A 55508-nucleotide genomic window follows, 5' to 3' on the forward strand; every position below is an offset into this window, starting at 1 on the left:
CTCGGCACCCAGTTCGCATCCGGCGGCGACAAGCCCCTCCACCGGATCTGGTTCCTCAAGGGCTCGTCCTCCGGTCTGACCTCCGGTCCGTACAAGACCTTCACCAGTGAACCCCGGGTCGCGGCGATCGGCGACTACGACAAGAACGGCTACGGCGACATCGCCGTCGGCCTGCCCGATCAGAGCAACGGCCGAGGCGCGGTCACCGTCTGGCGCGGCACCTCCTCCGGCCCGAGCGGCTCCACCACGTTCACCCAGGCCACCTCCGGCGTCTCCGGTTCACCCGAGGCGGACGACAACTTCGGCTACGCCGTGTCCGCCGCCGATGCGAACGGTGACGGTTACGCGGACCTCGCGGTCGGCGTCCCGCACGAGGACGTCGACGGCAGGGTGGACCAAGGATGCGTCCACTTCTTCCGTGGCGGCTCGGGCGGCCTGAGCGGTTCCCGTTCGTCGTGGATCCCCCAGACGGTCCTGGGCCCGGCCGACGCGTACTCCTCGTTCGGAAGCTCCGTGCGCCTGCGCGACCTCACGGCCGACGGCCGCGCGGACCTCGGGCTGGGCGCGCAGGGCCGCGGGATCCTGCTGCGCGGCACGAGCACCGTGCCGACGACCAACGCCGCGGTGGTCCTCCCCGAGTTCGCCGGCGGCTTCCTCGACTGACGCCGGGCCGTCCCGGACGGTCACCGGTACGCCCCGGTACTCCCCGGGCCGACGCCCGCTCTCCGTCCTGCGGAGGACCGCCCCCCTACGCAGGACGGAGAGCGGACCTGACCTCCCCTTAGGGGATGTCACAGCTCGGCCGCAAAGGCGGCCCCGGAACCCCGGGCCCGGCCCACCGCTCCCCGGGACCAGGTACGTTCGATGACGTGGCTGGATTCAGGATCGGACGCGGCCGGGACAACAACGGCGCTCCTCACGCGCGACCGCAACACCCCCCGTACGGGCAGCAGACGCCGCAGGGACCGCCGTACGGCTCCCCGCAGGCGCCGCAGCCGTACCCGCAGCAGCCGCCGTACGGCGGGGGTGGCAACGGCGGTGGCGGCTCGTGGCCGCAAGTGCACCGCGGCCCCGGCGGCCCCGGTCGCCCCGGCGGCGGCTACGGCGGTCAGCACGGTCACGGCGGCGGCCACGGCGAGCCGGAGTACTTCGGCGACGGCGGCGCGCACCCGGGCGGCCCGCAGGCGGGGTACGACCCGTACGCGGCCAACAACCCGGGCCACACCCAGGCCTTCTCGGTCAGCGAGGACCCCTACCAGCAGGACGGTACGTACCACGGCGGCGCGGCTGCCCCCGCCCCCGGCCCGGTCGGCCCGCCCCTGCCCTGGAAGGCTCTGCTGAAGGGCGTCGTCACCGCCCCCGACCAGACGTTCCTGAGGATGCGCGACTACACGATGTGGGTCCCCGCCCTCATCGTCACGTTCCTCTACGGCCTGCTCGCGGTCTTCGGTTTCGAGGGCGCCCGCGAGGAGGCGATCGGCGCCACCCTGTCCAACGCCATCCCGATCGTCCTGACGACGGCCGTGGCGATGGTGATCAGCTTCTTCGTCCTGGGCGCGGTCACCCACACCCTGGCCCGTCAGCTCGGCGGCAACGGCGCCTGGCAGCCCACGGTCGGCCTGTCCATGCTGATCACGTCCATCACCGACGCCCCCCGGCTGGTCTTCGCGATGTTCGCGAGCGGCGACGCCACGTTCGTCCAGCTCCTCGGCTGGGCCACCTGGGTCGCGGCCGGCGCGCTGCTCACCCTGATGGTCGGCCGCTCCCACGACCTGCCCTGGCCGAAGGCCCTGGGCGCGTCCGCGATCCAGCTGATCGCCCTGCTGTCGATCGTGAAGCTGGGCACGTTCTGAGCCACGAGACGGCGAGGGGGTGAACGGCGAACCGCTCACCCCCTCCCTTCTTGCTTGCGACTTCCGGCCTCAGGTTGCGGCTTCCGGCCTCAGGCCTTTGACCTCCGGCCGGTGCTCACAGCGCGTCCCTGGACGGTGTGACCGGCTCCCCCGACCTCCGTACCGGTGGCAGGACACTCCACGGGAAGTTGATCCAGTCGTCGGTCCGCTTCCAGACGTACTCGCACTTCACCAGCGACTGCGACTTCTCGTAGACGACGGCGCTGCGCACCTCGGCGACGGCGTCGAGGCAGAAGTCGCGGACGAGCTTGAGCGTCTTGCCGGTGTCGGCGACGTCGTCGGCGATCAGCACCTTCTTGTCGGTGAAGTCGATGAGGTTGGGCACGGGGGCGAGCATGACCGGCATCTCGAGCGTGGTGCCCACCCCGGTGTAGAACTCGACGTTCACCAGGTGGAGGTTCTTGCAGTCGAGGGCGTAGGCGAGCCCGCCGGCGACGAAGACACCGCCGCGCGCGATGCTGAGCACGACGTCCGGCCGGTACCCGTCGTCGACGACGGCCTGTGCGAGTTCACGCACGGCCACACCGAACTGCTCGTAGCTGAGATCCTCCCGCCGCGGACGGCTGTTTTGCTCACTCATGCCTATACCTGGGTGCGGTGGAAGTTGAGGAAGGACCGCGAGGCCGTGGGCCCGCGCTGCCCCTGGTAGCGGGACCCGTACCGCTCACTGCCGTAGGGGAAGTCGGAGGGCGAACTGAGCCGGAAGAGACACAGCTGGCCGATCTTCATCCCGGGCCACAGCTTGATCGGAAGCGTCGCGAGGTTCGACAGCTCCAGGGTCACGTGCCCGGAGAAACCGGGGTCGATGAACCCGGCGGTGGAGTGGGTGACGAGCCCGAGCCGCCCCAGCGAACTCTTCCCTTCGAGCCGCGAGGCGAGATCGGTGGGCAGTGAGATGACCTCATACGTGCTGGCCAGCACGAACTCACCGGGATGCAGGATGAACGGTTCATCCCCCTCCGGCTCCACCAGCCGGGTCAGCTCCGCCTGCTCGACGGACGGGTCGATGTGCGGGTACCGGTGGTTCTCGAACACCCGGAAGTAGCGGTCGAGGCGCACGTCGACACTGGACGGCTGCACCATGGATTCGTCGTAGGGATCGACCCGTACCCGCCCAGCGTCGATCTCGGCCCGGATGTCCTTGTCAGAGAGAAGCACGGCCCCGAGGATACGCAAGGCGCGCGGACCGGCCACAATCGCCGTCCCACGCGCCCACGCCCTGGTGACCCTGCCGGTCTCCCCCGTGCCCTCGCTTACCGCTTCTGGTGAGCGACCGGCACGACGCTGCGAAGCCGCGCACAGCGCGGACACCGCAAGAGCCGGCCGGGGCCGAGTCGCTCGGCCTGCTGCATCGGGAACGAGGCGGCGGTAAACACGTGCCCATCGGCACAGCGGACGACGGTGCGCTCCATCAAGTCCAAAAGTCCCTTCCCCAAGAGCCGCGCCTGGCTTCCTGCCCTGACGCCAAAGGCACATTACGGGATCAAAGGGACGACCCTCCAGGCGGCACTCCAGGCCCGCCCGGCCCCTCACCGACACCCCCACCGTACGCCCCAACTCCAGCCCTCCGTACCCACTTCCACCCCTGAAACGCCATCAGGCCCCCGGGACCTGAAACACCGGAGACCTGCCATGGGGTAGAGTGAGTGAGCATCCGGCCACCGGTCGATTCCGGGGGTCTGGATCATACGCGGGTGTAGTTTAATGGTAGAACATCAGCTTCCCAAGCTGAGAGCGCGAGTTCGATTCTCGTCACCCGCTCCACGACGAAACCCCAGGTCAGCGGCCTGGGGTTTGTGTTTTGTCGCTGACTCTTCGGTGCTTTTCACACCACCGTGCACTCGAAGATTGGGCACGCGGAGGGCCCGAACGCTTAGTTGAGACCGGGCAACCACTGCTCCTCACGCCAGTGCGTGCCGTTGACCTGCCGTTTCACGCCAAGCTATGCAAGGTCGAATAGGGAGAGCCCTCAGCCTGCTGTTCCCCGAAAGACGCTGCCGGCGGTGCGTCGCATGCACCGCGCGCAAAGCCTTCGGGCCAGCTACGCCGCCGCGCTGCCCTGATCACCGCTTGCCGGCATCCGCAGCGTGTGATCGCCGAAGTCGGCAACCAGGTCCAACCTGCCGCCGAGCGCCTCGACGTAGCGTGCGATGACATCGAGAGTGGCGGCCTCGCCGTGCTCGATCTGGGATACGCGAGCGATGCTCACACCCATGCGGGCAGCCACATCCCTCTGGGCCAGCCCGTACTGATTGCGCGCCTCGGCGAGTTGATGACCACGGGCTTCCGCCAGCAGCCGACGTGAACCAGCTTCCACCTCAGCGCGATCCACACCGGCCGAGTACAGCTCCTGCTCCAGGGTCTCCCAGTCCTGTGGGGCCTTCTTGGGCATGCTCACTCCTCAGTCCTCCGTGTCACCGGTGTAGTCGCGGTAGAGCTGTTCAGCCAGAGGAATGTTGTCGCGGTACCAACGATCCCAGTTTCCCGCCTTATCGCCGCCGAGGAGTAACAGGGCCGATCGAGTCGGATCAAAGGCGAAGATGATCCGGATCTCGGACCGGCCACCCGATCCCGGCCTCAGCTCCTTGAGGTGATGCAGGTCCGATCCCTTCAGCCGGTCGACAAGAGGACGGCCCAGAGTGGGGCCAGCGTCACGCAGTGCGGTAACGGCCTGGGCAACCTGTGAGGCAGAACCGAGATCCTCCTTGATCAGCTGCCGGAACCACTCCGCGTACTCATCGGTGACCTTGATCGCCCAGCTCAAGCCGACTCCCCTCGACACCAGCATGAGCAGCTTAAGGATTTCCTTAAACGGCGGCAAGCTAACTGTTCCGGCACTGACCCCGCCGACAGGACTCCCTCATGGACCACCGCCCATGGTGGGAGGCCCCGCATCTCTCACCACACTCAGAAGCTCACGCCATGCGCGAATAACGGCGCTCACGTCCAGCAGGAGTTCTCGCACCTGGCGGAGCAGCACGCGCACCACGAACAGTCCTACGGCGGCGCCCCACCCCATCGGGCTGCCTTCTCACCTCGGGCAGCAGGGACCTCACCGTGAGGGCTGAGGTCTTTACCTGGAGAGGTAAATCTCTCGATCTTGAGTTGCGGTATCGCGCCGCGTCCACCGCCCTGGGCACCAGGTTGCCCGTCATGGAGATCAAAGTCTGCAGCGTAGAAACGGCATTTTTTGATCTTACGAACCAGGGCAGGGGACCGGCATCCATGTGCAGTCGCGACGCCCCCCTCAGTCGACCTACGCGTCGACGAGCCCGAGCACGGAGGAGGCGGCATAGGCACGGCACTCGTCCACCTCACGGCATCGTGCCCACAGCGTGCCCTTCAGAGCGGAGAACTACGGTCAACAGCGGTGCCACCAAGCGCTCACGCCTGCAGTGGTACAACGGATCTGTGCAGGTCGGCAGCCATGTAGGTGCACAAGCACCGTCGCTTCCCAAGCTGAGAGCGCGAGTTCGATTCTCGTCACCCGCTCCACACGAAACTCCCAGGTCAGAGATCCGGGGGTTCTTTGTTGTCATCGTCGAGCCCGGCGACCTCCCGTTGCCGCTCCTCGTCGGGATGCTGTTGGACCGGCGCGGCCTTCCCACACGGCCGGTAGGCCCGCACCGTCGTTCTCCTGAGCGGCCGGGGCAGGCGCTCACACACCGGCCGACCTTTTTCTCCGTCTAGGGCCTGTCCGGCGGATCTTGCTGGGCGCCGGGCATGATGCTGGAGTGGATGACTGGGCAGATTTCTTCAGCGCGCCTGATCGCGAGTCGGCGGCTGCAGTCAAGGGCTTCAGCCCGTGCCGAGCGTTCAAGATCGTTCCTGTGGGTATCTACGATCCCGCGGACGCCGTAGTCGAGTGGGAGAGCCTCTTCACTGGAGACAGTCCGCAAGAGCTCATGCGGGCTGGCGAGCCGCAGGTACTGACTGAGATCACGAACGATGGCTGCTACGTCTTCGTGATTTCGGAGCGGCTCCAGGCCCTGCTCGCGACTGAGGATCCGCTGCGACTCGAAGATGTGGCTCGTAAGTGGTCGCACCTGCGGCGGGTCGATGGGGAGTTCATCGAGGAAGGCGAGGCCGTGAGCCACCTTGCTGAGCTGGCATCTCTGGCCCGCACTGCCACTGGCCAGGGTGCCCGGCTCTACTGCTCCGTGCGGTAGCAGTCTGGGAGGCACCACAGCCTGATCGAGGCGAGGGTGATCGTGCCGTGAAACACGTATGCGCGCTTGTCGTAACGCGTGGCAACGGCCCGGGACTGCTTGAGCCGATTGATCGTCCGCTCGAGCAGCAAGCCGTACTGCACACGTAGGTGTGTCTGGCCCGGGGAATGTCCCGGTCGTAGGGGTTGAGGGCCTGCTCGCGGTCGCCGCTGCCGTTCAGCGGTTGCGTGAGCGGTCGACTGGTGCAAAGGAGGGTGGTGAGTCGCAGTGGACGAGTGTGTCGTCGCTGAGCCCCCCAGATCCCGTGGTGGGGAGCCGTCCCGGAGCTGAACCGGCAGCCGGCGGTGCGGCTGCCGGGGGTGCTGGCCGTGCGGATGGTGACCGCTGCGGACCCGGACCGAGGGAACGGGGGTGAGCGCGGTGAGCACGACGGTCACCGCCCCGTGGGCAGGGGGTGAGGGCAAGGTCCGACCCTGGCAGCGCGACCGCCTTGCGGTGATCTATGTCCGCCAGTCGACGCCGCAGCAGGTGCTCGACCACGCCGAGTCCACCCGGCTGCAGTACGGGCTCACGCAGCGGGCCGTCGATCTGGGCTGGTCCCCGTCCCGGGTGCTGGTGATCGAAGAGGACCTGGGGCATTCCGCGTCCGGACTCCAGGACCGTCCCGGCTTCCAGCGGCTGGTCACCGAGATCGGACTGGACCACGTCGGCCTCGTTCTCGGCAGCGAGATGTCCCGCCTGGCCCGCTGCGGGCGCGAATGGCACCAGCTGGAGCTGTGCGCCCTCTCCGGTGCGGTGCTGGCGGACATCGACGGGATCTACGATCCGGCCGAGTACAACGACCGCATGCTGCTCGGGCTGAAGGGAACGATCAGCGAGGCCGAACTGCACCTGATCAAGCAGCGGATGTGGAACGGGCGGATCGGCAAGGCCCGCCGCGGCGAGCCGGCCGTGCCGCTGCCGGTGGGCTATGGGCGGCTGCCGGACGGCGAGGTCGTCTTCGACCCGGACGAGCAGGTGCAGGCCGTGGTCCGTCTGGTCTTTGATCTGTTCGACGAACTGGCCACGGTCAACGCGGTGTTGCGGTTCCTGGTCGACCACGGCATCCAGATGGGCATCCGGGTGCGCGCGGGACCCGAGCGCGGGAGGCTGGTCTGGCGCCGTCCCGGCCGGATCGTCCTCCAGAACATGCTGCGCCACCCGGCCTATGCCGGGGTCTACGTCTACGGCCGCAGCCGCACCGATCCCCGCCGGCGCTGGCCGGGAGGCCCGTTCACCGGCCGGGTCCGCACCCCGCGCGAGGACCGGCTGGTCTGCCTGCCCGGCGTCCTGCCCGCCTATATCAGCACCGAGCGGCACGAACGCAACCTGGCCCGGATCGAGGCGAACCGGGCCCGTGCTCAGAGCATGGGCGCCCTGCGCGACGGGCCGGCGCTGCCGGCCGGGCTGGTCTTCTGCGGCCGGTGCGAAAAGCGCATGGTCGTGCGCTACCAGCGCGGCGAGGGCAAAGGGCTGCGGCCGGCCTACGAGTGCAGCCGGGCCAAGACCGACTACGGCGGCGAGCTGTGCCAGCAGCTGTCCGGGGTCTGCGTCGACCGGTATGTCACCGGCCTGCTGCTGGCCGCGATGGCGCCGGCTGCGCTGGAGGTCTCGCTGCAAGCCGCCGAGCAGGCCCAACTCCGGCGGGGTGAGGTGGACCGGATCTGGCGCCAGCGCCTGGAGCGGGCGGACTATGCCGCAGGCCGGGCCCGGCGCCAATACCAGCTGGCCGAGCCCGAGAACCGCCTGGTAGTCCGGGAGTTGGAGAAGGACTGGGAGCGTGCGCTGGCCGAGCTGCAGCGCCTGGGCGAGGCCTACGACCGCTTCGCCGCGGCCCGGCCCCGCCTCCTCACCGCCGCCGAGCGCGACCAGATCCGGACCCTGGCCGCCGACCTGCCCGCCCTCTGGCGGGCACCCACCACCACCGACGCGGACCGCAAGCAGCTCATCCGGCACCTGATCGAGAAGGTCCACCTCACCGTCATCGGCGACAGTGAACGCGTCACCGCCCAAGTCACCTGGGTCGGCGGGCACCGCACGAGGAGCGAACTCGCCCGCCCGGTTGCCCGCCCGGACCAGCTCGGCTACTACCCCCAACTGGCCGCACGGGCCCGTGCACTCGCCGCGGCCGGGCACTCCGCCCCGGCCGTCGCGAAGATCCTCAACGCCGAGGGCTTCCGCCCGCCCAAACGCCGCGCACACTTCGGCACTCAGGGCGTGCGCAGGCTGCTGCAGGAGCTGGGCTGCGTCAGCCGGCAGGAACAGAACCTCCGCCAGAAGGCACCCTCACTCGGCCCGCACCGGTGGTGGCTGACCGACCTCGCCCGCGAGACCGGCGTGCCCCGGGTGACCCTCTTCGGATGGATCAAGCGAGGCTGGGTCACCGCCCACCAGCAACACGACTCCCGCCGGTCCTGGGTTGTCCATGCCGGCCCCGCAGAGGTCGAACGACTCCGCCGGCTCCACCGGCAGTCCCGCGGCCACCGCCCACGACAGGCCTGGCTCGACCACCAGCAGGCGGCGATAATCCCGAACGAGGAAGGAACCCGAGGCGATGATGCCGAACCGCAACTATGACAGCACTGCGGCTTGCTCGTCTCGACTTCGTTGCGGCGCTTGTACATCTCCTTGTCGAAGCCGGCGGGTCGGCCTCCCCGGCTGCCGCGCCGTCGGCGGTTGGCCCGCTGGTCCCGGCCACGACCGCCACCGCCTCGGCCGGGGACAGCGGCCGGGGCCGTGGCCCAGCCGCCGGTTCGGCGTCGTTCCACTGGCTCGGCACCGCCGGCTGGCGTATCGACGTGGGCGACCGGACCGTCCTCTTCGATCCGTATCTCACCCGTTTCCCCACGGGTCTGTTCGACGGCGCTTTCGATCCGCGGACCCCCCTGCGGACCCGGCCGGAGATCGTGGACGCGCACATCGGCCGCCCCGAACTCGTCCTGGTCAGCCACTCCCACTGGGACCACCTCGCCGACGTGCCTCACATCGCCAGGACCACCGGCGCCCGCGTGGTCGGCACCGAGACCACGTACCACCTGCTGGTCTCCCTGGGGGTGGACGCGGGGCAGATCTCCGTGGTGAAGGGCGGCGAGGTGCTGGACTTCGGGGGGATCACAGTCGAGGTCGTGCCGAGCTTGCACAGCCGCAACAAGAAGTTCTCCTACTTCGCCCCGGGCACGCTGAACGCCCCGCCCACGACGGTCCCGAGCACCATCGCGGACCTGCCCGAGGGCGACACCCTCGCCTTCCAGGTAACTGCCGGGGCCGGCGGCCCGTCGGCGTTCCTCATGGGGGCCAGTGACTTCTCCGAGCGGGCAGTGCGTGGCCTGCGCCCCGACCTCGCGATGATCGCCGTGCCCTCCAGCACGGTCACCCCCCGCTACGTGCCCCGACTGCTGCGTGCGCTGGACACCCCCGGCGTCGTCGTACCCGTCCACTGGGACGACTTCGAAGTGCCTCTGAGTAGTTCACCCGTACGGGACCCGGCGATGGATCTGGACGCGTTCCTCGCCCAGGTCGAGAAGGTGTCCCCGGCAGCGCGAGTCGTCCTCCCGGACTACCGGACCGTGTACGACAGCGACATGCGCCCCGCAGGGGAATAGCAGGCCGGTACGCCATGCATGCGTACAGTTGCAACGACACCGCTCAGCCGGTCTGCGAGTCGAGATGCTCCAAGCACTGTGGAGGCCACACCGACACCGTGCTCCTCAACTTCGCGGCGCCGTGCCCACAGCGTGCCCGTAAGAGCAGACAACCACGGTCGACAGCGGCGCGATCCGGCCCGAGCGACCGCACCAAGAAGAGACATAGGGGCAGGTCAGAACCACTGAACCCCTGGAAGCGCCATCGCTTCCCAAGCTGAGAGCGCGAGTTCGATTCTCGTCACCCGCTCCATGCGAAACCCCCAGGTCAGAGACCCGGGGGTTCTTTGTTGTCCAGACCGGTCGGCGGGCACCGCACCACAACCGCACCATTAGCTTTCCGGTGACTCCTCCTTGTGGTGCGCGCGGTCGCCGGTGTGGTGCTTCGCACGTTCGGCCCGCACGAGGTCAACGAGGCCAGTGGCGATTTCCCGTTGCCGGGGCTCGTCCTGATGTATCAGCGTTGCCTGGCCGGGGCCGTCCGGTGTCCCCGCCGACTCGGCGGTGAAAGGCTCAGTGACCGGTCACCCCATCGGCCGTCATCCGGTGCCAGACCTCTTCCGCCCGCCGCCGAAGAGCGGGAACGAGTTCCAGGTTGTCCCCGCGTCCGGCGCTCTGCAGGAGTTCGGTGATGACCACCAGCTCCGCGAAGCGCCCGGCGTCACTGTCAAGACCAGTGGAAAGTTCCCGGCGGACGCGTTCGGCGGTCTCCGGCATCGTGAGGCTGTAGGCGTGCAGGAGTGCTGCGTCATCGCCGGCCGGGGCGGTGCCCCAGCCTTCCCAGTCCAGGATGCCGAGTTCGGGACCGGCGAGGTTGGCCCAGTGCAGGTCACCGTGTGCGGTGGACCACGCGGGCGGAGTCGTGGGCACCCCGCTGCCGAGGAAAGCGAGGTACTTCGGCATGGCGCGATCCAGGTATGCCCGGCGTACGGCCGTCCGGTCGGTACGGACCACCGAGAGGCGGTCGAGGGCCTTGCGGAGGCCATCCCACCAGGCTGTTGCCAGACGGAGCGGGGCGGCGAGTACCGGAGTGGACGAAAGGGTTCCGTCGGCGACAAGGTCATACAGCTCTGCTTTGTACGCCTCCTCCCCCTCTGTCCACTGTCGTACGAGACGAAGACAAGGGCGCGGCACCTGCCGGGGTACCAACTGCTCGGCGTCCTCCGGTCCCCTCCACAGCTTGCCGCTCGTCTTGTCCACCGGGCTGTGGACGACGCGCAGCCATGCCTGCCCGTAGGGCCCGGTGACGGGTCGGCCCAGCGTCCGTCCCCTCCACCCCCACGCCTCCTGCGTGCCTCCGCTGGACGGCCGAGGGTCCAGGACCACCCCGAGGAAGCCGCACGCCACGGCGTGAGCCCTCCGCATGCGCGCGGCGACCTCGGGGTCGTCAGGTTCCGAGGACATCGATGACCTTTCTCAGGCGATCGGGCGACAAGGGCTCGCAGGCCTCAGCACCCAAGGCGTCGGCCCAGTGTGCCGGTGTGCTCGACGACAGCAGGACACGCGACACCCCGGGAGCCGACAGGGCGACCAAGAGCGCGGCCTGCGCCGGGGAGGCAGCGTGGTCGATGACGCGCACCAGTTCCTCCGTCATCACGCCGAGGAGCTCACCGCCTCCGAGCGGGGCCGCTGCGAAGACATCGAGCTCCGCTTCCCGTGCCTCTACCAGTGCTCCGCACCCGTCGAGTGCGTCCGCCACCACGGCGAGTCGAATGAGTGAGACCGGGAACTGCACAGCTCGGAAGTGGTGGTGTGGCCCGCCCACGGTTTCCGCAAGTGCCGTGAGTTCGGGGATGGTGAACATGCCTTTCGCCAGGCCCGCCCAAGTGGCGACGCCGTAGCCGCCGATCTTGCCGGTGTCCGCCGCGCTCTCCAGTTCCTCGAATGCCTCGGTCAGCGTCCGCGACAGATCAGCTCGGTCCGTCCGGCCGTGTTCCGGATTGTGGACGAAGACCAGGTCCGGGACGCGGCCGAGGCGGGCGCGACTGCGGGCGAGCTGCCAGGCGATGTAGGGACGTGCCAGGCAGTGGCCTTGATCGCGGTCGTACGGCGGCACCCCGGCGTCCCGAGCGGCCTGCCGGTCGAAGTCGGGCACGAAACCGACCTTGGTCGAGACACGTACCTGGGGACACGCGTCGAGGACCGGCCGCAGAGATGCCTCGGCCGTACCGGATGCGTAGTTCGGCGCCGTATCGATCCATGTCACCCCGGCGTCCAAGGCCGCGGCCACCGACTGCGACACGTCACGGCACCGGTACGTCCCGGCCGCCAGTTGGGCGCTCATCCAGCCCGCTCCACGGCCGCGACCTCGCCGTCCACCAGTTCGCTCACGAGTTGCGCCACTTGTCCGACGCGAAGTCCGGCCGCTCGGGCGAGTGTGTCCAGGCGGTGATGGCCTCCGTCCACGAGGAGGGCCAGCAGGGGCGCGACCTGCGAGGAGAAGGTCCATTCCTCTCCCCCTGCCGTCAGCACCGCGTGACCCTCCCTGTCGCTGTGCAGCCGGGCGCGAGCGGTTACCAGGTGTACGGCGAGAGCGGGGTCGGGCGGTACGCCCTCGACGTACGGCAGTGAGGGCACGAGGCGGGCCCGGTCGGTGGCGTCCCGCATGGTGAGGAAGCGGTCGAGTAGCGTCCCGTCCTCGAACTCCCTCATGACGAGGTCGCCGAGGGACCGCACGAAGTCCGCCTTCTCTTCCTCGGTCCCGAAGCGTGGCAGGTCGCTGCGCACGGTCGTCTCGCGGCGCAGGTCCTCGGAGAGCCACTGGAGGAGGTCGGCGCCGGTCGTCGTCTGCATGCCGCAGGTGAGGTGGAGGGAGTGAACGCCTTCGGAAGCGGCGACCGCATGCCACCAACCGCGCGGCAGGTACAGCATGTCTCCGGCGTGCAGGACCAGTTCGACGAGCGGCTCGTTCGGCGGCGGTTCGGGGAGGTCCGTGTCCCGGTGGAGCGGAACTTGCCTCGTGGGGCCGTGGATGCGCCATCGTTTGGCGCCGTCGAGCTGGAGGACGAGCACGTCGTGGTCGTCCCAGTGGACTCCGAAGCCTTCCTCGGGGGTCCAGGAGGCGTAGGCGTTGACCTGGATGCCGGTGCGCAGGTGTCGTTCCAGTTCCTGGGCGAGGTGGCCGACGCCCGGGTGCAACTCGTCGATCGCGTCCAGGACGAGGGTGGCGCCCTCGGCGAGGTGGCGGTGCAGCTCGGCGGGCTTGAGCCGGTGCCACACGGTGCTGCGACGGGTGGTGACCGGCGCCGAGTAAGCGTGTTGGGGCAGCGCCTCGCCGCCCGCCGAGAGGCGCAGGCGGGGCGGTTCGAGCCGGTGGCGGGTGAGCAGGGCGTTCAGATCGTCCCAGCCGAGCAGGCCGCCGAAGCAGTCCGGCTCACCGGGAAAGTGGCGGTAGGTGCGGCCGTACACCTGGGCGAGGAAGTCCTCGCCCAGGCGCGCGACCACCGCGGGTACGCCGGTGGTCATCGGTTACGGCCCTTCTCAGTCGTTGCCGTCGGAACGGCCGGTGGAACCGCCGTCCGAGGGCTGCTCGGCCCGCGAACGGGCGGCGGCGATCCGGCGACGGGCAGCCAGCAGGCCGTGGTCCTCCTGATCGCCGTTCGTGGTGACGTTCTGCTCGGGCATGGCTGTCTCCTTCGGTGTGGGCGGAAGCGAGCCGGTTGCCCGCTCCCTGGCTGTGGCGTCTCCGGCGGCCCCACCGGGCGGTGGCGGCCCGGCCGGAGGCGCCTGTACCCGACTTCGGGACTCGTGCGTCCGAAGTCGGGTGGTCAGTGGTCAGGGGTCAGGGGCAGTTATCAGATGGCTGTGACATGCGCACGGGAGCCGCTGAGCACGCTGCATCCCGGTTCGGCAACCGCCACCGACTGCCGTGCACCCCCGAACGAGAGATCGCTTACACATGCGGTGGGAGACGGGCGGAACGGCGGGGGTGAGCAACTGCCGACCTCGAACCAGACCACCTTTCCGTCCGTGGTCGGCCGGGTGCCCCATGCCTGGGCAAGACCGTCGACCAACTGCAGTCCGCGCCCGCTCTCCTCGTCCAGGTCGGCCGACGCCCGCTGCGGGAGCAGGCCGCCTTCCGCGTCCTCGGCTTCCAGGCGCACGCGGGTCCCGTCCCAGCTCACCGTGACCTGGCAGCCCTGCCCCGTGTGCACCACGGCGTTCGCAATCACCTCACCGGCCAGAAGCTCCAGCGTCTCGACCGTGTCCTCCGCGAGTGGCAAGTCCCAGTCACGGACAATCGCGACAACCCTGCGACGAGCGGAAGGAACGGAGCTGACGTCGGACGGGACATGGAGGGACGAGGACTTCGGGGCGGTTGTTCGGAACGACATGGAGGGCGAACCTTCCTTGCTGTGTACGCCGGAGTTCCACACAACCGCCCCCAGCTGACAACGCCCAGAGCACAATGGACGCACCAATGCGGCATCCGTGCGCCACCCTCACGTCTCACCTGGGGAGTCGCGCAGCCGTCCATCCCTGGCAGGGCAGGCGAAACGGGGAGACAGCGTCATGGCGCACCACCGCAACGGCCTCGCAGCACGCCGCCGAACCGTGGGTCTCACCCAAGAGGCTCTCGCCGAGCACATGCAGGTGGACCGCTCCACCATCACCCGCTGGGAATCAGGCCGCACCGCCCCGCAGCCCTGGATGCGTCCACGGCTGGCCCGCCTTCTCCGCGTCAATGCCGAGGGTCTCAACGACCTGTTGACCGCACGGTTACCAGGTGGCACGCAGGGACAGGACGCCCTCGATTACGCGCTGCTTCACCCGGACCGCCTCGATCTGCCCGCCGTCGCCACCCTTCGTACGCGCTTCGACGACTGCGCCGCTCGTTACGACCGTGTGCCTTCGGCCGGCCTCATCGCAGAAGCAGCAGCGCAGCTCAACCGCATCGACCAGCTCGCCGCCGGCTCCGCCCGCGGACGTGTCCAGAGGGAACTTCACGCCCTGCACGCCGACGCCTGCACCCTCATGGGCCAGTTGGTCTGGGACGCCTCCCAGCGCCGCGACCACACCGCCGCGAAGACGTACTACGAGCAGAGCGCCGACCTCGCCCGCCACCTACGGGACACCACTCTCGAAGCCCACGCCTTACTGCGCACCTGCTACGTCGCGCTGTACGGCGCACACGACGCGCAGGCCGGGCTCGCGCTCGCGGAGCAAGCAGCCGAAATTGCCGAGCGCACGAGTCCCGCCCTGTCCGGGCTGGCGCTCCTGCACGTCGCCGAGGCACACGCCATGCTGCGGTCGACCTCGGACTGCGAACGCGCTCTCTCCAGCGCGGAACGCCAACTCGACCACGCGGACGGCAGTGACGCCGCCGCCGACCTGGTGTCACCCACCCAGTTCGGCCGCCTCGCAGGCTCCTGCTACCTCTCCCTCGGAGACCACCGACGGGCCGAAACCCTGCTGACCAGCACGGCGGAGAAGCTCCGGGACAGACGAAAGTCACGCGCGATCGTGCTGGGGAACCTTACGCTCGCCCGTATCCGTCGACGCGACGTCGAGGCGGCGGTGGCCAGCCTCACCGAAGCTATCGCCGAGCTGGAGACCACACGCGGCGGCGGAGGCATGAACATCGTTTTCGGAGCCGCCCGCGAACTGCGCCCCTGGCGACAGGAACCCCTCGTCGCAGAGGTTCACGACAGACTGCTCGGCTTGATGACGGCAGCGTAGGAGAGAGAAGGAGACACCGGTGGCAGCCAACTCCCTGGACCGCGCCAAGCAGGCGGTACGCACGCAGGTCTGGGACGCCCTGACCGCCGCAGACGCCGTCCACGACACCTCCGTCCACGGTCGCATCCCCCACTTCAAGGGTGCCGAACAAGCCGCGGCCCGACTCGCGACACTCCCGGCCTGGCAGCGTGCGAGCGTCGTCAAGGCAGTGCCGGACAAGGCCCAACTCCCGGTCCGGGCACGGGCCCTGGAGGAGGGCAAAACCGTCTACATGGCGGTACCGAAGTTGGCCACCCTCAAGCCCTTCTACCTCCTCGACCCGGCCACCCTCACCATCTCACCCACCGAGGCCGCAACCGGCCGCACCGCCGCCACGATTGCCCCCACCGTTGAGGTCGACGCCCTCCGACCGCTGGACCTGATCATCCTCGGCAGCGTCGCCGTCAACCGCGACGGCGCCCGCATCGGCAAAGGCGCTGGCTACTCCGACATCGAGTTCGCCCTGCTCACCGAGGCCGGCCTGGTGACGCCGGAGACCATCGTCGTCACCACCGTCCACGCCCTCCAGGTGACCGAGACCCCGATCCCCACCACCGAGCACGACGCCGGCGTCGACCTGATCGTGACCCCCGACGAGACCCTCACCTGCCCGAACCCTCACCGCCCGTCAGGAGTCGACTGGTCGGCCCTTACGGCAGAGAAGATCGCCACGATCCCGGCGCTCGCGGCTCGACAGGGCGCCTGACGCCCTGAGCGGAAAGCATCCGATCCCTGTGCCACAACATCCCATCCAACGACTGAGTTACAACCTTCTTCACGGGTTCAAGCCCCGGCTCCGCTCCGCCGGCGCGCTACCGGCTCCGCCGCGGGCGCCGCTCCTGCCTCCGGCGGGGGATCGGCCGGCACCGGGATGGAGGGGGCGCCGCTGCCGACCGCGGGCCCGTAGTGGCGTGCGCGGGGAACTCCCATCCCGCCCACCGTCGACCCAGGCAGAGCCGAGCAGACGCGGCCCCTGGCGTCCAGGTCGTTCGTACCGTGGCGCGCTCCACCTGGACGCCAGGAACCACGCCCGCTCCACGGTGTGTGGGTCGACGGCGGACGGGATGGGAGCTGGGGTGAGTGGTGGGCGAGGAAGCGGGGCCGTGTCGCTCTTGTCCCCTTCAATCCCATGCGTTGAAGATCACTCCGCCCAGCATGGTGATGCCGTAAAAGCGGATCTCGCTCCACTCGCCCTGCGTGAGCGCCGAAGTGTCTATATCGGAAAGAGGTGTGGTCAGCTGCTTGCGGTTGAGCACCACGAGTCCAGCGTGAGTGAAAGCGTCGGCCCAGGACGGCGGTGGGACGAACTCCTCGCTGTACCAGTCTCTACGCTTCTGAACGAATGCGATCCAGGGGTGATAGGCGTGAAACAGGATGATGTGCTCGCCTGCACCATCGACGAGCGACGCGGTGTGGAAGGTGCGAGGGTATGCCTGCTCCTCCACTTCGCCCGCCCTGCCTCCAGCGGCACGAGCGGCTGCATATAGGGCGCTCCGGAAAGTCCGCAGGTCGGTTTCAGGGAGGGGACCGCCCTTCGGCCAGTAGAAACCTGTCGCTCCCCGCGGCAGGCTGAAGCCCGCGTTCTCGTCGTCGGCCATGCGGCCATCTTGCTGCCTGGATTGGAGCGACGTCCCCGAGCCACTGTGAGCAGCACAGCAGACCACCCGAAGCCGTCCACAAGCCGAGGCGATGAGAAGCGTGCCCTCCCGTGCCCGATCGTCACGGGGAGCCAGGGCCAGGGTCTGAGAATTGCGGGACGCGACGGTCACTGGCCGGGCCGTCCCGGGGCCGTCGAAGGGCGCTCAACGACGACCAACGCTGACAACCGCCGCCAGCTAAACGGCAGGTCGCAGCGTTGATCGTTTGCACGGTCGCAGGTCAGAGCCCCGGCGCCCCACTTCTTCGGCTACTGATCGCGCTCGAGGGAGCTTGACTCGACCATTGAGTAATCCGATCTCCTGACGGCGACCCCCAAAGATCCTGCTGGCCAAATGTGGGGCTCAGACGGCGAGGGTGAGGTCGAGGCGAGCGAGGTGGCTGGTGCGGGTGTGGTCGAGGGGCTGGCCGTTCCACCAGGCGTCGAGGCGGATCAGGTTGAGGGCGACGGCGGAGTAGACGTGTTCGAGGTGGGTCTTCGCGAGGCCCCGATAGCGAGCGCGGCGGCTGCCGGTGACCGCTATGGCCTGGCGGATCGTGCCCTCGACGCCCGCCCGCAGGGCGTACTTCGCCTGCCACGCCTGGTCTTGCTGGGCGGTGTGGTTGGCGTGGATGAGTTCGTGCAGTGCCCGTGGCCGCAGGGTGAGTTGGCGGCCCCAGCGGGTGGCGTTGGTGCATGCTGCTCTGACCGGGCAGGGGCCGCAGTCGGCCTGGTCGAAGCGGACCACGACTACGTTGCGGCCCTTCTGCTTGGCCGGGCTCCAGAACCGGCTGGTGGCGCCCTGGGGGCAGGTGGCCTGGCGGGCGTCCCAGTCGATGGCGAAGGCTTCGCGCTGGTAGCCGGCGTTCTCCCGGTACTGGCGGGAGGTGCCCGTCAGCAGCGGTGTGACCAGTGTGATGCCGAAGGCGGCCCGGGCACCGACGATGAGTTCGGCGCTCGCATAGCCGGAGTCCAGGTAGTGCTCGGCGGGCAGCAGGTCCCTGCCGGCGAGGGCCTGGTGGACGGGCTCGACGAGTTTCACGTCGGGCACGGTCGCATCCGTGGTCGCGACATGCGTGATCACGTTCGGGATGGAGGACGTGCCCGCCGGCCGGGCCGCGGAGCCCCGTCGTCAGGCCGGGGTGGCCGGCAGACCTCGCTGATGTGCAGCTTGTACCCGGTCCAGTGGAGATCTTCCTTGGTGCCGTAGCGGGCATCGAGGTCATAGGGCGAGGTCAGGCGGATCCTGCCGGGCGGGAGGCCGTCCTTGTCCGCCTCCCGCCGCTTGACCACCTCCGCTCCGTTGCTGTCGGTGGTGATCAGGTAGTTCTGCACGGTGATCTGCCGCAACGTCTGGACCGCGGGCAGCTCCCGCAGCCAGACCGGCGAGGCCGGATGGTAAACCGCCCGCAGCAGAGCCACCGCATCACGGCCGTAGTCCACAGCGAGCTGGTCGCGCTGGGTCTGGGAGCCGGGCGGGCGCCAGTACGCATCGATCCGCCGCCCGTAACGCCGGTTCCACTCACCGACCTCCAGCACCTGCGCCACCCAGTTGGGGGCCGTGGCGGACAGCGCCTCCAGCGCGGCCCGCACCGTTTCCCCAGCCAGCTCCAGCCGGTTCAACTCCCGCACCGCCGCCAGCACATGAGTGGAATCGGTACGCTGCTTGCCTCCTGCCTTGACCAGGCCCTTCTCCTTCAGCGCCGCAACCAGCAGATCCAGCACCCGCTCTTCCAGGCCGTGGCCGGCCACCCGGGTGCGGAACTCCGACAACACCGACGCGTCGAAGCCGACATCCTCCAGCTCCAGGCCCAGGCAGTACTTCCACGACAGATCGAACCGGACCCGCTGAACGGCGGCACGGTCACTCAGGTTCTCCGCCATCTGCAATACGGTCACCATCGCCAGCCGTCCCGGCGACCATCCACGCCGGCCCCGGCGGCCGAACGCCTCGACGAACTCCGCATCCGCGAACAGCTCGCCCAGCTCGTCCCGCACCCGCATCGTCAACGGCGGGGCCCCGCGTCCTGCCACTGCCCGTGCCACCCTCGCCGTCGCCTCGGGGACCTCGGGCCACTCCTCCGGCCGCAACGACATGACTCCCACCCCCAGCAACCGGGAACGACAAGACCGGCCACCACGGTGCCAACAGCATCCCCACACCCCAGGACACGGCATTTGGCCAGCAGGATCCCCAAAGGGGAGAAAATCGGGCTACGGCCGTCCGGCTGACGTCGCGGAGTCTTGGTGCCACCAGAACCCGACATTGAGTAGGACGCCGGGGACCCTTCGTCAGGCACCCGGAAGTGTTGCTTCGAGCATGTGAATCAGATTCTTTTGCCTGCCTGGTCCCCGCTGGACGGCTGCCGCACAACAGCACACCGCGCGAAGGGAGAGCCGGGGCATGGACGTGGTGCACGAACGATGCGCCGAAATCGACATCGGCAAGGCCGACGTAAAGGTCTGCATTCGCATCCCGGGACCGGGCAAGCGGCGCCGCAAGGAGGTCCGCACGTTCTCCACCATGACCCGTGACCTGCTGGCGATGCGCGACTGGCTGCTGGCCGAGGGCATCACCGTGGTGGGCATGGAGGCCACCGGCTCGTACTGGAAACCGGTGTTCTACCTGCTGGAGAACGACATCGAGTGCTGGCTGCTGAACGCCCGGCACATGAAGAACGTCCCCGGCCGCAAGACCGACGTCGCCGATTCCGAGTGGATCTGCAAAATGGTCGAACACGGCCTGGTGAGGCCCTCGTTCGTCCCGCCGCCGGAGATCCGGCAGCTGCGCGACCTCACCCGCTACCGCACCGAGGTCATCCGCGAACGGACCCGCGAGGCCCAGCGACTGGAGAAGCTCCTCGAGGACGCCGGGGTCAAGCTGTCCGCGGTCGTCTCCGACCTGCTGGGCAAGTCGGCCCGCGCGATGCTGGAGGCGCTGATCGCCGGCGAGCGTGACCCGCGGGTGCTGGCGGAGATGGCCAAGGCCGACATGCGGGCCAAGCGCGAGATCCTGGCCCAGGCGCTGACCGGCCGATTCACCGACCACCATGCCTTCCTCGCCCGCACCATGCTCTACCGCATCGACGCGGTCACCGCGACCGAGGCCCGCATCAGCGAGGAGCTCACCCGGCAACTCGCTCCCCTTCGCCGACAGGCCGAGCTGCTGACGACGATCCCGGGGGTGAGCACCAGGTTCGCCGAGGTGATCCTCGCCGAGATCGGCGCGGACATGGCCCGCTTCCCCAGCGCCGCCCACCTGGCCTCGTGGGCCGGGATGTGTCCGGGCAACCACGAGGCCGCCGGCAGACACACCTCCGGCAGGTCCCGCCCCGGCGACCCCTGGCTGAAGGGGGCCCTCGGCCTGGCCGCCACCGCAGCCGCCCGCAGCAGGGACACCTACCTGGCAGCCCGTTACAAACGCATCGCCGTGCGCCGCGGGAAGAAGCGGGCCCTGGTCGCCGTCGGCCACACCATCCTGAGGTCGGTCTGGCACATGTTCGCCCACGACGCCGAGTACCACGACCTCGGAGGCGACTACTTCGTCCAGCGAACCGGCCGGGCCCGGCAGACCCGCCGCCTGGTCAGCCAGCTCAACATGCTCGGCCATCAGGTGTCCCTCCAATCAGCGGAAGCGGTCTGACCTGCGTGGATGGTTAATTTTCGAATCAGACTCCGTCGACCTTGTCAGGCACACCCCACCATCTGGCTATCGAACAAATCATCCGATTACCGGGCTATCGGGCGAGCCTTGCCGTTCACATCGCGGATGTCATGACTTCGTGCACCCCCTGCATTTTGTGACCTTGAGTCAGATCACCCATAAGCACCGTTACTTCGCTACACGCTGAGGGGAGACCTACATCACAGTGGCCCCACGCAAAAGCCCACCGATCGCTACGCAGGCTTCCCGGCAAGAGCAGCGATCGGCGGGCGGGCACCTAGGAGGTACTGCTATGAGTGTGACCTCTACGAACCCACCTTCAATCCCCCGACTGCGACACTGGGCTGCCGTCCTCGTCGTCATCGTGGTCGTCTACGTCCCCGTCGCACAGATCCAAGACGTTCTGACCAACTTGATCGCGCTGTCAGCAGTCCTGGTCTGTGGCTCTGCGGTGAGCGCAGTATCAGCCCAACGGCCGCAGGCGACCGCGTGACCGTCGACTAGACCCGACGAGACCCCTCCCGGCCTCCCCTCCCCGGGAAGCCGGGAGAGAGCCGCCCGTGCCCCCAGCGTGCCCGATCCAGCAGGAATGGACGGGGAGTAACGGGGAACATCAGCTAACGACTCGAAACAGTCCAGGTCAGCGTCTCGCCAGGTCAGGCAAGGCCCGGTTACGCAATCTTCCGAACTAGGTGAGTCAGTGGTGCTGCCTAGAGTGCGCAATGTCGGCACAAGATCGAGCACCCGGGGGTGGGACGTGGAGGAGCGCGAGCGGTTCAAACTGCTGCGGATCATCGACAAGCACGGCGGCAGTGTCGTGGTCCAGTTGAACGACTCGTACGCCCCGGGCATCCCGGATGTGCAGGGACAGCTTCTGGTCCACAACGACTTCGTGTCCGGCATTCACGACACCTTCGTGGAGCCAAGAGACCTGGCCGGCTGGGCGCACGTATTGGACGAGGTCGCCGCGGGGCGCAACGCCGTCTGGCGCGAGGCTGCGCGAGTCGCCGAAATAGGCATCCGTTTGGACTGGCGAGAGAACGACCACGATCGAATCACGGTCGCCATCGCCGACCAGCAAACCACCCGGCTGACCATCTCCCTTGACGTGGATCGCGGCTGGATCGACGAGCAGCGTGTCTTGCTCGAAAGGCTCCGTGCCGTCTGGGCGCACCTACTCCCAGCAGACTGAGAAGCTTCAGACAGCGCTACCGTCGTCTGTCATAGGTAGGCGAGTGCCCGGTACAGCAGCGAAGTACCGCAACCACAGCAATCGATCACGTCCAGCAGTGTCCCTGCAAGGCCCGACGATGACCGGTCTGACCCGCGCTGACCAATCCACATAGAGCTACGGATCAGAGGGCTCTGACATCCACAGCTGACATCAACGAGGCCGGACGGTGGCGTACACCAGCGCCTCTGTCCGGCCGTCGCATCAGCCGACGGCAGCAGCCGGAGCAGGCTCGGATCGACCTCCTAAAGCGGGTGTCGCAGGATCTACGTCACCCTTCCCGGTACTGGGTGAACACGTTCTGCTGCTCGTCTCGCCAGCTCCAGTTGGCCGGCCGGGAGAAGGGAAGGCCTCGGGCAAGGATGGAGAACTGACCAGATGGCTCCTGGCTGGCCTTGTTCACAACGATCACCGAGAGCATCGGAGCTCTTCCGTCCTCGTTGCTATAGAGGCAGACATCCTTGAGCAGGTAGGTCATGACCCCACGGTGAGGCGGGATGGAGTCGAATCCCTTCGTCGCCAGCTCAGCGCTCAGGTCTCCATACGTGATGGTCTCTCCCTGCCGGGCCCGCTTCTTCAGGATCTCTACGGCGACTTCAACCGCTGCCGAGTACTCCGGATCTTTGACCCGCATTTGCCCCTCCCCCATCGCATGCACCATGCCTGGCCCGCGCATCGTATCGACTGTGCGTCGCCTGATTTCCCGTCATACCAGAACCGTGCCAGATGGTGCGGTGAACCACGGGAAACACCGGGCAACAAGTCGATGGCCGACCAGACGGCAATCACGCTCCGTCGCAGGTCAGCCCAGCAACCACCCGTAGATAACCCGAGCTTCCCAAGCTGAGAGCGCGAGTTCGATTCTCGTCACCCGCTCCAAAGCGAACTCCCAGGTCATGCACCCGGGGATTGTTTGTTGTCTAGTCCGATTTGGGCCCCACGGCGCCCTCCACCGACCCCGGTAGGTGCAGGAATGCAGCCAGGCCAGCCAGAACGTCCGACACATTTCGAGTGCGTTGGCGACCCTTTCCAGGGAGGGGTGAGGCGGGGCGGGACCGCCGCTCGTCGTGCTGGTCGGCACCACTGCCGCCGCCTGGCCGGCGGACAGCGTGAAGCGGGCGGTGATGTCACTGCCGTCCGCGTGGAGCGCGACGCCGGCCGTGGACTGCACGTGCAGGTCCGTCCCGGGCCGCGGAAGACCACGGAAGGGTCATGGGCCCGAGAGAGCGTGTGCGAGGCTCGGCCGTAGTCGAAACGCGGCCGGCAGCCGCACGCGAAGGGAAGACTGCCCCGTACCACCCGTGCGACCCTCACCAGCCGGTGCGCGTCCGTCGGGGCCGGGGAATCGAGGGGCACCATGAAGTCGGCCACCTCACCGACCCCGCCGGGCGCCATGAACCGGGTGACCAGGACGGCGGTGTCGGACAGATACGGCTGCCGAACGGTCAGCCCGTCGCCGTCCGGGAACTCCGCGGCCAGACGGCGGTGCCCCCGCGCTCGCCGTCCAGGAGCGAGGCGAAGACGCTGGGCGAGCCGAAGCGGGGCGCACACCACCAGTCGATGGTTCCGCCGGACGACACCAGGGCCGCGGTCTGGAGATCGCCGACCAAGCCGTGATCCGCTATGGGCGGGTACCGGTTCCACATGGTCTCCCTGCACGGTCCGACGCGTGAGGCTGCTCGGACAGGTACGCGGCTGCGCGACCTGTCCATGCCAAGCATTCGACAGGACCGTGGCTGACCCTCGGCGGGTGAAACCGGAAGCGGGCGCGGGGAACCGATGACGATTTCCCTCGATCAGCCGCCCGGCCGCGGTGCCGACGCCTCCTCCCTCCCCGGCTTCCCGTCCCCGACCTCAACACCGTTGCGTTAGCGTCGTGAGCGGCCATCGAGACCGTGTTCGAAGAATGTGACGGTGGCGTGGACGGTGTAGTTCTGGCTGGTTGCGGGGCGCTGTCCGGCGTTCGGGCCGTACTTGCTGGTGGGGTTTTTGCGGGTGCGGGCCTTTACCCGTTGCCGTCGGTGAGCGGGCAGGAGGGCGCCCAGGGCAGCGTGGCCGATCGTGCCGACCAGGTCGATGAGGGTGCCGGGGAAGATTCCATGGCCGGCGGTGACGGTGCCGGCTGCGGCGGCCAGCAGGACGGTGAAACTGATCCGTCCCATGGGTACTTCCGGCCGTCCGGTCAGGGCGTCGTTGCCGGCGCGGATCAGGGCCTGGTAGGCGGTGAGCAGGGCATAGACCTCCTGGTCGAGGCCGTCGATGCTGCGGGAGCGCAGGACGCGGCCGTCGAGCATCGTGGCCTTGATCGAAAAGTACGTCGTTTCCGCCTGCCACCTGCGGTGATAGAGCTCGACGAGCTCGGCCGCCGGATACCGGGCAGGGTCCAGCAGGTTGGTGATCAGCCGCCACTGCTCGGTGCGGACCGTGCCACCGGCCAAGGTGACGGTGAGGGCCGCCTCGATCACGCGCACCGGCAGCAGTACCCGCAGGACGCCGTAGCCGATGCGGGCGAGGTAGGAGCCGTCGCCCAGGTGCTCGGCGGGGGTGGGGACGCGGCGGGCTCCGGAGCGCACCAAGAAACGCGCCCCGCTCCGATGAACGGCATCAAGGAACTCGTTGCCGTCGAAGGCCGCGTCGGCCAACAGGAGCATCGTCTCGTCCAGGGCGCTCAGAATTCGCTTGGCATAGGGGAGTTCCCCCTCGGACTCCGGTCCGAAGGCGGCGGCCATGAGCGCGCGGGTGCCGCACTCGACCAGGACCAGCAGCCGCAGCAGCGGATAGCCGAACTCCACGGTCTCCCCGGCCCGCTTGGGGTAGCGCCAGGTGACCGATTCGTCGTCGGGGGCGTGCAGCAGGCTCCCGTCGACGGCCACCGTGCGCAGGCCCCGGTGGAAGGACCCGGCCTGCCCGGGGTGGGCGACGGGCCCGGCGAGCGTCTCGAACAGGCGCTGCAGGGGTGCGGCCCCCACCCTGCGTCTGGCCCGCGGCAGCGAGGAAACCGCAGGACGCGCCAGGGCCAGGGAGGTCAGGGCGGCGGTCAGCTTGGACCACACCATGCGGTACGAGCAGTGCTCGAACAACGCGAGAGCGAGCACGAAGTACACCACCACCCGCGACGGCAGCAGCCGCAGGCGCTTCTCGCGCCGACCGGTCTCCTCCGGCACCGCGTCCACCAGCGCGAAGTCCACGATCTGGGTCAACTCCCCCAGATGGCCCGGCGCGAACACACCCCGCGCTGTCTCGATCGTGGACGTGATGACAGACTTCTCCTGCAACGGGACCCCTGACCTTGATCGACTTTCTTCGCCGATCGTTGATCTATCAGGTGGTCCCGTTGCTCTGTTCACAGGGCTTGACGTACAGCTCAGGGGCCAACCGCAACGGTGTTGGGATGTATGTCCCCCAGTACCGCAACGACCACAGACCCTATGGCACCTCCGTCGCCAAGCAGATGCGTACCTTCAACGGCTGGATCAACGACGGCGACCTCAACTGGGACGTCGCCATGGTGACGACCTGGCCACAGGGCAGCGACAAGCTTGTCAACCGCACCGGCGGTAACGGGCTGAGCTGAAACTACTCGCGGGAGCAGGACATCACGATCAACGGCTACCCGGGCAACAAGGACAACGGCGAGGTCCAGTGGTACTGCGAGGGCCGGACCTCGGACTCCGGCGGCAAGCTGGCGCTTGGCTGCGACTTCGGCGGCGGCTCCAGCGGCGGCCCGTGGATGCGCATGTTCGACCAGTCCTCGGGGCTGGGCCAGACCAACGGGGTCACGAGCACCATCGACTCCGCCGGCGTGAACCGGAGTTCCTACTTCGGCGACAGCGTCAAGCAGATGTTCGACGACCAGGGCTCCGTCACCTGACATCCAGCGGATCGGTGTTCCCCCGCCGCACAGCCAGTAGCGTGGCGGGGTGAGTGCCGTTCCCGTACGGCTCCGCACTCGCCAAGGAGGTCGCCCATGAAGCGCTCCGGCATCCGCGCCCTCGTCGTCACCGCAGGCGTCGCTGCGGCTGTGGCCACCGTCGTCGCACTCCGTCAGGACACGTCCGAGTCCCCGCCTCTCCGCCTGAGCCCGGGGGCGACACATCGACCTCCGAGGTTCAGCACGACCAGCGCGACGTAGAGGAGTACTGGACCGACCGCCGCATGGAGGAGGCCGAACCGGCACCCATGCCGCACGAGGAGTAACGACTTCTATCAGGGCCTCCCGTTGCCTAGTTCACCGGGGCTTGACCCGCCACTCAAGACTCAAACGCAACGGTGTTGTCCCCGACCTCAGGGGGCGATCTTGTCCGGGCGCGCGGACAATGAGCGCGAGGGATCCTGGCGCGGCTGTGGCGGGCTACGCGGTTCTGCGGTCCGGAGGTCGTGGGACATGGGACGAGTGCGGCCATGACGATCGAAGAGCAGACTCCTCACGTCGCATGCCTTCCCGTCGAGGGCTTGCGTCGACGCCCCGAGCCGGTGGAGCGCGCTGATCCGGCAGTGTCGCCGAACCTCCCGTCACACGGCTCGCATGACGAACTCGTGTACCTCAGGAACACGGTGGCGCGGCTGAGTGCCGCCCATCCCTCGGTCGACGCGGTCACCGTCGAGGCGACGGTCAGGGCCGCGTACGACTCGCTCCGTCAGGCCAGGGTCAGAGCCTGCGTCCCGATCCTGGTCGAACGCCGGCCCCGCAGGGTGCTCCGTGCCGCCGACCGCACCGCCTCGGGTCAGGCCACCGACGGCAGGGCGGCCCCCGAGACGCGCCGTGCTCACCCCGGACCAGCGAAGGACTGATCGTGATGTCGGACGAGATAGCCGAGAGCATCGCGGATTTCATCGGGCCACTCCGGGTGAAACCGGGGTCGAAGGTGCGCCTGGACCAGGACTTCGATCCTCGCTACAAGGCCGGTCTGAAGAAGCGTGACGGGATCGAGCTGCTACGGGCCGGGGTGTCGCTGCTGGCCGAGTACCAGGAGCGGCTGGCCGCCCAGGACACGTACGGCGTGCTGCTCTGTCTCCAGGCACTCGACGCCGGAGGCAAGGACGGGACGATCCGCCATGTGATGAGCGGCGTCAATCCCCAAGGCGTACGGGTCAGCAGCTTCAAGGTGCCCTCCGCCGAGGAGCTCGACCACGACTACCTGTGGCGTTACGTCCAGCGGCTGCCCACGCGCGGCGAGATCGCCATCTTCAATCGCTCGCACTACGAGGAGGTTCTCGTCGTACGAGTCCACCCCGAGAACCTCGTCCGGCAGAAGCTGCCGGACGACACGCGCGGGCCGGACATATGGGAGCGGCGCTACCGGGAGATCAACCACTGGGAGCGCTACCTCACGGACAACGGGTTCAAGGTGGTGAAGATCTTCCTGAACCTGTCCAAGGAAGAGCAGCGCATCCGTTTCCTGAAGCGGATCGACCTGCCGGAGAAGAACTGGAAGTTCTCCGCGGCCGACGTCCGGGAGCGGCGCCGGTGGGACGAGTACCAGCACGCGTTCTCCGAGATGCTGTCGGCCACGAGCACGAAGTGGGCGCCGTGGTACGTCGTGCCGGCGGACCGGAAGTGGTTCGCGCGGCTCTGCGCGGCGGCGATCCTCGCGCACACCCTGATGGACATCGATCCCCAGTACCCCGAGGTGACGGAAGAGGCACGGAAGGAACTGCTCGTCGCCAAACAGGAGTTGGAACGGGAAGCCCCCGCCGGGGCACCGGCCGATCCGTACGCCGACCGGCATCCGTCGGCCAGGAAAAAGCGCGGCTAGGACCTGTCGGACCAGCGCGCGACCGGCCCGGACGCATCCGCGGCCACGGATCGGAGAGAGAACGATGACGGTGCGTTCGAGTTCCGTGGGGAACAGCCTCGGGCTTCGGAGGACGGCTGGTACGTGCGCACTCCCGAAGAGATCGCAGCGGCGTTCACCGCCTTCGCCCTCTGTCTGATCGTGTCCGCGTTCGAGTGCCGCAGCGAGAGGGATTCGGTGCTGACGACGTCCACCTCCGACAGCAGGCAGATGAACTGGGTGGCGCTGGCCCAGTTCGTGCTCGCGGTGCTGGTGACCCAGATGGACGGCTTCCGCCGCATCCTCGGAACGACCCGGGTCAACGCGCGGCAGTTCGGCTGGGCGCTGCCGGCCGTCCTCGTGCTCCTGCTCCTGCTCCTGTGGGAGCTGGGCAAGCTCCTGGCCCGCAGGTCGAGAGGCGCCTGATACGAGCAGCGGGACAGACCGGAAGGACGATCCGTGACGACCCGGCACAAGAGCCGCAGGCTTCTCCCCCGGTTGCGGGCCGTTCCCGGGATCCGTGCGGTGTCGTCCTACCGACGCGAGTGGCTGGTCAAGGACCTGGTCGCGGGAGTCGTCCTGACCACGCTACTGGTGCCACAGGGCATGGCGTACGCAGAGTTGGCGGACCTGCCGCCCATCACCGGCCTGTACACGACGATTCTCTGTCTGATCGGTTACGCGGTGTGCGGGCCGTCCCGGATCCTGGTGCTGGGGCCGGATTCTTCGTTGGGGCCGATGATCGCCGCGACCGTGCTGCCCCTGGTGGCGGCAGACGGGGACCCCGACCGGGCCGTCGCGCTGGCATCGATGCTCGCGATCATGGTGGCGGCCGTCATGATCTTCGCCTCGGTGGCGAAGCTCGGCTTCATCGCCGATCCGATCTCCAAACCCACGATGATCGGCTACATGAACGGCCTGGCCCTGACCATTCTGATCGGTCAGCTGCCCAAGCTGCTCGGCTTCAAGGTCGAGGCGGACAACCTGATCGGCGAGTGCGTCGGCTTCGTGCAGAAACTCGCCGACGGGGCGGCGGTGCCGGCCGCCGCCGCGGTCGGCGGCCGCGGTCGGCGGCTGCGGGGTCGCGCTGATCCTGGTCCTGCAGCGCCTCCTGCCGAAGGTCCCCGCGGTGCTCGCGAGGGTGGTCCTGGCGATCGCCGCGGCCACCGTCTTCGACCTCGACGGGCACGGCACCAACCTGATCGGAGAACTACCCGAGGGCTTTCCGCCGTTCACGATCCCCGACGTCCGACTCTCCGAAATGAGACACGTGTGGATCTGTAGACCTGTGCCGAGTAACGCGAGGCGTCGGCGGACGCACCACAAGCGCACCAGATGAGGCGGGGAACAACGGGGAACCACGGCGAGAGCAGCCAAGCCCCGCGCGACCGCACCGCGGGCTTTCGCCCGGGTCAGCGCCCGAACCGGCCCCGAATGATCGCAGCTTCCCGAGCTGAGAGCGCGAGTTCGGTTCTCGTCACCCGCTCCAGAGGGAAGTCCCAGGTCAGTGACCTGGGACTTTCGCTTTGCCACCGACTTCGCGGCACTTTTCACCCCTCCGCACCTTCGGAGATCGGGCACCCGGCGGGCACGAGCGCCCGGTGGAGACCGGCCGGTTGTCGGCGGTCTCTGCTCTCATACCGACATGTATCGCTGACCTGCTCCTTTCACGCCGAGCAGTGCAAGACCACACGGGGGAGCCCTCAGCCTGCTGTTCCCGGAAGAACACCGCGGGGCGGTGCACGCTGCATGGCACCGCCCCAAAACCTTCGGACCCGCTACGCCGCCACGCTGCCCTGATCACCGTTTTTCGGCATCCGCAGCATGTGGTCACCGAAGACGGCGACCAGGTCCAACCTGCCGCCAAGTGCATCACCATGACGTGCGGTGCTGTCGAGAGAGGCGACCTCTCCATGCCCGATCCCGGATACGCGAGTGGTGCTCGCACCATGCGGGCAGCCACATCCCTCTGGCTCCTTGAGGTGATGTCCCGATCCCTTCAGCCGGTCCAGGAGGGGCGTCCTCCCGTGGGACCTGCGTCATGCAGGGCGGCAACGGCCTGAGGTCGGCGTCTCGACGGCACGGGTGCCCTTGTGACGCCGACATCCCGGCCTCACTCGGGCGGCGCGCAGCCGACAACCTGGTGCAGCACGATTCAGATCGGTTCTGGTTGCGGTTTCGGTTGTCGCGCTGGTGTGGCCCTCGGTTCCCACGCTGCGGTGGTCCGTACGTAGCCGTAGACCACCGAGGTCATCGCCAGCATGAGCAGTGGTCCGGACACCCACGGATGCTCGGCCATCTTCAACGGGAGGAAGCGGTAGGACACCAACAGCGCGGCGAAGACCGTTGCTCCGTATGCGACCAGCCGGATCCCTGACCGATCCCAGCCGTGGTCGAGCGACCGCAGAGCTGCCTCGATCGTGAGCACGAACACCACGCCGGCAATGAGATCCACGCCGTAGTGGTAGCCGAATCCCAGCGTTGCGGCGAGCGTGGCAATCAGCCAGAACGTGCCTGCGTACCGCAGAACGCGTGGACCCTTCCGGGAATGGATGAAGAGCGCGGTGGCCCACGCCGTGTGCAGGCTGGGCATGCAGTTCCGCGGGGTGATCCCGTCGAAAGGCATGGGGTGCGGGGTATTGATCGGCGGCGGCGTTTGTGGCCACAGGTCGGCCACCGCCCAGTGCCCGCTGGACGGAATGTCCGGCGCCCACAGACTGACCGTCGCCCAGTACTCGGTGCCGGTGCCGTAGGCGAAGAGCGGTCCGACCACCGGGAAGATCATGTAGAAGGCCGGTCCGAGAAGGCCGATCACCAGAAAGGTGCGCACCAGGTGGTGGCCCGGGAAACGGCGCTCGACCGCCACGCCGCGCAGTTGATACAGCGCGACGACGACTGCGGCCACCGGGAGCTGACCGTAGACGATGTCGAGGAGATTGAAGCCGATGGGGCCGGTGGCCGTGACGATCCGGCCTACCAGCCACGACGGATTGCCCAGCGCGTGATCGGCTGTTGCCACGTACTGGTCGAGCACCGCTGGGCGGGTCTTCGAGGTGATGAGCAGCCAGGTGTCGCCGGCCTTGCGACCGGCCACCAGCAGCAGGCCCAGCCCGACTCCCTTCAGCAGCAGGACGCGTTCCCGGCCGGTGCGGCGAGTGACAGCGATGACCGAGTAGCCCAGGATCACCCACAACGCGCCGTTGCCGAAGGGGTGGCCGCCGGCCGTCTCGGCGTCCACCGCCCACCGGACCAGCGAGAAGGCGATATCGATACCGATCGCCGCACCCGCCGCGATGAACCGTTGCCGCCAGGTGAGGACCACCATCATCAACGCCATGGCGGCGTACAACAGGCCGCCCGACTTGGGGGCGACCACCACCTCCCGCACCTGGTGGGTGATCGGCCCTGGCAGGCCGTAGCGACGCGCGGCGAACTCCAGCGCAATGAGGAATCCGAGGGCCACGACACCCGCCACGGCCCAGAGTCTCGCCCGTGGTCGGCGCCCCTCGGAGAACGCGGTTCTCCGGTTTATTCGCGGAGAGTCCCGCGGTGGTATGTATCTCAATTTTTGGTTTCTTTGTAGATGTTGGCCATGTCAGGGCGGGTTTCGCTCGTCGCCTTCCGGCCGGAACCGCTTTTCCTTCGCGAAGAGCTGCCCGCCGAAGCAAGACGAGAAGATCACAGCCCGGGTTGCGGCGGGTCCGTCGCCGTCCCGCGAGCCCCCCGGCTCCGGTGCAGGACATGGTCTTGACAACCCCGCCTACGACGCTGACAGCAGCCCGACCACTGCTGTTCTCAGTACTGTTGGTCGCGCCCACCGCAGCAGGCCGCCTGAGACGACGCCCCCCGGCTCCTGCGTGAGGGCGTTCTCCGACTGGTGGGCTCCCTGGAACGCGGTCGTCGCAGTCGGCAACATCACCGGCGAGCGGCAGGACGGACATCGTCGCGGGCCACGCCCGTGGAAACCCGCGGTGCCACAGCGGTGACGGTGATGTCAGGGAGTCCGTTCGGCGGACGTACGAGGATCACTACGGACCGGCAGGGGCACGAGGCCGCCGTGTAAGGAGCATCGGCCTCGTGGCGCCCGCTTTCGGACAAGCAGGTCAAAACTAAGGAGAGTGCGGCCTGTTCGGTCCGTGCAACCGGCAACCGGGATTATCCCATGACGAGTTACGGCAGTTCCTCTGCCGCGTCCTCCGGATCGCGCACCGATGGCCCGGCGATCGCGAGTCTCTGCTGCGGCATCGTCGGACTGTTCGTCCTGAGCATCGTTCTGGGCCCCTTGGCCATCATCTTCGGTGCCCTCGCCCGCCGCCGGGCAGCAGTCAAGAACGGCGCCGGAACGGCGAAGGCCGGCATCATCCTCGGCGTCGTCGACGTGGTCCTCTGGCTCGTGCTCCTGGCCGTCGCCGCCGGCAACGGCGGATTCAGCTGGTACGTGGGCGGCTAGCCGTGCTGTCCCGGGACGGTGGTGATACGCGGACCGGGTGCTCGGAGGGGTGAGGGCCTTCGGGGTCCGGGGTCCGGGGTGGCGCGGAAGTGGCCGCCGAGGCCGACGTGCCGGTCCGCGGAACGCGGGGAACCAGGCGATCCACCCCGTCAGGCCGCCGCCTCCCGGATCTCGGGGAACCTCACAGCCCGTGGCGTCAGTCGGTCCCGGGGTGCTTGCCGGGCCCCTCGGCGCGGGGGGACAACGGAGTGGGTGACAGGGCGGTGTCCTCCTCACCGGGCTCCAGAAGGGTGTCGGCGGCGCCGACGATGAGGGGGTCGGGTGTGCCGACCGCCTCGCCGTCCTTGCTGGCGTAGTCGATGCGCGACAGCAGACTGCGCATGGTCTCCAGCCGGGCGCGCCGCTTGTCGTTGCTCTTGACGACGGTCCAGGGGGCGTGGGCGGTGTCCGTGGCGCGGAACATGTCGACCTTCGCCTCGGTGTAGTCGTCCCAGAGGTCCAGCGACGCCAGGTCGGTGGGCGAGAGCTTCCACTGGCGCACCGGGTCGACCTGCCGGATCGCGAAGCGCGTGCGCTGCTCGGAGCGGGACACGGAGAACCAGAACTTCACCAGCAGGATGCCGTCGTCGACCAGCATCCGCTCGAAGGCCGGGCACTGGTCGAGGAACAGCTCGTACTCGTCCTTGGAGCAATATCCCATCACGCGCTCCACGCCGGCCCGGTTGTACCAGGAGCGGTCGAAGAAGACGATCTCCCCGGCCGTCGGCAGATGCGCGACGTGCCGCTGGAAGTACCACTGGCCCCTCTCGCGTTCGGTGGGTTTGTCCAGGGCGACCACGCGTGCGCCACGCGGGTTGAGCCGCTCGGTGAACCGCTGGATCGTGCCGCCCTTGCCCGCCGCGTCACGCCCCTCGCACACGACGACCAGGCGTGCGCCGGTGTCCTTGACCCACCGCTGGAGCTTGAGCAGCTCGATCTGCAGGACGCGCTTGGTCCGCTCGTACTCCTTGCGGCTCACCTTGCGGTCGTACGGATGGTTCTCCCGCCATGTCCGGAGGGAACGCCCGTCCGCGTCCAGCACGATCGGCTGCTCTCGCCGCCGGGTGTCCACCGTCAGCCCGTCCAGCAGCTTGTCCGCGTCTTCGGCGTTCATCACCTGGCTCCCCGCTCGGTTCGCACAGCCGGTCACAAGGGCATACGGCCGCGGGAGCGGCGGCCTGCCGAACCGCTGCGGCTCACCGCACGCGAACCGGTGTGGAAGGGCTTGCTGAAGAGCCGGCCCAGGATGCCGGGCGCCTTGCCGCCGGCCCGCGCCCCGGCGCCGAGCGTACGTTGCGTGCCGCGTTCGGGATGGCGGGAGGGACGGGGGACGAGGAAGGCCAGGACCACACACACGGCGATGACGGCGACGACTGCCATGATCGGCTCCCTTCGCTGGTGGACGGACATACAGGTGCCCCGTCCCGCCCCGCCCATGTGAGCAGCGAAGGCCCCGGTCCGGGACCGGTCCGGTCACCGGCCCTCACGGCGGAGAAGACCGCCACGCTCCCGGCGCTCATGACTCGACAGGACACCCGACGACCGAAGCGCCGAGGATCTCCCGGGACCGGGCCGTGCGCACGACCCCCGCGACCAACGCGCCGGGCACGGCACCAGCGATCACCCTGACGGCAAGCACGGGTGGCCCCTGTCCCGGCGCTTCGCGGATCCCGCCTCCCTGACCAGGCTCCGGGCTGGGGAACCGCTGCACGCTCCCCGTCTGCGCTTCCCGGGTCAGCTCTCGGTGAACCGCTCCGGGTTCGGTGGGGACTCGGGCCTGTTCCGAGTCGCGTGGAGTCGGGACAGGTGCGAGTGGTCTGCCCCGGGTCTGAGGGAGTCGGGGCAGATCAGCCGCTCCCCGTGCGGGCCGATGACGGAAACGGCTGGGCGGACGGCCACTGCCGGCAGGGCTCGGGCCGAAAGCGCGAACCCCACCCTCACCCCCGAATATCGGGGCGGGGCGGGCACCGGCTGCCGTGACTGCCGTGACTGCCGTGAACGGTCAGCGGGTGCCGACCGCACGGCCCGGCGGCCGGCCCGGCGGAGCATCTCGGCCGGGGTGACGGTGTCGTTCCGCGCCTGGACCGAACCGGCCTGGGACGACGAGGTGGTCGAGGCAGCGGTCGCGGCCGAGAGAAGTGGCGTGATGCCTGCGACGGCGAGACCACCCGCGGCAACTTCCGCCAGGGCGAGGCAAGTTCGGCGGCTCACCCTGGAACGAAGTGGCATGGTTCGTCCTTCAGGCGGAGGAGTGATCGACCGACGCGCGTGGGAGGAATTCGGCCGGGACGTCGGCGGCATTTCCACCGCCGGACGACAGTCATCATGCTCACTTCAAAATTCTCACCCCACCCCGCACACACGCCGGATTTTCACCCTTCCCTCGCGCGCCGGAGGGCCTGAAAGGCGACATGGTGCCGATATCGGATATCCGAAACCGCGCGGAGAAGAGTGGCGAGCGGCTGGAGAGAACCACCCGCTTTCGCAAACCCTGACCGCGACACCCGGAGCCGGACTCCGCATCCCTCAAGTGAGCGCTCGGTTCGCCTGGAAGTCGTTCCCTGTCGAGTTCTGCGTGTCGAGGGAGCCCCCGTCAGGAATCGACGCGGGGAGACGCCGCACCGCCTGATGACCTGTCGGCCGGTTTCCCCTCACCGCACCCCTTCCCTGTCCGGCCCGCCCAACGGGGTCCCCGCGCCCGGTGACCTGGGGGTCGGCGTGCCCAAGGGGCAATCGGGCAAAGCCGGTTCGCAGAACGCGACGCCTCCGCTGGGGTGAATCGAAGATACGATCTTCGAACAACCTCTGGTGCAGAAATGGTCCTCCATGAAGACGATGACTGACCCGGGTCATGCCGACGGTGCGTCCAAGGCTTCGCGCCCCCGTACTGCCGCTCACCCAGTCCTCCCCCCACCGCGCATCTCTTGATGTCCTACACCTCGCGTCCACCGGACATCGACTTACCGCCGACTCAAAGGTTTTCCATGGCTCGTTCCCCCGCGTCCACTGTCAAACCCCGAGGGAGCAGCACCCTGTGGGCAGTGGCTCTCGCGCTCACGTTCCTCGCGTTCTCAGCGGCCATGGTGCCCGTCGCCGACATCGGCGTGGCTGCGGCCGCGGCCTATGCGGCCGTCTCCCTTCTGGCCCTCGGCTGCCTCGTCCGCCTGAACGGGCAACACCGGGCAGGCGTGGCGGAGGCAGCACGCCTGCACGCCGAGATACGTGAGCGGGAGGCGGAGGCCGCGCGCCGCGATGCCGACTGGCACGCATATGTGCGCAAGCAGTCCGGTGCGGCCCTCCAGGAAGCGGAGTTCCTCGTGGCGGAGCGGCTTCCCGCCGCTCTGGGCAGGAACGAGGTTCCCTCGTCCCCGGAGAGCGGTGAGCCACTGGTGGTGGAGCTCTCCAAGTGGTTCGACCGGTTGCTCTCGGATGTGTCCGAGGCGATCAACGACCGTGAGGAGTCGCAGCGCATCGCGCTGGTGGAGCTGGCGAGCCGGGTTCAGACCTCGGCGCACCGGATCCAGGCCACGATCACGGGTGTGGCGGAGCGTCACCCCGGCGACTCGGACCTGCTCGAGGCCACGATGCAGGTGGACCACGCGGCAACGCAGCAGGCCAGGCACGCCCAGAGTCTCAAGGTGCTGTGCGGGGAGTGGCCGGGCCAGCAGTGGCAGAAGCCGCTGGCGCTGGTCGACGTGGTGCGCGCCGCTTCGGGCCGGATCGTCTCGTTCAAGCGTGTCGAGGTGACCGGCGATCCCGATGTCGGCATCACCGCGTCGGTGGTCGAACCTCTGATCCACCTCGTCTCGGAGCTGCTCGCCAACGCGACCGAGTACTCACCGCCGAGGACCAGCGTGCCGGTCACCGTGCGCACGGTGCAGCGCGGCGCGGTCATCGAGGTGGATGACGGCGGCCTGGGCCTGGACGAGTACCGGATGGCCGAGGCGCGCGAGATCGTCTCGGGCCGCCGCCTCCTGGGCGTCGGAGACGTCGGCGAGATCCCGCAGACCGGTTTCGCGGTGGTCGGCCGCTTCGCGCACCGCCACGGTTTCAGCGTCGACCTCGGCCCGTCACCGTACGGTGGCGTCCGTGCGGTGATCCTGGTGCCTCTCGAACTCCTGAAGACCCTCGCGCCCGCCGGGGCGCCCGGCGGACGCGTGCTCCCCGCACAGCCCCCTGTTCCACCGACGCCGCCGGCCGCCGCGCCCTCCCCCGAGCCCCCGCCGGCCGCCGCCCCCGATCACTCCGTTCCCGTACAGGCCCCGGAGCCCGCCGCCGAGCCCGCCCCGTCGACCGAGCCGTCCCCGCCCGCCGCGCGTGTTCCGGGCGCCCGTCACCGCCGGCTGCCCCAGCGCCGGTCGCGGCGTGACGGATACGTTCCCGCGGTGGAGGAGGCGCCGACCGCTGTCACTCCGCCGGGTTCGCCGGAGGACGCGGGCGACTGGATGGAGCAGTTCTTCGAGGGCGGCCGGACCACGCCCCCCTCGACCGGATCCGCGCCCCCGCCGTCCGGATCCGCGCCTCCGGATCACACCTCGTACGACCCTCCGTACAGCCCCTCCCCCAACCCCGATTCCTCGGAAGGACAGATGTGAGCATGAATTACGTGGAGAACCCGGACCAGCGCGGCTGGATGATCTCCGAGGTCGCCGCAGTGCCCGGCGTACGGCTGGCGATCGTCTTCAGTTCCGACGGTCTGCTGCTGGCCAACTCGGAGGGCATGGACCGTGACCTGGCCGACCGGCTGTCGGCGAGCTGCTCGGGTCTTCAGTCGCTCGGCCGTGGTCTCGGGCGGGAGTTCGGTGAGGACGGCGGCGCCGTGCACCAGCAGATGGTGGAGTTCAACGGGGGTTTCCTGTTCATGCGCAGCGCCAACGGCGCGCATCTCGCCGTGGTGACGGGGCCGGTGGTCGACCCCAAGCTCGTCGCGCGGCAGATGCAGGCGCAGGTGATGAAGATCGGCGCGCGCAACCTCAGCAGCCCGCCCCGCCAGGGCTCCGAGTGAGCGGGCCGGGAGAGGGCTTCACGGACGGTGCGTTACGCCCGTACGTGATAACCAAGGGGCGCTCCCGGCCCTCTCGCAACACCATCGGCGTCGAAACGCTCCTGGTCGCGGTCGACCCTCCTCGGGCCCTCCCCGTCTCCGCCACCAGGGAGGAGATCGCCCTCGTACGGATGTGCGCGCAGCTCCTGTCGCTGGTGGAGGCCGCCGCCCATCTCCGACTGCCCGTCAGTCTGGTGAAGGTGCTGGCGTCCGACCTCGTCGACAGTGGACATCTGTCCGCGCGCTCCGGTATTCCACGGGCCGCACAGCCCGACAAGCAACTGCTACAGGAGGTACTGGATGGTCTCCGCCGGCTCCGCTGACCGGTATTTGCCCGACACGGTGCAGCAGGCCGTCAAGATCCTCGTCGTGGGCGCGTTCGGCGTGGGCAAGACGACGCTCGTCGGGTCCGTCAGCGAGATCGAACCGCTGCGCACAGAGGAGGTCATGACGGAAGCGAGTGTGGGCGTCGACGAACTGGCCGGTCTGGAAGACAAGACGACCACCACCGTCGCCATGGACTTCGGCCGTGTCACGCTCAACTCCCGGCTGGTCATGTATCTGTTCGGCACCCCGGGGCAGCGGCGGTTCTGGGATCTGTGGGAGGGGTTGGCCGAGGGCGCTCTGGGGGTGCTCGTGCTGATCGACACCCGCAGGCTGGAGGACAGCTTCGACGTCCTGGAGCAACTGGAGATCCGGGGGCTCCCGTTCGCGGTGGCGATCAATCAGTTCCCGGACAGCGAGGTGTACTCCGAGGAGGAGCTGCGCGGCGCACTCGATCTGCTCCCGGAAACACCCATCGTGACCTGCGACGCCCGCCACCGGACCTCATCGGTCGATGCCCTGATCACCCTGGTGCAACACGTGTCGGGCAGGAGTGCGGCGGGGGCCGCGGGGGCCGCCTCATGAACATGCTGCCGCCGCCGGGGTGCCCGGCGCACGCACACCACAGCAAGGGCCCGGTTCCGCTTGCCGCCGTGGTCGGTTCCTCCGACCCGCGTGCGGTGTACCGCGACCTCCGCGAGAAGTGGGGCAGCGTCGCGAAGGTCGAGCTGGAGCCGGGTGTGTCCGCCTGGCTGGTGATGGGGTACCGGGAGATGCTGGTCATCACCCGGCAGGAGCAGCTGTTCTCCCGCGACGCCCGCAACTGGCGTGATCTCAACGAGGGGATCGTCCCGCCGCATTCGGGGCTCCTGCCGATGATGGGCTGGCGCGCCAACGTCATCGGGGCCGACGGCCCCGAGCACCGGCGCCTGCGTAAGCCCCTCGACGACGGCATCGCGCGAATGGACCAGCGCAGGGTACGTCGTGAGGTGGAGGCGCTGTGCACGGATCTGATCGCGGCGTTCTCCGAGCGCGGCAGCGCCGATCTGGTCAACGAGTACGCCACGATCGTCCCGATGCTCTCTCTCGCCTCGCTGTTCGGCCTGGACAGTGAGGAGGGCCGCGAACTGCTCGACGCGCTCATCGCCCTGTTCGGCAGCGCGGACGACTCCCAGGCGGGTAACCGCAACTTCGAGCAGATCCTTCTCGACACGGTGCGCGAGCGCCGGCGGAATCCGGCCGACGACATGACGACGGTCTTCATCAACCACCCGAATCTGCGCAATGAGGCGGAGCGGCTGCAGTCGATCGTCGTGATGATCTCCGCGGGCAATGAGACGGTCACGGCGTGGATATCCCACACACTCCGTCTCATGCTCACGGATCCGCGGTTCGCCGCCCGGCTGCACGGCGGACGGCTCGGAGTGGACGACGCCCTCGACGAGGCACTGTGGCGCGATCCGCCCATGAACAACATGCCCGCCCGGTACGCGCTCCACGACACCGAGCTGGGAGGCCGGCCCATCCGCCGCGGCGACTGCCTCATCCTCGGGCTTGCCGCCGCGAACGACGATCCGGAGGTCCGACAGGACGGTCCGGACGACGGGTGGGGCAACCGCTCGCATCTGGCCTTCTCCGCGGGCCCGCATGTGTGTCCCGCGCAGGTGCCCGCACGGCTGATCACCCGTACCGCGGTGCAGACCGCTCTGCATCTGCTGCCGGACATGAGACTCGCCGTTTCCGCGGACGAGCTGACCTGGCGCCCCTCTCCCTGGACCAGGGTGCCGGTGGCGCTGCCCACCGTGTTCTCCGCAGCCCGCGTACCGGCCCGCGTGCCCACCGGCACGGGTCTGTGAACCCTCACACCCGAAAAGACCCCCGCACGGCGGCGGGTCCTGAGACAAGGAGCAGCCCAGCATGACGTCATCCACGAACTCCTCCGCCGAGGGGCACATCCCTGTCGTCACTCTGGATCCGCACGGAAAGGACCATCACGGCGAGGCCGCCAGGCTCCGCGAGCTGGGCCCCGTGGTGCGGGTCCGGCTGCCCGGGGAGGTGACGGCCTGGTCGGTGACCGACCACGCCCTGCTGAACGACATGGTCACCGACGCTCGTTTCAGCAAGGACTGGCGCAACTGGAACGCCATCATCCGGGATGAGATAGCGGACGGCTGGCCGCTCATCGGCATGGTGAAGGTCACCAACATGGTGACCTCGGACGGCCAGGAGCACCGCCGCCTGCGCAAACTCGTCACCCAGACGTTCACCCCGCGCCGGGTACAGGACCTGCGTCCCCGTATCCAGCAGATCGTGGGGCAGTTGCTGGACGACCTGCCGTCGCACGCCGCGGCCGACGGCAGCGTCGACCTCCGCCGGCACTTCGCGCACCCCGTGCCCATGCAGGTCATCTGCGAACTGTTCGGGGTGCCGGCCGACGAGCGTCCCCGTCTGCAGGAGCTGATGGACAACATCTTCCGCTCCGATCTGCAACCCGAGGAGGTCCAGGCGAGCCAGATCGAGCAGTACGAGCTGCTGGCGCGGGTGGTCGAGGGCCGTAGGCGTGAGCCGGGCGACGACCTCACCAGCGCGCTGATCGCGGCCCGTGCCGCCGACCCGGACGCGCTGAGCGAGGAGGAGCTGGTCGGCACGCTGCTGCTCATGCTCTCGGCGGGACAGGAAACCACGCTGAGCCTGATCACCAATGCGGTACGCGCGCTGCTGACCCATCCCGACCAGCGGGAGATCGCCGTACGGGGGGACGCGGAAACCTGGGCGAACGTGGTGGAGGAGACGCTGCGCTGGGATGCTCCGATCGGCAACTTCCCGTTCCGCTATCCACTGGAGGATGTCGAGATCGCCGGAGTGCGCATCCCGAAGGGCGAGGCGATCATGGCTCCGTTCAGCGCTGTCGGACGGGATACGGCCCAGCACGGCGAGGACGCCGACCGCTTCGACATCACCCGGGAGCAGCGCAAGCACCTGGCCTTCAGTAACGGCCCGCACTTCTGCCTCGGCGCACCACTGGCACGTCTGGAGGCGGCACTGGCCCTTCCCGCGGTGTTCGAGCGGTACCCGGATCTGTCGTTGGCCGTCGATCCGGACGACCTCGTGGCGGTGCCGTCCCTGTTCTCGAACAGTTCCTCGACGCTGCCGGTGCGGCTCGGGAACTGAGCCGCTGTGCGGCCCGGCGGACGGGGGGAGTGCGCGGCGCCCAGGTGGTTCTCCGTGATCTCCGGCATGACGACACGGCCCCGGCTCCCCCTCCGTTCTCGCAGGCGCGACGGTCTGACCTCCCGGTGCCTGGTTTTCCCTACCGGGACGTGAGGGGCAAGCTGGAAGGGAGGCGGCCTCGTCCTCCCGGGCGCGGGCTCGGGACACGCGGTCTCGCCACTCCGAGTGAGCTCCCCCTCGGGCTCGACAGGAGGGAAGCGAGATGACCGATCAAGTCACCACCGGTACACGCTGGCGCCTGGCCGGTGATTGGTTCGATGTGTGCAAGTGCGCCATACCGTGCCCCTGTACGTTCGCCCAGCCCCCGACCTACGGCGACTGCGAAGGCGTGCTGGTCTGGCACATCCGGGAAGGCGGCTTCGGCGACGTGCGGCTCGACGATCTCAACGTCCTGATGCTCGGCTCCTTCGTCGGCAACCCCTGGGCCGGCACGCACACCGACTCGTACGCCGCGGTCTTCCTCGACGAACGGGCCGACGAGCAGCAGCGCGCCGCGCTCGGGGCCATCTTCGGCGGTGAGGCGGGCGGGTGGCCCGCGCAGTTCGAGGAGATGTTCCACCCCGAGATGCGCGGCATGGACTTCGCCCCCCTCCACGTCGAGATCGACGAGGACCTCGCCACCTGGCGGGCCGAGATTCCCGGCCGGGTCACGGCCACCGCCGAGGCACTCACCGGCCCGACGACGCCGGACGGCGCACGCGTCCAGGTCCACAACGCCCCGGGCGCCGAGGTCGGGCCGGGCCAGATCGCCACCTGGGGACGGGCCACTGCCGACCGCGCCGACGCGTTCGGCTTCTCCTGGGAACGCTCGGGGAAGTCGAGCAAACACTTTCCGTTCGACTGGAGCGGTCCTGACTAGAGAGGACGCGTTGCCCGGGGGCGTGCCCGTGGGCCCTGTCGGCCGGCTTCGGGGCTGAGCCACCCGGCATCCGCGGCACGGCCGGTCCGCGGGTGCGCCGGAGCCGCATGAGCAAGGTCGCGGCCGGCAGCAGGAAGGCGCTGGTGAACCAGATCGCCCCCTTCCGGTAACTCCGGGTGCCCTCCTGTTCGGGATGTGCTCTCCACCCGTTCCGCGTGTCCGGCGCGGGTTCGTTCAGTTGCCGACGATCCGCCCGGCGGACGCACGGTCTTCGAGGGCCGGGTGAGTCACATACCGTCCCTCGTCGGCATCGGCGCCTGCAGCCCCGGCAGCAGCCAGTCCTGGAACGGCGCGAGCACGGCGAACACGAGAAACGCGACGCCCACGCCCCGGGCGAGCAGCGGACCACGGGACCACAGCTTCTCCACGAAGATCACCACGGCCAGCCCGGCCATCGCCGCCACGTTCATCACGCCGAGCGGGACCAGGACGACCATCAGTCCCGCGCAGCAGCCGACGCAGTAGGCACCGTGATGGACGCCCACCCGAAGGTCGCGGGCCGGCTGCCGGAACCCGACGTAGCGCACCAGGTGGTTCATGGGGTCGCGGCAGTGCCGCAGACAGACGTTCTTGAGGGGGCCGAGCTGGTACAGGCCCGCGAGCAGGAAGGCCGCGGCGCCGATCCAGCGCCCGGCGGTCGGATGGTCGTCCACCAGGCCGCCGGTGAGGGCCAGGGCCGCGTAGGCGAGCAGGCCGAAGGCGGTCCACACCAGCAGATACCCGCTCACGAACTCGACGGTGCGCACGGTCCGCGTCCAGCCGGAAGCCTGCCGGCCGATCCCGCGCACCCACGTGAGGGCCACCGGCGCCATGGACGGCAGCATCATGGCCGCCATCATCGTCAGCCACAGCAGCAGGAACAGCGGCAACGCCCTCCCCATCGTGCCGGGCTCGACCCCCATGTCCCGGGCCTGCCCGATCGTCAGCGCCCAGGCGGGCACCGCGATCAGGACGATCAGGAACCAGGCGGCGGCGAGGTCCCGAGCCGGCAGCAAGCCTCCGCCCGCTCCGGTCGGCGCGGGCGACCGGGCGGATGCGAGAGCGGAAGTCCGGCTGTGACGCATCGGCATGTACTCCTGCGGCTGGTTCCAGGACAGCACGCCTCCCTCTGCGGCGCGACCGCGCACGGCCCTGACCAAGCCGGTCGCACCGCCGGTACGGCCCCGTCCCGGCCCAGCGCCGGACAGCCCTGTCGCCCTCCGAGCCCACCGCACGGCACAGCAAGTGCCACGCCGGGAACGAGACGCACCCGCTGACCGCGATGTCACTCACCTCCGACCGCGTACGCCGCGCACGAACGCCCTGCCACGGTCCGCCTTCTTCCTCCGTGGCGGGGTTGATCGGCCGGGTGGGGGAAGGCCGGGGCGCGGTATCCGCGCGCGTGCGACTGCTTGCGGTGTACTGCCGGTGGAGGTGTGCGGATGGCCGGGCGCGCGTGTGGTGTGGCGGTTTCCGTCCTGCTGACCGTCTGCGGCGTCAGCGGGTGCGGCGCGGTGGCGGAACGGCGGGACGACGTACGCGAGACGGCAGCCGTGTTCGAGCAGGCCCTCGGTGAAGGTGCGTACGACCGTGTGTGCGCCGTTCTCGCGCCCGCGACCGTGGAGGAGCTGGAGCAGTCGGCCGGCAGCCCGTGCGCGAAGGCGCTGAGCGAGGAGGCACCGCAGCCGGGCGGTCCCGTACGGCGGACGGACGTGTACGGGAACCAGGCGCGGGCGGTGCTCTCCTCGGACACCCTGTTCCTCTCCCACTTCACCTCCGGCTGGAGGGTCGTGGCCGCCGGCTGCGAGCCGCGGCCGCGGGAGCCTTACCGGTGCCGGATCAAGGGCGGGTGAGGTGTGAGGGTCATGTTCACCGTGATCGTCGTGATCATCGCGGGCGGCCTCGCCTATATGGCCGCCCTGGGGCTGATGGACCGATGACCGAGCGCCCGTCCCAGGCCACGCCGCCGAAGCACCGGGGCTTGGGGGGCTTCGTGCGGGACAACGGACTCGGGCTGTTCTTCACCGTCACGTTCGTCCTGGCCCTGGTCGGGCAGGCGATCGCCGGACACGCCGACTTCAACAACCAGATGGCCGCGGACCCGCTCCAGCAGGTCTCGTTCGGCGAGTACCTCACTTCGTCCGACTTCGCCGTCGATGTGTCGGAGAACTGGCAGTCGGAGTACCTGCAGTTCTTCCTGTACATCGGGACGACCGTCTGGCTGCTGCAACGCGGTTCCCCGGAGTCCAAGGAGCTGCACAAGGTCGGCACCGAGTCGGACGAGGACCAGCTGGTCGGCGAGCACGCCAAGGAGGGCTCGCCCAAGTGGGCGAGGGCCGGCGGATGGCGGCGCGCGGTGTACTCGCACTCGCTGCTGCTGGTCATGGGAGCGATCTTCGTGTTGTCCTGGCTGGCCCAGTCGATCACCGGCACGGCCGCCTACAACGAACAGCGGCTACGGCAGCTGCAGGCCCCACTGAGCTGGGCCGATTACCTCGGCGCGGCGGACTTCTGGAACCGCACCCTGCAGAACTGGCAGTCCGAATTGCTGGCCGTCGCCTCGATGGCGGTCCTCTCGATCTACCTGCGGCAACGGGGCTCCCCGGAGTCGAAGCCGGTGGGCGCGGCCCACGGGGCCACCGGCGTGGAAGGCTGAGAGCGCAGGACCTGTATGTCGAAACCCGCGTGTGGGCGAGGGTGGCCGGATGTCCGTACGGACTCGCAGCACACGAACCCACCCGGTTCGCCAGGTGAACACCTGGCCAGGCCGATTCGCTCTCCGACAGGATCTGCGCGACCTGATCTCGGTGGGGGCGTTGCTGAGGGAGAGCACTGACCGGCGGTTCCCCACAGGTGTCCGCGCCCTGGGTGCGCGGGCGCCGGGCGACCGGCAGGGCCCGCCTCCGGACGCGGCCCACCCCACCGCCTCGGAAGCCGCCCTCGGTGAGGGAAGTCCCGCCCCGGTACGCGCATCGCGGTACCGGAACGATCACCGATCCCGGCCGTCGTCCACACGCCCCTGGTGACCACGTGAGGACCGGTCGCCCACGGGTACCCGGGAGGCCGAGCGGCGGTGAGCGCACCGCCCACTTCACGGAGGGACGGTCCCATGGCTCAGCATGTCAGCGACGTCATGACGAGCGCCCCGGCGACCGTCGGACCTCAGACCTCGGTGACGGCCGTGGCCCGGACGATGCGGGACGAGGACATCGGTGCCGTTCTGGTCACCGAGGGCGAGCGGTTGCGCGGCCTGGTCAGCGACCGCGACCTGGTGGTGCGCGCACTGGCCGGCGGCGGCGATCCGAACCGGACGACGGTGGCCGAGGCGTGCAGCGACGACCTGGTCACGGTGCGGCCCGACGACGACCTGGCCCTCGCGGTGCAGGTGATGCGCGAGCACTCGGTCCGCCGCGTCCCGGTCGTCGACGACAGCCGGCACGTGGTGGGCATCGTCTCCCTCGGCGACCTGGCCATCGAGCGCGACCCCGAGTCGGCTCTCGGCGACATCAGCGCCGCGAAGCCCAACAAGTAGCGCCCCCGTATGAGGGCGGTGCGATTTCCAGGAGAACCAGCCCATAGGCAGATGAGCGCCGAGAGGAGCGTGCGCCATGACGACTCCTGATCCCGACCCGAGGCGAACCCCGGGGACCGAACCAGGCGGCGGCGTGCCCCCCGGTGAGACGCCACCCGCCGAAGGCGGCACTTACGGCATCTCGCATCCGGAGCCGCCCGAGCTGCGCAAGGGCTGGGGACCGATGCCCCTCGCCCTGATCATGGTGGTGGTGGCGCTGGTGGCCATCGGACTGATCGCCATGGTGGTGGCCCTGATCGTGTGACGCTTGCCGCGCGTGTCCAGTGCCACGAAGGCGTGGGCGCTCAGGGCCGTCGCCAGGCGTCGTCGGGGAGATGGCTGCCGGCCTGCGGCCCCATCCGCAGCATTCCTCCGTCCACCACCCAGGAGGCGCCCGTGACATAGGACGCGTCCTGCCCCGCGAGGAAGGCGATCACGGCAGCGACCTCCCGGGCATCGCCCGGGCGGCCCAGCGGCACACCGGGCCGTCGCTCGGCAGTGACGTCGGTGTCTTCCTGGCCGGTCATCGGCGTGGCGATCTCACCGGGAGCGACGGAGTTGACGGTGATCCCGTGCTCGGCCAGCTCCAGCGCCATGACCTGGGTGAGCAGTCCGAGCCCGCCCTTGGCCGCGCAGTAGGGCGCGGCGCCCACACGTGGCTGATGCTCATGAACACTGGTGACGTTGATGATCCGGCCGCCGTCACCCTGGGCGATCATGTGGCGAGCGGCGCGCTGGGAACACAGGAGGGGCCCCACCAGATCGACGTCGACGACTTGGCGCACGGTACCGAGATCCAAGTCGAGGAAGGGCGTCATGGTGCCGGTCCCCGAGTTGTTGACCAGCACGTCGACCCTGCCGAGTCGCTCGGCCAGTCGGTCGATGCCCCCGGCCGCCTCCGGGAGCCGGGTGAGGTCCAGCTGCTCGATCTCAGCGCGGCGTCCTGTCTCGCGGATCTCCTCCGCCGTCCGCTGTGCGCCTTCGCGGTCACGGTGCCAGGTGACGCCGATGTCCATACCGGCTTCGGCCAGCCGGACCGCGGTGGCGCGGCCGATCCCGGAGTCGGATCCGGTGATCAGGGCCACGGGGACGGGACGGGGGCCTCGGACAGCGGGCTGCGGTTCCATCGCGGCTCCAAGTGAGTGCGGTTCAGGCGCGCGGCTGAGCGGGTGCGGTCAGGTCCCCGCCGACACGGCGGGGCCCGGCATGGCGGTGGTGGATGCTGAGGGCCCGGCGGATGACCGGCTGCGCGACCTTCCGTACGCGCACGGGCTCCGCCCGCCGGTCCTCCCGTGTTCCGTGTCGGCGGGGCTGCGGGCGCCGCACCCGCGGCGCCCGCCGCCTCCCCACCAGGTAGCTGCCGGGCACGCGCAGATCTCCAGGGGCTCGCCCGCCGAGGTGGAAACCCGGGGAAAGCGCGGGAGCGCGGTCCGCACCGCACAGCCCTCCTGCGCCAGGGCTTCGAGGTCGGCTCACCGGCCGCCCGCGCAGGCCTGCTGATCCAGCTCCCTCTACCGACCCGGCCGCACGGAACTCGTGATCAGTGGGCCGAACCGGAGTCCTCGGGCCGGACGCGTCCTCGCCAGGCGCCCGTCTCGCCCCCGCGCTGTTCGATGTAGTCCTTGAAGCGGTGCAGATCTCCCTTGACCCGGCGGTCGAGCACGCCCAGCACGTCCGCACCCTTCTCGGCCATGCCGGAGGGCTCGACGTCCATCGTGAGTTCCACTCGGGTGTGGGTGTCGTCCAGCCGCTCGAACCTGACCGATCCCCGTTGCCGGATCTCGCCGTCGACGACCCGCCAGGTGATGCGGTCGTCCGCGAGCTGGTCGACGATCTCGGTGTCGAACTCGCGCCGCACCCCGCCGATACTGGTCTTCCAGTGGTTGTGCCGCTCGTCGAGCTGCCGTACCTCCTCGACGCCCTCCATGAACTTCGGGAACTCCTCGAACTGCGTCCACTGGTTGTAGGCGGTGTGGACGGGCACCTCGACGTCCACCGCTTCCTTCACCGTGCTCATCGATTCCTCCTCGCTACGGTCGTTCCGTAGGACGCCGGGTACCCAGGCCCAGAGACATGAAGACCCGGGTGTCGCGGGGCGTGTCTCGCGGCACGGCGGACGCCCGGCCGCCATGAACGCCGAAACCGGGATCCGGGCCCCACCGGCTGGAGACCCTGCCGCCCGGCACTCCCGTTCCCCGCCGTCCCGGCGACCTCGCCTGCGATGTCCGCCTCAGGGCTGCCCCGGCAGGTGAGTCGATCGCATGTGAGGTGGCTGGCTGTCCCATCGTGCTGGCTGTCCCATCGTGCTGGCTGTCCGCCGTTACGTCCGGCGCCACGGGGTACCCGTGGGGCGCTGCCGGTGGATGGCCGTGCAGTGGGCCACCCTGTCCCCGACGTCGGAGCGGTCGTGAAAGCACTCGTCCTCAACTGCACTCTCAAGCGATCCCCCGAGCCTTCCAACACCGAGGCGCTGGCCTCCGTGGTCGCGGAGCGGCTCTCAGAACAGAACGTGCAGGTCACGTCCGTGCGGGCCGTCGACCTCGACATCGCCCCCGGCGTGGTCACCGACGCGGGCGACGGCGACGAGTGGCCCCAGGTCCACTCGAAGCTCCTGGAATCCGAGATCCTGATCATCGCCTCGCCCACGTGGCTGGGCAGGCCGTCCTCGGTGGCACAGCGCGTTCTCGAGCGCATGGACGCGATGATGTCCGAGACTGACGACGAGGGCCGCCCCGTCGCCTACAACCGCGCGGCCGGTGTGGTGGTCACCGGGAACGAGGACGGCGCGCACCACGTCATCAGCGAGATCTCCGGGGGCCTCGCCGACATCGGCTACACGATCCCCGGCCAGGCGTGGACGTACTGGCACCTCGGCCCCGGTCCGGGGCCCGACTACCTGGACGAGCAGCGGGGCCGCGACTGGGCGCACAGCACCGGTCGCACCATGGCCGACAACCTCCTCGGTGTCGCGCGGGCCCTGTCGGCGCTGCCCCTGCGGGCAGGTGGCTGAGAGAGGCGCCCATGACAGCCCCCATGCCGGTCCCCAAGCCTGCCGAATCCCTCACCGCCGCCCCCCGCCTCCGCTACTGGGTCCCCAGGGCGTGTATTCCCCTCAGACGGACACCGGGCTCCTGAGGCGGGCGATGCGTCGCGAGCGGATCACGGACGAGACGGACGTACTGGACCTGGGCACCGGAAGCGGCCTGCTCGCGGTGGAGGCGGCCCAGCTCGGCGGCCGGGTCACCGCGGTCGACATCTCCTGGAGGGCGATCGCCACCACCTGGCTGAACGCCCGGCTGAACGGGCAGACCCTGCGGGTGCGCCACGGCGACCTGGAGACGGCCGTACCCGGCCGCCGCTTCGACCTGGTGATCACCAACCCGCCCTATGTGCCCGCTCCGAGCACCGCGCCGCCCCGGGGCCCCGCCCGGGCCTGGGACGCCGGATCGGACGGCCGGCTGCTGATCGACCGCATCTGCGACAGCGCGCCGACGGTCCTGCGGCCGAAAGGGACGCTCCTGATCGTGCACTCGCACCTGTGCGGCGTCGACGCCACCCTGACCCGCCTGGAGGAAGCCGGTCTGCGCCCGGAGGTGGTCGACCGGGCCCGGTTGCCCTTCGGCCAGGTCCTGCGCTCACGGCTCGCCTGGCTGCGCGAGCAAGGTCTGACAGCCGACGGAACGACGGAGGAGCTGGTGGTGATCCGTGCCGAACACGCCTGAACGCCCCCGCCGCGTCCGCGTCCAGCGCGACGGGCCCCTGCTCATCGAGGGGCCGGTCGAAGTGGTCGGCGAGCACGGCGAGGTGATGGTCTCCGAGCGCTTCACCGTGGCCGTCTGCACCTGTCGCCGGAGCCGCATCTTCCCCTGGTGCGACACCAGCCATCGGCGCCGCTGCAAACCGTCCGGCCCGGACTCCCGTCCCGAAGGTCACGAAGGTCCTGAAGGTCCTGAAGGTCACGACACGGAACCGGGCCGCGCGGGAGAAGGCAGGAAAGGCGGAGCCTCATGACCGACTCCGACTTCGGCTCCCGGCGTCAGCTCCGGCTTCTGCCTCCGCCGCTGCCCGAGCCGCGCGGCCCGCTCTCCGCAGCGGTGACAGCCCTGCTGCGGGGATCGGGCCCCGGCGGTGTGGACCCCGGGAGCGTGCCGTCTCCCGACGGTTGTTCCGCCTACGGCGACGACCTGCAACTCGCCCTCTACGTCCTCTACGAACTGCACTACCAGGGCTTCCAGGGCGTCCCCGACAGCCTTGAGTGGGACAGTGGCCTGCTGGCCTGTCGCGGTGCGCTCGAGCATCGCTTCCTGAGCGCACTGCGCAGGGACGTGCCGGTGGACGACACGGACACGGCCCAGCAGGCGCTGGACGAACTCCAGCTCGAACCGGTCGGCGACGACGGCAGCGGCGTCTCCCCCTTCCTCCGCGACGAAGGCAGCCTCGACCACCTGCGTGAATACGCCGCGCTGCGCTCGCTGTACCACCTCAAGGAAGCGGACCCGCACGCCTGGGTCCTCCCACGGCTCCACGGGCGGGCCAAGGCGGCCATGGTCGCCGTCGAGTTCGACGAGTTCGGTGCGGGCCGCGCCGACGAGATCCACGCGGAGCTGTTCGCCGACCTCATGGAGGACCTGCGGCTGGACACGACGTACGGCCACTACGTCGACGCCGCGCCGGCCGAGGTGCTCGCCACCGTCAACCTGATGTCCCTGTTCGGTCTGCACCGCGCACTGCGTGCGGCGCTCATCGGTCACTTCGCCGCCGTCGAGACGACCTCGTCCCCGGGCTCGCGCCGTCTCGCCGAGGCGCTGCGCCGAGTGGGCGCGGGCCCGGCGGCCGTACGGTTCTACGCCGAGCACGTGGAGGCGGACGCGGTGCACGAGCAGGTCGTACGGCACGATGTCGTCGGCGGGCTCCTGGAGGGCGAACCGCACCTGGACGCCGAGGTGGTGTTCGGGATCCGCGCGACCACCCATCTCGAGGACCGTCTGGCGGCCCGGCTGCTCGGTGCCTGGCGCGAGGGCGCCACGGCACTGCGCGGGGACAGGCCGCTGGAAGCCGACATCCGCTCTTCGGCCTAGGCCCTGTCGTCTGCCGACGGCGCGAAGTTCGCGCACGGCGACCGCCCGGCCCTCGCGCTCGTCGGCGACGGGGCGATGCAGATGAACGGCATGGCCGAGCTGACCACCGTCGCCGAGTACTACCGGGAGTGGGAGGACCCGCGGCTGATCGTGGCGGTGCTGAACAACCAGGACCTCGACCAGGTCACCTGGGAGATGCGCGCCATGGAGGGCGCCCCGCAGTTCCCGCCCTCCCAGTCGCTCCCCGACGTCCGGAGCTTGCCGGTGGCCGCGTCGCGGGCCTCGACGACGTAGCCCCGGCCCTTGCGCTGCAGGAAGGCGACGATGCCGGCCTTGGGTGCGGCCCCCACCGGCGGGCGGGAGGCCGCCTCCGAGTTCTCCTTCGGAAGCCAGTCGAGGGACGCCTGCCAGCCCTTGGAGGTGTCGAAGCCCTCCGGTGCCTTCACCGACGGCTTCGGGACGCCTCGGCGCTCGGCGAGGAGCCGTCCGACCCCTCGTTCCCCGCTGGCCCGTCGTCACCGCCGCTGCCGCAGGCCGTCAGCAGCCCGACGGCCACCGCGGCGGCGACCGCCCCCCTCACGGTCCCCATCGTGCGCCTCCTTCGGCCGCGGGGAGGCAACCACGACCGGTGCACCCCCCGCACACAAGATCATCAAAATCATTGGAGGGCACAACATGTTGCTGGACAGTGGTTTCCGGGGGATGCCCCGACAAGCGCGCCCGCCGGTTCGCTACTCAGCGGGCAGGGCCTCTCGCATCGCCTTTGCGGCGCCGGTCGGTTCGTAGCCCTCGGGCACGCCTTCGACCAGGATGATGTCGCCCTCGATGTGCCGGGAGCGCAGCGGTGCGATCTCCCGGTATGCGGGTGAGTCCCACCAGGCCCGCGCCTCGGTGATCCCGGGGAAGCCGATCATCACGACGTGCCCGGGCCAGCTGCCCTCCTTCACCTCGTGCTGCGTGGCGTGCACGAGGAAGCGTCCGCCGTACGGCTCGAAGGTGGCGGGGATGCGCTCGATGTACTCGACGACCTCCGGGTGCGGAGCGGCCTCTTGCAGGTGGGCTATGACGTAGGCGGGCATGGTGTCCTTCCGGTCGGTCGAACTCCGTACACCGGGAGCATGGCACCCCGGTGCACCGGGGTCGATGACCTGACAGGTAAGCGGACCCCACCCGCAGCGCGGACTGGCGGCGCGCATCCCCTGCGTGCACGACCGATCGACCGGGGGAGGCAGGCTCCCTGTCGCCTGGTCGGTGCCTCGTCACGCTCTACGGTGACCAGGCGTGCGCCGATGCCCAAACCTGCCCACTTCGGAAAGAGCGGCTGGTCACAGGCTCGTCAGGATCTGTGGGGCGAGATTCTTGATCAGGGTGTTGCTCCAGCGCATCTGCCGCAGGGTCCGCGGGTGGCACTCGGAGACCACGGCGAGCAGTCCCTCGTCCTTGGTGGCCTGCGCGATCTGCGCGAGCATCTCCCAGTACAGGGAGTTCTCCGCGGCGCTCAGGTGCAGATCCCGAAGGTCCCGCAGGAGCAGCAGGCCGGGCTCGGGGCGATGCCTTACCGCCTCAGCGGCTTTCTCCCGGAACGCGGACAGGACTTTGGCGGCCGGGACGCCGGGAGAGCCGGTGAGGTCGAAGTTGTGGGCGTGAGCGGCACTGGACAGGCGTTCGACGTGTTCGCGAGACCACGCGGCGAGGTCGTTGGCGACGTGGTGGACCTCGTGTTCGGTGCGGTGGCGTTCGGCCACGGCCGTCAGCTGCTCGGCGAGGTGTTTCTCTCCGTGGTGGAGAGTGCGGAGGGTGAGGGTGAGGCCGTTCACCGGGCGGCCTCCTCACGGTCCGGGGAAGCGTCGGTCGACTGGGTGGCGAGGGCGGGCGTTCCGCCGGTGGTGGGCGGTACGGCGTCGGCGCGGGAGGGAGCCGACGCGGTGGTGGTCGGTGCGGGGGCGGGGTGGCCTTCTCCGCGTGCCACGAGGTGCAGCGCGGCTGCGGCGGTCTTGAACAACGGCTGCTTCGACGCGGGGTCCCAGTCGGTGACCGTCGTCTCGTTCGCGGCGCGCCCGGGTGTCTCGCCGTCCGGGCCGTGCCCGGCCTTGGTGTCCCAGTAGCCGTAGTGGAAGGGGACGAACAGCAGTCCCGTACGGATGTCGGTCACCCGTAGTCGGCCCCGCAGGGCACCACGGGGTGTGGTGACCTCGACCAGATCGCCTTCGTCGAGTCCGAGCCGGGCCGCGTCGGAGATGGACGCCTCCACCCACACCTCGGGAGCGGCGGCGTTCAACTGGGGCGCACGCGCCGTCTTCGTCCGGGTGTGGAAGTGGTAGACGGTGCGGCCGGTGGTCAGCTGGAACGGGTGGTCCTCGTCGGGCATTTCGTGGGGCGGCAGGTAGGCGGCCGCCCTGATCACGGCCTTGCCGTCCGGGTTGAGGGAGCGGTACTCGACGACCTCGTCCGCCGCACCCGTCAGCAGGTCCTTGCCGTAGCTCTCGCAGACGTCGGGATGCGCCCAGCTGATCCCGTCGGTGTAGAGCCGTTGCGTGCCGTCGGGGGCCTGTTCGTTGCACGGCCACTGGATGCCGCTCCCGCCGCGCAGCTTGGCGTAGGTGAGGCCGGTGTAGTCGCACAGGCCAGGCGCTGCAGCGTTTCCACGCCTCGAACGCGGACTCCGGGTCGTGCCAGGTGATCAGCGGCCCGCCGTCCTTGTCGCGGAAGTCCATCCGGGCCGCGTAGTCGAGGAAGATGTCCAGGTCCGGCCTGGCCTCGCCGGGCGGTTCGACCGCCTTGTCGGACAGGTGCACGGTGCGGTCGGCGTTGGTGAACGTCCCGGTCTTCTCGCCCCAGGTCGCGGCGGGCAGGACCACGTCGGCCAGCTGGGCGGTCTCGGTCAGGAACAGGTCCTGTACGACCACGAGGAGACGCTCCTGCGCCAGGATCGAGCGGATGCGGGACAGCTCGGGCAGCGATACCGCCGGGTTGGTGCCGCTGATCCACAGCATGTGGATCGAGCCCTGCTCGGCGTAGCGGAACATCTGCAGGGCGTGCGTGGGCGGGGCGTAGTGCGGGATGGCCGCCGGCTCCACGTTCCACACCCTCGCCAGGTCGGCGACGTGGTCGTCGTTCTGCCAGTTGCGGAATCCCGGCAGGTCGCCGTTGGCTCCGCACTCGCGGGTGTTCTGGGCGGTGGGCTGCCCGTTCATCTGCAGCACGCCGGCGCCGGGCCGGCCGAGCATGCCGCGGATCAGGTGCAGGTTGTTGATCTGCACCGCGGCGGCGGTGGCCTGGTGGGACTGGTAGACGCCCTGCAGGACCGTGGACAGCAGCCGGTCGGCCGTGCCGAGGAGCTCCGCCGCCTCGCCGATCCGCGCGGCCGGTACGTCGCAGATCCGCTCTGCCCACCGCGGGGTGCACTCCTTCACCCGGGACGCGAGTTCCTCGTAGCCGACGGTGTGTGCCGCGATGTAGTCGTGGTCGACGCGGTCGGCGCGGATGATCTCGTGGAGCAGCGCGTTGAGGAGGGCCACGTTGGTGCCGGGCCGCGGAGCCAGGTGTACGGCCGCCCGGCGGGCCACCTGTGTGGGGCGGGGGTCGACGCAGACCAGGCGGGGCGGGTCGGCGCCGTCCAGCCGGTCGAGGACGCGCATCCACTGCACGGGCTGCGTCTCGGCGGCGTTGTGCCCGAACAGCGCGATCACGTCCGCGTGGTCGATGTCGTCGTAGCAGCCCGGCTGCCCGTCGCAGCCGAAGGACTCCTTCAGCGCCTCGGCGGCGGTGGACGTGCACAGGCGGGTGTTCCCGTCCAGGTGATTGGTGCCGATCCCGGCCCGCGCCAGCACGGCGAGCGTGTAGTACTCCTCCAGGTACAGCTGCCCGGAGGTGTAGAAACCGAGCGCCCTCGGACCGTGCTCCTCGAGCAACTCCCGCGAACGGGAGACGATCCGGCCCATCGCGGTGTCCCAGTCGCACTCCACCAGGCGCCCGCCCTCGCGGACCAGCGGCCGGGTGAGCCGGTCCGGCGAGGCGCCTGCCTGCCAGCCGAAGAGGTCCTTCGGCCCCAGGCGGCCCCGGTTGACGCGGTCGTCCGCCCGCCCGCGCACACCCACCATGCGCCCGTCCACGACCGCGACGTCCATCGCGTCCCCGTCGGAATGGAGGATCGACGCCGTCTGCACCCATCGCTGCACCCGGCTCGGTGCGACACCCGGTTCGAGGTACGTGTCCACGCGTACGGGCCACGACTCGTGCGCATCGTAGGGGGTACGGCTGCCCCAGGGATGTGCGATCCGGTCCACCGAAGCGTCCATGCCAACCTCCCAGCACACCGACGGCATCCCCCGCCTCGTCCTCGGTACCCCTCACCCCACTTCTGTAACTCCGTCAGGGACGTCTCGAGCGCTTCCCCGGATTCCCGTGCTTTCCGGGGGCCGGACCGTCCTTCGCTCGCCGCCGGCGACGGCGTGGGGCCGGGCCGCGGGAACCCGGCTTCCCGCGGCCCGGCCCCACGCCCCCTGTTAGGCCCCGGACCATCGGGTTACTCGGCAGCACGTTCCCCGGTCACCACCACACGCCGCACCTGGGAGATGGGAGAGACGATGGCCGACTTCGGATACTTCCTGTCGTGCGAGGAGCACAGCCCGGCGGAACTCGTCGATCAGGCCAGAATGGCCGAGCAGGCCGGCTTCGACTCCCTCTGGATCTCGGACCACTACCACCCGTGGAACGACCGGCAGGGCCAGAGTCCGTTCGTGTGGACAGTGATCGGCGCCCTGTCACAGGCCGTCTCGCTGCCCGTCGAGACGGCGGTGACCTGCCCACTCGTAAGGACTCATCCCGCAGTGGTCGCCCAGGCGGCCGCCACCTCCGCCGCCCAGCTGGGCGGCGGCTTCCGACTGGGCGTCGGCACCGGCGAGGCTCTCAACGAGCACATCCTGGGCACCCCCTGGCCCGAGGCGTCGGTACGCCTGGAAATGCTGGAGGAGGCAGTCCAGATCATCCGGCAGCTGTTCACCGGCGAGCAGACGAGCCACCGCGGCAAGCACTACACCGTGGAGAACGCCCGCCTGTACACCCTGCCCGACGAGCCGGTGCCCATCG

The 55508-nt window shown here is 69.3% G+C and carries 55 protein-coding genes, 1 tRNA gene and 4 pseudogenes (2 of these 60 cut by a window edge); 34 read left to right on the top strand and 26 right to left on the bottom strand.

Going from position 1 to position 55508, the window contains the following annotated elements; all coding sequences use genetic code 11:
- Together WJ438_RS19205 and WJ438_RS19210 are read left to right on the top strand one after the other, a co-directional pair.
- Positions 1 to 663, top strand: partial view of an FG-GAP and VCBS repeat-containing protein gene (locus tag WJ438_RS19205; protein ID WP_406726344.1) — the 3' portion only. It extends 681 nt beyond the left edge of the window; only the last 663 of its 1344 coding nucleotides appear in the window; its start codon lies off the left edge, out of view; it ends in the stop codon at positions 661 to 663.
- A gap of 125 nt (positions 664 to 788) precedes the next feature.
- Positions 789 to 1853: a Yip1 family protein gene (locus tag WJ438_RS19210; protein ID WP_406726345.1), complete on the top strand. Its 1065-nt coding sequence runs from the start codon at positions 789 to 791 to the stop codon at positions 1851 to 1853.
- 115 nt (positions 1854 to 1968) lie between these two features.
- On the opposite strand, the gene WJ438_RS19215 is transcribed toward WJ438_RS19210, so the two are convergent.
- Both WJ438_RS19215 and dcd read right to left on the bottom strand, forming a co-directional pair.
- A complete protein-coding gene (locus WJ438_RS19215; RefSeq protein WP_406726346.1) occupies positions 1969 to 2493 on the bottom strand; it encodes a phosphoribosyltransferase in 525 nt (174 codons plus the stop codon).
- A gap of 2 nt (positions 2494 to 2495) precedes the next feature.
- Positions 2496 to 3071, bottom strand: a complete 576-nt coding sequence (dcd, locus tag WJ438_RS19220; protein ID WP_406726347.1) for a dCTP deaminase — start codon at positions 3069 to 3071, stop codon at positions 2496 to 2498.
- A gap of 532 nt (positions 3072 to 3603) precedes the next feature.
- Here dcd and WJ438_RS19225 point away from each other — a divergent pair.
- Positions 3604 to 3677: transfer RNA gene (locus WJ438_RS19225), tRNA-Gly, on the top strand.
- A gap of 277 nt (positions 3678 to 3954) precedes the next feature.
- On the opposite strand, the gene WJ438_RS19230 is transcribed toward WJ438_RS19225, so the two are convergent.
- Together WJ438_RS19230 and WJ438_RS19235 are read right to left on the bottom strand one after the other, a co-directional pair.
- Positions 3955 to 4305: a helix-turn-helix domain-containing protein gene (locus WJ438_RS19230; protein WP_406726348.1), complete on the bottom strand. Its 351-nt coding sequence runs from the start codon at positions 4303 to 4305 to the stop codon at positions 3955 to 3957.
- 9 nt (positions 4306 to 4314) lie between these two features.
- Complete coding sequence (locus tag WJ438_RS19235; protein ID WP_406726349.1) at positions 4315 to 4701, bottom strand: type II toxin-antitoxin system RelE/ParE family toxin; 387 nt, start codon at positions 4699 to 4701, stop codon at positions 4315 to 4317.
- A gap of 946 nt (positions 4702 to 5647) precedes the next feature.
- Between WJ438_RS19235 and WJ438_RS19240 the strand changes: the two genes are divergently transcribed.
- Together WJ438_RS19240 and WJ438_RS19245 are read left to right on the top strand one after the other, a co-directional pair.
- Positions 5648 to 6082, top strand: a complete 435-nt coding sequence (locus WJ438_RS19240) for a hypothetical protein (RefSeq protein ID WP_406726350.1) — start codon at positions 5648 to 5650, stop codon at positions 6080 to 6082.
- A gap of 411 nt (positions 6083 to 6493) precedes the next feature.
- A complete protein-coding gene (locus WJ438_RS19245) occupies positions 6494 to 8698 on the top strand; it encodes a recombinase family protein (protein ID WP_406726351.1) in 2205 nt (734 codons plus the stop codon).
- Positions 8699 to 8718: 20 nt separating this feature from the next.
- On the opposite strand, the pseudogene WJ438_RS19250 reads toward WJ438_RS19245, so the two are convergent.
- Positions 8719 to 8814 (bottom strand): annotated as a pseudogene (locus WJ438_RS19250) (IS5/IS1182 family transposase); the annotation flags it as partial.
- Between WJ438_RS19250 and WJ438_RS19255 the strand changes: the two are divergent.
- Positions 8806 to 9723, top strand: coding sequence for an MBL fold metallo-hydrolase (locus WJ438_RS19255; protein WP_406729738.1), 918 nt, complete (start codon positions 8806 to 8808; stop codon positions 9721 to 9723). The pseudogene WJ438_RS19250 and the gene WJ438_RS19255 overlap by 9 nt on opposite strands.
- Positions 9724 to 10275: 552 nt before the next feature.
- Here the strand turns inward: WJ438_RS19255 and WJ438_RS19260 are convergent.
- The 5 genes from WJ438_RS19260 to WJ438_RS19280 form a co-directional block, all read right to left on the bottom strand.
- Positions 10276 to 11166 (bottom strand): hypothetical protein, encoded by an 891-nt coding sequence (locus tag WJ438_RS19260; RefSeq protein WP_406726352.1) that lies wholly within the window; start codon positions 11164 to 11166, stop codon positions 10276 to 10278.
- The gene (locus WJ438_RS19265; RefSeq protein WP_406726353.1) at positions 11150 to 12046 is read right to left on the bottom strand and encodes an aldo/keto reductase; all 897 of its coding nucleotides are present in this window, start codon (positions 12044 to 12046) and stop codon (positions 11150 to 11152) included. Before WJ438_RS19265 ends, WJ438_RS19260 begins: the two co-directional genes overlap by 17 nt.
- Positions 12043 to 13227, bottom strand: coding sequence for a cupin domain-containing protein (locus WJ438_RS19270; RefSeq protein ID WP_406726354.1), 1185 nt, complete (start codon positions 13225 to 13227; stop codon positions 12043 to 12045). Before WJ438_RS19270 ends, WJ438_RS19265 begins: the two co-directional genes overlap by 4 nt.
- A gap of 15 nt (positions 13228 to 13242) precedes the next feature.
- Complete coding sequence (locus WJ438_RS19275; RefSeq protein WP_406726355.1) at positions 13243 to 13386, bottom strand: hypothetical protein; 144 nt, start codon at positions 13384 to 13386, stop codon at positions 13243 to 13245.
- A gap of 170 nt (positions 13387 to 13556) precedes the next feature.
- Positions 13557 to 14096: an ATP-binding protein gene (locus tag WJ438_RS19280; RefSeq protein ID WP_406726356.1), complete on the bottom strand. Its 540-nt coding sequence runs from the start codon at positions 14094 to 14096 to the stop codon at positions 13557 to 13559.
- A gap of 178 nt (positions 14097 to 14274) precedes the next feature.
- Between WJ438_RS19280 and WJ438_RS19285 the strand changes: the two genes are divergently transcribed.
- The gene (locus WJ438_RS19285) at positions 14275 to 15441 is read left to right on the top strand and encodes a helix-turn-helix domain-containing protein (protein WP_406726357.1); all 1167 of its coding nucleotides are present in this window, start codon (positions 14275 to 14277) and stop codon (positions 15439 to 15441) included.
- 19 nt (positions 15442 to 15460) lie between these two features.
- Entirely contained in the window at positions 15461 to 16186 is a 726-nt protein-coding gene (locus WJ438_RS19290) for a 5-formyltetrahydrofolate cyclo-ligase (RefSeq protein ID WP_406726358.1), read from the top strand.
- A 415-nt stretch (positions 16187 to 16601) separates the two neighbouring features.
- Here WJ438_RS19290 and WJ438_RS19295 read toward each other — a convergent pair whose 3' ends face one another.
- From WJ438_RS19295 to WJ438_RS19305, 3 genes are all read right to left on the bottom strand, one after another.
- The gene (locus WJ438_RS19295) at positions 16602 to 17078 is read right to left on the bottom strand and encodes a hypothetical protein (protein ID WP_406726359.1); all 477 of its coding nucleotides are present in this window, start codon (positions 17076 to 17078) and stop codon (positions 16602 to 16604) included.
- Positions 17079 to 17480: 402 nt separating this feature from the next.
- Positions 17481 to 18200 (bottom strand): transposase, encoded by a 720-nt coding sequence (locus WJ438_RS19300; protein ID WP_406726360.1) that lies wholly within the window; start codon positions 18198 to 18200, stop codon positions 17481 to 17483.
- Positions 18197 to 19213: a transposase gene (locus tag WJ438_RS19305; RefSeq protein WP_406726361.1), complete on the bottom strand. Its 1017-nt coding sequence runs from the start codon at positions 19211 to 19213 to the stop codon at positions 18197 to 18199. The genes WJ438_RS19300 and WJ438_RS19305 overlap by 4 nt, the downstream gene beginning before the upstream one ends.
- Positions 19214 to 19520: 307 nt before the next feature.
- Between WJ438_RS19305 and WJ438_RS19310 the strand changes: the two genes are divergently transcribed.
- A complete protein-coding gene (locus WJ438_RS19310) occupies positions 19521 to 20759 on the top strand; it encodes an IS110 family transposase (protein ID WP_406726362.1) in 1239 nt (412 codons plus the stop codon).
- A 778-nt stretch (positions 20760 to 21537) separates the two neighbouring features.
- Positions 21538 to 21972 (top strand): DUF5959 family protein, encoded by a 435-nt coding sequence (locus WJ438_RS19315; protein ID WP_406726363.1) that lies wholly within the window; start codon positions 21538 to 21540, stop codon positions 21970 to 21972.
- Between the two features lie 310 nt (positions 21973 to 22282).
- Here WJ438_RS19315 and WJ438_RS19320 read toward each other — a convergent pair whose 3' ends face one another.
- From WJ438_RS19320 to WJ438_RS19330, 3 genes are all read right to left on the bottom strand, one after another.
- Positions 22283 to 22645 carry a hypothetical protein gene (locus WJ438_RS19320; RefSeq protein WP_406726364.1) on the bottom strand — a complete coding sequence of 121 codons (363 nt, stop codon included), beginning with the start codon at positions 22643 to 22645 and terminating at the stop codon, positions 22283 to 22285.
- An 811-nt stretch (positions 22646 to 23456) separates the two neighbouring features.
- Positions 23457 to 23732 (bottom strand): trehalase-like domain-containing protein, encoded by a 276-nt coding sequence (locus WJ438_RS19325; protein ID WP_406726365.1) that lies wholly within the window; start codon positions 23730 to 23732, stop codon positions 23457 to 23459.
- Between the two features lie 147 nt (positions 23733 to 23879).
- On the bottom strand, positions 23880 to 25286 hold the full coding sequence (locus WJ438_RS19330; RefSeq protein ID WP_406726366.1) for an IS4 family transposase: 1407 nt from the start codon (positions 25284 to 25286) through the stop codon (positions 23880 to 23882).
- 116 nt (positions 25287 to 25402) lie between these two features.
- Between WJ438_RS19330 and WJ438_RS19335 the strand changes: the two genes are divergently transcribed.
- The 6 genes and pseudogenes from WJ438_RS19335 to WJ438_RS19360 form a co-directional block, all read left to right on the top strand.
- On the top strand, positions 25403 to 25585 hold the full coding sequence (locus WJ438_RS19335; protein ID WP_406726367.1) for a hypothetical protein: 183 nt from the start codon (positions 25403 to 25405) through the stop codon (positions 25583 to 25585).
- A gap of 162 nt (positions 25586 to 25747) precedes the next feature.
- On the top strand, positions 25748 to 25882 hold the full coding sequence (locus WJ438_RS19340) for a hypothetical protein (protein WP_406726368.1): 135 nt from the start codon (positions 25748 to 25750) through the stop codon (positions 25880 to 25882).
- Between the two features lie 665 nt (positions 25883 to 26547).
- The gene (locus tag WJ438_RS19345) at positions 26548 to 26802 is read left to right on the top strand and encodes a three-helix bundle dimerization domain-containing protein (RefSeq protein ID WP_406726369.1); all 255 of its coding nucleotides are present in this window, start codon (positions 26548 to 26550) and stop codon (positions 26800 to 26802) included.
- Positions 26803 to 26807: 5 nt separating this feature from the next.
- Positions 26808 to 27767: a polyphosphate kinase 2 family protein gene (locus WJ438_RS19350; RefSeq protein ID WP_406726370.1), complete on the top strand. Its 960-nt coding sequence runs from the start codon at positions 26808 to 26810 to the stop codon at positions 27765 to 27767.
- Positions 27768 to 27890: 123 nt separating this feature from the next.
- Entirely contained in the window at positions 27891 to 28211 is a 321-nt protein-coding gene (locus WJ438_RS19355; protein WP_406726371.1) for a cation-translocating P-type ATPase C-terminal domain-containing protein, read from the top strand.
- Positions 28212 to 28244: 33 nt separating this feature from the next.
- A pseudogene (locus WJ438_RS19360) lies at positions 28245 to 29049 on the top strand (SulP family inorganic anion transporter); the annotation flags it as partial.
- An 891-nt stretch (positions 29050 to 29940) separates the two neighbouring features.
- Here the strand turns inward: WJ438_RS19360 and WJ438_RS19365 are convergent.
- Positions 29941 to 31260 carry a phosphatase PAP2 family protein gene (locus WJ438_RS19365; RefSeq protein WP_406726372.1) on the bottom strand — a complete coding sequence of 440 codons (1320 nt, stop codon included), beginning with the start codon at positions 31258 to 31260 and terminating at the stop codon, positions 29941 to 29943.
- A gap of 687 nt (positions 31261 to 31947) precedes the next feature.
- Between WJ438_RS19365 and WJ438_RS19370 the strand changes: the two genes are divergently transcribed.
- Positions 31948 to 32235, top strand: a complete 288-nt coding sequence (locus WJ438_RS19370; RefSeq protein WP_406726373.1) for a DUF4190 domain-containing protein — start codon at positions 31948 to 31950, stop codon at positions 32233 to 32235.
- 196 nt (positions 32236 to 32431) lie between these two features.
- Here WJ438_RS19370 and ppk2 read toward each other — a convergent pair whose 3' ends face one another.
- Together ppk2 and WJ438_RS19380 are read right to left on the bottom strand one after the other, a co-directional pair.
- Positions 32432 to 33388 carry a polyphosphate kinase 2 gene (gene ppk2 / locus WJ438_RS19375; RefSeq protein ID WP_406726374.1) on the bottom strand — a complete coding sequence of 319 codons (957 nt, stop codon included), beginning with the start codon at positions 33386 to 33388 and terminating at the stop codon, positions 32432 to 32434.
- Between the two features lie 32 nt (positions 33389 to 33420).
- A complete protein-coding gene (locus WJ438_RS19380) occupies positions 33421 to 33654 on the bottom strand; it encodes a DUF6411 family protein (protein WP_406726375.1) in 234 nt (77 codons plus the stop codon).
- A gap of 1661 nt (positions 33655 to 35315) precedes the next feature.
- Here WJ438_RS19380 and WJ438_RS19385 point away from each other — a divergent pair.
- From WJ438_RS19385 to WJ438_RS19415, 7 genes are all read left to right on the top strand, one after another.
- Positions 35316 to 36869, top strand: a complete 1554-nt coding sequence (locus WJ438_RS19385; RefSeq protein ID WP_406726376.1) for an ATP-binding protein — start codon at positions 35316 to 35318, stop codon at positions 36867 to 36869.
- Between the two features lie 2 nt (positions 36870 to 36871).
- Positions 36872 to 37279 (top strand): roadblock/LC7 domain-containing protein, encoded by a 408-nt coding sequence (locus tag WJ438_RS19390; RefSeq protein ID WP_406726377.1) that lies wholly within the window; start codon positions 36872 to 36874, stop codon positions 37277 to 37279.
- Positions 37276 to 37641, top strand: coding sequence for a DUF742 domain-containing protein (locus WJ438_RS19395; protein WP_406726378.1), 366 nt, complete (start codon positions 37276 to 37278; stop codon positions 37639 to 37641). The genes WJ438_RS19390 and WJ438_RS19395 overlap by 4 nt, the downstream gene beginning before the upstream one ends.
- Positions 37619 to 38227 carry a GTP-binding protein gene (locus WJ438_RS19400; protein WP_406726379.1) on the top strand — a complete coding sequence of 203 codons (609 nt, stop codon included), beginning with the start codon at positions 37619 to 37621 and terminating at the stop codon, positions 38225 to 38227. The genes WJ438_RS19395 and WJ438_RS19400 overlap by 23 nt, the downstream gene beginning before the upstream one ends.
- Positions 38224 to 39498, top strand: coding sequence for a cytochrome P450 (locus WJ438_RS19405; protein WP_406726380.1), 1275 nt, complete (start codon positions 38224 to 38226; stop codon positions 39496 to 39498). The genes WJ438_RS19400 and WJ438_RS19405 overlap by 4 nt, the downstream gene beginning before the upstream one ends.
- 61 nt (positions 39499 to 39559) lie before the next feature.
- Positions 39560 to 40813: a cytochrome P450 gene (locus WJ438_RS19410; protein WP_406726381.1), complete on the top strand. Its 1254-nt coding sequence runs from the start codon at positions 39560 to 39562 to the stop codon at positions 40811 to 40813.
- Positions 40814 to 41075: 262 nt separating this feature from the next.
- Positions 41076 to 41732 carry a DUF1326 domain-containing protein gene (locus WJ438_RS19415; protein ID WP_406726382.1) on the top strand — a complete coding sequence of 219 codons (657 nt, stop codon included), beginning with the start codon at positions 41076 to 41078 and terminating at the stop codon, positions 41730 to 41732.
- A gap of 287 nt (positions 41733 to 42019) precedes the next feature.
- On the opposite strand, the gene WJ438_RS19420 is transcribed toward WJ438_RS19415, so the two are convergent.
- Positions 42020 to 42856 carry a DUF2182 domain-containing protein gene (locus tag WJ438_RS19420; RefSeq protein ID WP_406729739.1) on the bottom strand — a complete coding sequence of 279 codons (837 nt, stop codon included), beginning with the start codon at positions 42854 to 42856 and terminating at the stop codon, positions 42020 to 42022.
- A gap of 357 nt (positions 42857 to 43213) precedes the next feature.
- Between WJ438_RS19420 and WJ438_RS19425 the strand changes: the two genes are divergently transcribed.
- From WJ438_RS19425 to WJ438_RS19440, 4 genes are all read left to right on the top strand, one after another.
- Positions 43214 to 43624 (top strand): hypothetical protein, encoded by a 411-nt coding sequence (locus WJ438_RS19425; protein ID WP_406726383.1) that lies wholly within the window; start codon positions 43214 to 43216, stop codon positions 43622 to 43624.
- Positions 43625 to 43707: 83 nt separating this feature from the next.
- Positions 43708 to 44427, top strand: a complete 720-nt coding sequence (locus WJ438_RS19430) for a DUF6766 family protein (protein WP_406726384.1) — start codon at positions 43708 to 43710, stop codon at positions 44425 to 44427.
- A gap of 453 nt (positions 44428 to 44880) precedes the next feature.
- Entirely contained in the window at positions 44881 to 45303 is a 423-nt protein-coding gene (locus WJ438_RS19435) for a CBS domain-containing protein (RefSeq protein WP_406726385.1), read from the top strand.
- A 76-nt stretch (positions 45304 to 45379) separates the two neighbouring features.
- Positions 45380 to 45607, top strand: a complete 228-nt coding sequence (locus WJ438_RS19440) for a DUF6480 family protein (RefSeq protein WP_406726386.1) — start codon at positions 45380 to 45382, stop codon at positions 45605 to 45607.
- Between the two features lie 40 nt (positions 45608 to 45647).
- Here WJ438_RS19440 and WJ438_RS19445 read toward each other — a convergent pair whose 3' ends face one another.
- Positions 45648 to 46469: an SDR family oxidoreductase gene (locus tag WJ438_RS19445; RefSeq protein ID WP_406726387.1), complete on the bottom strand. Its 822-nt coding sequence runs from the start codon at positions 46467 to 46469 to the stop codon at positions 45648 to 45650.
- Positions 46470 to 46882: 413 nt separating this feature from the next.
- On the bottom strand, positions 46883 to 47359 hold the full coding sequence (locus tag WJ438_RS19450; protein WP_406726388.1) for an SRPBCC family protein: 477 nt from the start codon (positions 47357 to 47359) through the stop codon (positions 46883 to 46885).
- Positions 47360 to 47749: 390 nt separating this feature from the next.
- Between WJ438_RS19450 and WJ438_RS19455 the strand changes: the two genes are divergently transcribed.
- The 5 genes and pseudogenes from WJ438_RS19455 to WJ438_RS19475 form a co-directional block, all read left to right on the top strand.
- Entirely contained in the window at positions 47750 to 48352 is a 603-nt protein-coding gene (locus tag WJ438_RS19455) for a flavodoxin family protein (protein ID WP_406726389.1), read from the top strand.
- Between the two features lie 133 nt (positions 48353 to 48485).
- Entirely contained in the window at positions 48486 to 49064 is a 579-nt protein-coding gene (locus WJ438_RS19460) for a HemK2/MTQ2 family protein methyltransferase (RefSeq protein WP_406726390.1), read from the top strand.
- Positions 49065 to 49149: 85 nt separating this feature from the next.
- The gene (locus WJ438_RS19465) at positions 49150 to 49353 is read left to right on the top strand and encodes a CDGSH iron-sulfur domain-containing protein (RefSeq protein WP_406729740.1); all 204 of its coding nucleotides are present in this window, start codon (positions 49150 to 49152) and stop codon (positions 49351 to 49353) included.
- Complete coding sequence (locus WJ438_RS19470) at positions 49350 to 50420, top strand: iron-containing redox enzyme family protein (protein ID WP_406726391.1); 1071 nt, start codon at positions 49350 to 49352, stop codon at positions 50418 to 50420. The genes WJ438_RS19465 and WJ438_RS19470 overlap by 4 nt, the downstream gene beginning before the upstream one ends.
- Positions 50421 to 50432: 12 nt before the next feature.
- Positions 50433 to 50672, top strand: a pseudogene (locus WJ438_RS19475) (thiamine pyrophosphate-dependent enzyme); the annotation flags it as partial.
- Between the two features lie 190 nt (positions 50673 to 50862).
- Here the strand turns inward: WJ438_RS19475 and WJ438_RS19480 are convergent.
- The 4 genes and pseudogenes from WJ438_RS19480 to WJ438_RS19495 all read right to left on the bottom strand — a co-directional run bounded on the left by WJ438_RS19480 (position 50863) and on the right by WJ438_RS19495 (position 54718).
- Entirely contained in the window at positions 50863 to 51009 is a 147-nt protein-coding gene (locus WJ438_RS19480) for a hypothetical protein (protein WP_406726392.1), read from the bottom strand.
- A gap of 142 nt (positions 51010 to 51151) precedes the next feature.
- Entirely contained in the window at positions 51152 to 51499 is a 348-nt protein-coding gene (locus WJ438_RS19485) for a DUF1330 domain-containing protein (RefSeq protein ID WP_406726393.1), read from the bottom strand.
- Positions 51500 to 51745: 246 nt separating this feature from the next.
- A complete protein-coding gene (locus WJ438_RS19490) occupies positions 51746 to 52237 on the bottom strand; it encodes a hypothetical protein (protein WP_406726394.1) in 492 nt (163 codons plus the stop codon).
- A pseudogene (locus WJ438_RS19495) lies at positions 52234 to 54718 on the bottom strand (molybdopterin oxidoreductase family protein). Before WJ438_RS19495 ends, WJ438_RS19490 begins: the two are co-directional and overlap by 4 nt.
- A 288-nt stretch (positions 54719 to 55006) precedes the next feature.
- Between WJ438_RS19495 and WJ438_RS19500 the strand changes: the two are divergent.
- Positions 55007 to 55508, top strand: the 5' portion of a protein-coding gene (locus WJ438_RS19500) for a TIGR03557 family F420-dependent LLM class oxidoreductase (protein WP_406726395.1). The gene runs 455 nt beyond the window's last position; the window shows 502 of its 957 coding nt (coding positions 1-502); its start codon is at positions 55007 to 55009; its stop codon lies beyond the right edge, outside the window.

Source organism: Streptomyces sp. GD-15H, assembly GCF_045291515.1.
Taxonomy (GTDB): domain Bacteria; phylum Actinomycetota; class Actinomycetes; order Streptomycetales; family Streptomycetaceae; genus Streptomyces.

Bases quoted from the DNA above. Each gene is read 5' to 3' on its own strand.
- WJ438_RS19210 (WP_406726345.1), top strand. From the start codon at position 789: ATGTCACAGCTCGGCCGCAAAGGCGGCCCCGGAACCCCGGGCCCGGCC.
- WJ438_RS19215 (WP_406726346.1), bottom strand. From the start codon at position 2,493: ATGAGTGAGCAAAACAGCCGTCCGCGGCGGGAGGATCTCAGCTACGAG.
- WJ438_RS19230 (WP_406726348.1), bottom strand. From the start codon at position 4,305: ATGCCCAAGAAGGCCCCACAGGACTGGGAGACCCTGGAGCAGGAGCTG.
- WJ438_RS19235 (WP_406726349.1), bottom strand. From the start codon at position 4,701: ATGCTGGTGTCGAGGGGAGTCGGCTTGAGCTGGGCGATCAAGGTCACC.
- WJ438_RS19260 (WP_406726352.1), bottom strand. From the start codon at position 11,166: ATGTCCTCGGAACCTGACGACCCCGAGGTCGCCGCGCGCATGCGGAGG.
- WJ438_RS19265 (WP_406726353.1), bottom strand. From the start codon at position 12,046: ATGAGCGCCCAACTGGCGGCCGGGACGTACCGGTGCCGTGACGTGTCG.
- WJ438_RS19270 (WP_406726354.1), bottom strand. From the start codon at position 13,227: ATGACCACCGGCGTACCCGCGGTGGTCGCGCGCCTGGGCGAGGACTTC.
- WJ438_RS19275 (WP_406726355.1), bottom strand. From the start codon at position 13,386: ATGCCCGAGCAGAACGTCACCACGAACGGCGATCAGGAGGACCACGGC.
- WJ438_RS19280 (WP_406726356.1), bottom strand. From the start codon at position 14,096: ATGTCGTTCCGAACAACCGCCCCGAAGTCCTCGTCCCTCCATGTCCCG.
- WJ438_RS19285 (WP_406726357.1), top strand. From the start codon at position 14,275: ATGGCGCACCACCGCAACGGCCTCGCAGCACGCCGCCGAACCGTGGGT.
- WJ438_RS19295 (WP_406726359.1), bottom strand. From the start codon at position 17,078: ATGGCCGACGACGAGAACGCGGGCTTCAGCCTGCCGCGGGGAGCGACA.
- WJ438_RS19305 (WP_406726361.1), bottom strand. From the start codon at position 19,213: ATGTCGTTGCGGCCGGAGGAGTGGCCCGAGGTCCCCGAGGCGACGGCG.
- WJ438_RS19310 (WP_406726362.1), top strand. From the start codon at position 19,521: ATGGACGTGGTGCACGAACGATGCGCCGAAATCGACATCGGCAAGGCC.
- WJ438_RS19320 (WP_406726364.1), bottom strand. From the start codon at position 22,645: ATGCGGGTCAAAGATCCGGAGTACTCGGCAGCGGTTGAAGTCGCCGTA.
- WJ438_RS19325 (WP_406726365.1), bottom strand. From the start codon at position 23,732: ATGCTTGGCATGGACAGGTCGCGCAGCCGCGTACCTGTCCGAGCAGCC.
- WJ438_RS19335 (WP_406726367.1), top strand. From the start codon at position 25,403: ATGTATGTCCCCCAGTACCGCAACGACCACAGACCCTATGGCACCTCC.
- WJ438_RS19340 (WP_406726368.1), top strand. From the start codon at position 25,748: ATGTTCGACCAGTCCTCGGGGCTGGGCCAGACCAACGGGGTCACGAGC.
- WJ438_RS19350 (WP_406726370.1), top strand. From the start codon at position 26,808: ATGTCGGACGAGATAGCCGAGAGCATCGCGGATTTCATCGGGCCACTC.
- WJ438_RS19370 (WP_406726373.1), top strand. From the start codon at position 31,948: ATGACGAGTTACGGCAGTTCCTCTGCCGCGTCCTCCGGATCGCGCACC.
- ppk2 (WP_406726374.1), bottom strand. From the start codon at position 33,388: ATGAACGCCGAAGACGCGGACAAGCTGCTGGACGGGCTGACGGTGGAC.
- WJ438_RS19380 (WP_406726375.1), bottom strand. From the start codon at position 33,654: ATGGCAGTCGTCGCCGTCATCGCCGTGTGTGTGGTCCTGGCCTTCCTC.
- WJ438_RS19390 (WP_406726377.1), top strand. From the start codon at position 36,872: ATGAATTACGTGGAGAACCCGGACCAGCGCGGCTGGATGATCTCCGAG.
- WJ438_RS19400 (WP_406726379.1), top strand. From the start codon at position 37,619: ATGGTCTCCGCCGGCTCCGCTGACCGGTATTTGCCCGACACGGTGCAG.
- WJ438_RS19405 (WP_406726380.1), top strand. From the start codon at position 38,224: ATGAACATGCTGCCGCCGCCGGGGTGCCCGGCGCACGCACACCACAGC.
- WJ438_RS19410 (WP_406726381.1), top strand. From the start codon at position 39,560: ATGACGTCATCCACGAACTCCTCCGCCGAGGGGCACATCCCTGTCGTC.
- WJ438_RS19415 (WP_406726382.1), top strand. From the start codon at position 41,076: ATGACCGATCAAGTCACCACCGGTACACGCTGGCGCCTGGCCGGTGAT.
- WJ438_RS19420 (WP_406729739.1), bottom strand. From the start codon at position 42,856: ATGCGTCACAGCCGGACTTCCGCTCTCGCATCCGCCCGGTCGCCCGCG.
- WJ438_RS19425 (WP_406726383.1), top strand. From the start codon at position 43,214: ATGGCCGGGCGCGCGTGTGGTGTGGCGGTTTCCGTCCTGCTGACCGTC.
- WJ438_RS19430 (WP_406726384.1), top strand. From the start codon at position 43,708: ATGACCGAGCGCCCGTCCCAGGCCACGCCGCCGAAGCACCGGGGCTTG.
- WJ438_RS19435 (WP_406726385.1), top strand. From the start codon at position 44,881: ATGGCTCAGCATGTCAGCGACGTCATGACGAGCGCCCCGGCGACCGTC.
- WJ438_RS19440 (WP_406726386.1), top strand. From the start codon at position 45,380: ATGACGACTCCTGATCCCGACCCGAGGCGAACCCCGGGGACCGAACCA.
- WJ438_RS19445 (WP_406726387.1), bottom strand. From the start codon at position 46,469: ATGGAACCGCAGCCCGCTGTCCGAGGCCCCCGTCCCGTCCCCGTGGCC.
- WJ438_RS19450 (WP_406726388.1), bottom strand. From the start codon at position 47,359: ATGAGCACGGTGAAGGAAGCGGTGGACGTCGAGGTGCCCGTCCACACC.
- WJ438_RS19460 (WP_406726390.1), top strand. From the start codon at position 48,486: ATGCGTCGCGAGCGGATCACGGACGAGACGGACGTACTGGACCTGGGC.
- WJ438_RS19465 (WP_406729740.1), top strand. From the start codon at position 49,150: ATGGTCTCCGAGCGCTTCACCGTGGCCGTCTGCACCTGTCGCCGGAGC.
- WJ438_RS19470 (WP_406726391.1), top strand. From the start codon at position 49,350: ATGACCGACTCCGACTTCGGCTCCCGGCGTCAGCTCCGGCTTCTGCCT.
- WJ438_RS19480 (WP_406726392.1), bottom strand. From the start codon at position 51,009: ATGGGGACCGTGAGGGGGGCGGTCGCCGCCGCGGTGGCCGTCGGGCTG.
- WJ438_RS19485 (WP_406726393.1), bottom strand. From the start codon at position 51,499: ATGCCCGCCTACGTCATAGCCCACCTGCAAGAGGCCGCTCCGCACCCG.